The 56874-nt window shown below is 72.1% G+C and carries 48 protein-coding genes, 1 pseudogene and 1 riboswitch (2 of these 50 running past the window's edge); of the genes and pseudogenes, 30 read left to right on the forward strand and 19 right to left on the reverse strand.

Features of this window, described 5'->3' with window-relative positions:
• Positions 1-697 carry the 5' portion of a chitinase gene (locus ACFYOV_RS11570; protein WP_389087043.1) on the reverse strand. The gene continues 314 nt to the left of window position 1, outside the view, so the window shows 697 of its 1011 coding nt (coding positions 1-697); the start codon lies at positions 695-697; its stop codon lies off the left edge, out of view.
• Between the two features lie 173 nt (positions 698-870).
• On the opposite strand from ACFYOV_RS11570, the gene ACFYOV_RS11575 reads away from it, so the two are divergent.
• On the forward strand, positions 871-1566 hold the full coding sequence (locus tag ACFYOV_RS11575; protein WP_389085912.1) for a demethylmenaquinone methyltransferase: 696 nt from the start codon (positions 871-873) through the stop codon (positions 1564-1566).
• Here the strand turns inward: ACFYOV_RS11575 and ACFYOV_RS11580 are convergent.
• Together ACFYOV_RS11580 and ACFYOV_RS11585 are read right to left on the reverse strand one after the other, a co-directional pair.
• Positions 1553-1899, reverse strand: a pseudogene (locus ACFYOV_RS11580) (PASTA domain-containing protein). The gene ACFYOV_RS11575 and the pseudogene ACFYOV_RS11580 sit on opposite strands and share 14 nt — an antisense overlap.
• Before the next feature lie 118 nt (positions 1900-2017).
• The gene (locus ACFYOV_RS11585; RefSeq protein WP_389085915.1) at positions 2018-2524 is read right to left on the reverse strand and encodes a GNAT family N-acetyltransferase; all 507 of its coding nucleotides are present in this window, start codon (positions 2522-2524) and stop codon (positions 2018-2020) included.
• A 49-nt stretch (positions 2525-2573) separates the two neighbouring features.
• Here ACFYOV_RS11585 and ACFYOV_RS11590 point away from each other — a divergent pair, with 49 nt between their 5' ends.
• On the forward strand, positions 2574-3908 hold the full coding sequence (locus ACFYOV_RS11590) for a geranylgeranyl reductase family protein (protein WP_389085917.1): 1335 nt from the start codon (positions 2574-2576) through the stop codon (positions 3906-3908).
• Between the two features lie 321 nt (positions 3909-4229).
• Here the strand turns inward: ACFYOV_RS11590 and ACFYOV_RS11595 are convergent, their stop codons facing one another.
• Positions 4230-5069, reverse strand: a complete 840-nt coding sequence (locus tag ACFYOV_RS11595; protein WP_389085920.1) for a C40 family peptidase — start codon at positions 5067-5069, stop codon at positions 4230-4232.
• Between the two features lie 725 nt (positions 5070-5794).
• Here ACFYOV_RS11595 and ACFYOV_RS11600 point away from each other — a divergent pair.
• The 15 genes from ACFYOV_RS11600 to recQ all read left to right on the forward strand — a co-directional run bounded on the left by ACFYOV_RS11600 (position 5795) and on the right by recQ (position 24216).
• Positions 5795-6154, forward strand: a complete 360-nt coding sequence (locus ACFYOV_RS11600; protein WP_030494815.1) for an NADH-quinone oxidoreductase subunit A — start codon at positions 5795-5797, stop codon at positions 6152-6154.
• Between the two features lie 13 nt (positions 6155-6167).
• Positions 6168-6722: an NADH-quinone oxidoreductase subunit B family protein gene (locus ACFYOV_RS11605; protein ID WP_030494814.1), complete on the forward strand. Its 555-nt coding sequence runs from the start codon at positions 6168-6170 to the stop codon at positions 6720-6722.
• Positions 6719-7474, forward strand: coding sequence for an NADH-quinone oxidoreductase subunit C (locus ACFYOV_RS11610; protein ID WP_389085923.1), 756 nt, complete (start codon positions 6719-6721; stop codon positions 7472-7474). The genes ACFYOV_RS11605 and ACFYOV_RS11610 overlap by 4 nt, the downstream gene beginning before the upstream one ends.
• Positions 7471-8802 carry an NADH-quinone oxidoreductase subunit D gene (locus ACFYOV_RS11615; RefSeq protein ID WP_389085925.1) on the forward strand — a complete coding sequence of 444 codons (1332 nt, stop codon included), beginning with the start codon at positions 7471-7473 and terminating at the stop codon, positions 8800-8802. The genes ACFYOV_RS11610 and ACFYOV_RS11615 overlap by 4 nt, the downstream gene beginning before the upstream one ends.
• Complete coding sequence (gene nuoE / locus ACFYOV_RS11620; protein ID WP_389085927.1) at positions 8799-9707, forward strand: NADH-quinone oxidoreductase subunit NuoE; 909 nt, start codon at positions 8799-8801, stop codon at positions 9705-9707. Before ACFYOV_RS11615 ends, nuoE begins: the two co-directional genes overlap by 4 nt.
• Positions 9707-11053, forward strand: coding sequence for an NADH-quinone oxidoreductase subunit NuoF (nuoF, locus tag ACFYOV_RS11625; RefSeq protein WP_389085930.1), 1347 nt, complete (start codon positions 9707-9709; stop codon positions 11051-11053). Before nuoE ends, nuoF begins: the two co-directional genes overlap by 1 nt.
• Positions 11050-13554 (forward strand): NADH-quinone oxidoreductase subunit G, encoded by a 2505-nt coding sequence (locus ACFYOV_RS11630; RefSeq protein ID WP_389085932.1) that lies wholly within the window; start codon positions 11050-11052, stop codon positions 13552-13554. Before nuoF ends, ACFYOV_RS11630 begins: the two co-directional genes overlap by 4 nt.
• Positions 13551-14921 carry an NADH-quinone oxidoreductase subunit NuoH gene (nuoH, locus tag ACFYOV_RS11635; protein ID WP_389085934.1) on the forward strand — a complete coding sequence of 457 codons (1371 nt, stop codon included), beginning with the start codon at positions 13551-13553 and terminating at the stop codon, positions 14919-14921. The genes ACFYOV_RS11630 and nuoH overlap by 4 nt, the downstream gene beginning before the upstream one ends.
• Positions 14914-15555, forward strand: a complete 642-nt coding sequence (nuoI, locus tag ACFYOV_RS11640; protein ID WP_389085936.1) for an NADH-quinone oxidoreductase subunit NuoI — start codon at positions 14914-14916, stop codon at positions 15553-15555. The genes nuoH and nuoI overlap by 8 nt, the downstream gene beginning before the upstream one ends.
• Positions 15552-16394, forward strand: a complete 843-nt coding sequence (locus tag ACFYOV_RS11645; protein ID WP_389085939.1) for an NADH-quinone oxidoreductase subunit J — start codon at positions 15552-15554, stop codon at positions 16392-16394. The genes nuoI and ACFYOV_RS11645 overlap by 4 nt, the downstream gene beginning before the upstream one ends.
• Complete coding sequence (gene nuoK, locus ACFYOV_RS11650) at positions 16391-16690, forward strand: NADH-quinone oxidoreductase subunit NuoK (protein WP_004927567.1); 300 nt, start codon at positions 16391-16393, stop codon at positions 16688-16690. Before ACFYOV_RS11645 ends, nuoK begins: the two co-directional genes overlap by 4 nt.
• 15 nt (positions 16691-16705) lie before the next feature.
• Complete coding sequence (gene nuoL / locus ACFYOV_RS11655; RefSeq protein ID WP_389085941.1) at positions 16706-18676, forward strand: NADH-quinone oxidoreductase subunit L; 1971 nt, start codon at positions 16706-16708, stop codon at positions 18674-18676.
• A gap of 5 nt (positions 18677-18681) precedes the next feature.
• Positions 18682-20253 carry an NADH-quinone oxidoreductase subunit M gene (locus ACFYOV_RS11660; protein WP_389085943.1) on the forward strand — a complete coding sequence of 524 codons (1572 nt, stop codon included), beginning with the start codon at positions 18682-18684 and terminating at the stop codon, positions 20251-20253.
• Positions 20250-21908, forward strand: coding sequence for an NADH-quinone oxidoreductase subunit NuoN (nuoN, locus tag ACFYOV_RS11665; RefSeq protein ID WP_389085946.1), 1659 nt, complete (start codon positions 20250-20252; stop codon positions 21906-21908). Before ACFYOV_RS11660 ends, nuoN begins: the two co-directional genes overlap by 4 nt.
• 220 nt (positions 21909-22128) lie before the next feature.
• On the forward strand, positions 22129-24216 hold the full coding sequence (recQ, locus tag ACFYOV_RS11670; protein WP_389087045.1) for a DNA helicase RecQ: 2088 nt from the start codon (positions 22129-22131) through the stop codon (positions 24214-24216).
• Between the two features lie 14 nt (positions 24217-24230).
• Here the strand turns inward: recQ and ACFYOV_RS11675 are convergent, their stop codons facing one another.
• Together ACFYOV_RS11675 and fahA are read right to left on the reverse strand one after the other, a co-directional pair.
• The gene (locus ACFYOV_RS11675; protein ID WP_389085948.1) at positions 24231-25169 is read right to left on the reverse strand and encodes a M56 family metallopeptidase; all 939 of its coding nucleotides are present in this window, start codon (positions 25167-25169) and stop codon (positions 24231-24233) included.
• A 177-nt stretch (positions 25170-25346) separates the two neighbouring features.
• Complete coding sequence (fahA, locus tag ACFYOV_RS11680) at positions 25347-26561, reverse strand: fumarylacetoacetase (protein ID WP_389085951.1); 1215 nt, start codon at positions 26559-26561, stop codon at positions 25347-25349.
• A 363-nt stretch (positions 26562-26924) separates the two neighbouring features.
• On the opposite strand from fahA, the gene ACFYOV_RS11685 reads away from it, so the two are divergent.
• From ACFYOV_RS11685 to ACFYOV_RS11705, 5 genes are all read left to right on the forward strand, one after another.
• Positions 26925-28145 carry a DegT/DnrJ/EryC1/StrS family aminotransferase gene (locus ACFYOV_RS11685; RefSeq protein WP_389087048.1) on the forward strand — a complete coding sequence of 407 codons (1221 nt, stop codon included), beginning with the start codon at positions 26925-26927 and terminating at the stop codon, positions 28143-28145.
• The gene (locus ACFYOV_RS11690) at positions 28138-30777 is read left to right on the forward strand and encodes an oligosaccharide flippase family protein (RefSeq protein ID WP_389085953.1); all 2640 of its coding nucleotides are present in this window, start codon (positions 28138-28140) and stop codon (positions 30775-30777) included. The genes ACFYOV_RS11685 and ACFYOV_RS11690 overlap by 8 nt, the downstream gene beginning before the upstream one ends.
• A 171-nt stretch (positions 30778-30948) precedes the next feature.
• Positions 30949-32874: a glycosyltransferase gene (locus ACFYOV_RS11695; RefSeq protein WP_389087050.1), complete on the forward strand. Its 1926-nt coding sequence runs from the start codon at positions 30949-30951 to the stop codon at positions 32872-32874.
• Positions 32874-33299, forward strand: a complete 426-nt coding sequence (locus ACFYOV_RS11700) for a hypothetical protein (protein WP_389085956.1) — start codon at positions 32874-32876, stop codon at positions 33297-33299. The genes ACFYOV_RS11695 and ACFYOV_RS11700 overlap by 1 nt, the downstream gene beginning before the upstream one ends.
• Positions 33296-34453: a glycosyl hydrolase gene (locus ACFYOV_RS11705; RefSeq protein ID WP_389085958.1), complete on the forward strand. Its 1158-nt coding sequence runs from the start codon at positions 33296-33298 to the stop codon at positions 34451-34453. The genes ACFYOV_RS11700 and ACFYOV_RS11705 overlap by 4 nt, the downstream gene beginning before the upstream one ends.
• Positions 34454-34477: 24 nt before the next feature.
• Here the strand turns inward: ACFYOV_RS11705 and ACFYOV_RS11710 are convergent, their stop codons facing one another.
• The 3 genes from ACFYOV_RS11710 to ACFYOV_RS11720 all read right to left on the reverse strand — a co-directional run bounded on the left by ACFYOV_RS11710 (position 34478) and on the right by ACFYOV_RS11720 (position 37766).
• Positions 34478-35233, reverse strand: coding sequence for a polysaccharide deacetylase family protein (locus tag ACFYOV_RS11710; RefSeq protein ID WP_389085960.1), 756 nt, complete (start codon positions 35231-35233; stop codon positions 34478-34480).
• Between the two features lie 95 nt (positions 35234-35328).
• Positions 35329-36579 carry a glycosyltransferase gene (locus ACFYOV_RS11715; RefSeq protein ID WP_389087053.1) on the reverse strand — a complete coding sequence of 417 codons (1251 nt, stop codon included), beginning with the start codon at positions 36577-36579 and terminating at the stop codon, positions 35329-35331.
• A gap of 119 nt (positions 36580-36698) precedes the next feature.
• Entirely contained in the window at positions 36699-37766 is a 1068-nt protein-coding gene (locus ACFYOV_RS11720) for a GNAT family N-acetyltransferase (protein WP_389085963.1), read from the reverse strand.
• Between the two features lie 232 nt (positions 37767-37998).
• On the opposite strand from ACFYOV_RS11720, the gene ACFYOV_RS11725 reads away from it, so the two are divergent.
• Positions 37999-38898: an HAD family hydrolase gene (locus ACFYOV_RS11725; RefSeq protein ID WP_389085965.1), complete on the forward strand. Its 900-nt coding sequence runs from the start codon at positions 37999-38001 to the stop codon at positions 38896-38898.
• A gap of 52 nt (positions 38899-38950) precedes the next feature.
• On the opposite strand, the gene ACFYOV_RS11730 is transcribed toward ACFYOV_RS11725, so the two are convergent.
• Positions 38951-39436: a transglycosylase SLT domain-containing protein gene (locus tag ACFYOV_RS11730; RefSeq protein WP_389085968.1), complete on the reverse strand. Its 486-nt coding sequence runs from the start codon at positions 39434-39436 to the stop codon at positions 38951-38953.
• A 5-nt stretch (positions 39437-39441) separates the two neighbouring features.
• Positions 39442-39609: riboswitch (cyclic di-AMP (ydaO/yuaA leader) on the reverse strand.
• Between the two features lie 559 nt (positions 39610-40168).
• Between ACFYOV_RS11730 and ACFYOV_RS11735 the strand changes: the two genes are divergently transcribed.
• The 4 genes from ACFYOV_RS11735 (at position 40169) to ACFYOV_RS11750 (ending at position 45113) form a co-directional block, all read left to right on the forward strand.
• Positions 40169-41179: a polyprenyl synthetase family protein gene (locus ACFYOV_RS11735; RefSeq protein ID WP_389085971.1), complete on the forward strand. Its 1011-nt coding sequence runs from the start codon at positions 40169-40171 to the stop codon at positions 41177-41179.
• Between the two features lie 822 nt (positions 41180-42001).
• A complete protein-coding gene (locus ACFYOV_RS11740) occupies positions 42002-43216 on the forward strand; it encodes an outer membrane lipoprotein carrier protein LolA (protein WP_389085973.1) in 1215 nt (404 codons plus the stop codon).
• A 45-nt stretch (positions 43217-43261) separates the two neighbouring features.
• Positions 43262-44245 (forward strand): ABC transporter ATP-binding protein, encoded by a 984-nt coding sequence (locus tag ACFYOV_RS11745; RefSeq protein ID WP_389085975.1) that lies wholly within the window; start codon positions 43262-43264, stop codon positions 44243-44245.
• On the forward strand, positions 44232-45113 hold the full coding sequence (locus ACFYOV_RS11750; RefSeq protein ID WP_389085978.1) for an ABC transporter permease: 882 nt from the start codon (positions 44232-44234) through the stop codon (positions 45111-45113). The genes ACFYOV_RS11745 and ACFYOV_RS11750 overlap by 14 nt, the downstream gene beginning before the upstream one ends.
• 23 nt (positions 45114-45136) lie before the next feature.
• Here the strand turns inward: ACFYOV_RS11750 and ACFYOV_RS11755 are convergent, their stop codons facing one another.
• From ACFYOV_RS11755 to ACFYOV_RS11765, 3 genes are all read right to left on the reverse strand, one after another.
• Positions 45137-45727 (reverse strand): flavodoxin family protein, encoded by a 591-nt coding sequence (locus ACFYOV_RS11755; RefSeq protein ID WP_389087055.1) that lies wholly within the window; start codon positions 45725-45727, stop codon positions 45137-45139.
• Positions 45728-45852: 125 nt separating this feature from the next.
• Positions 45853-47238, reverse strand: coding sequence for an amidase family protein (locus ACFYOV_RS11760; protein ID WP_389085980.1), 1386 nt, complete (start codon positions 47236-47238; stop codon positions 45853-45855).
• Positions 47239-47285: 47 nt separating this feature from the next.
• Positions 47286-47792, reverse strand: coding sequence for a DUF6668 family protein (locus ACFYOV_RS11765; RefSeq protein WP_389085982.1), 507 nt, complete (start codon positions 47790-47792; stop codon positions 47286-47288).
• A 158-nt stretch (positions 47793-47950) separates the two neighbouring features.
• On the opposite strand from ACFYOV_RS11765, the gene ACFYOV_RS11770 reads away from it, so the two are divergent.
• Complete coding sequence (locus ACFYOV_RS11770; protein ID WP_389085985.1) at positions 47951-49228, forward strand: tetratricopeptide repeat protein; 1278 nt, start codon at positions 47951-47953, stop codon at positions 49226-49228.
• A 12-nt stretch (positions 49229-49240) separates the two neighbouring features.
• On the opposite strand, the gene ACFYOV_RS11775 is transcribed toward ACFYOV_RS11770, so the two are convergent.
• Positions 49241-50188 (reverse strand): M28 family metallopeptidase, encoded by a 948-nt coding sequence (locus ACFYOV_RS11775; protein ID WP_389085987.1) that lies wholly within the window; start codon positions 50186-50188, stop codon positions 49241-49243.
• Positions 50189-50346: 158 nt separating this feature from the next.
• A complete protein-coding gene (locus tag ACFYOV_RS11780; protein WP_389085990.1) occupies positions 50347-50820 on the reverse strand; it encodes a VOC family protein in 474 nt (157 codons plus the stop codon).
• 21 nt (positions 50821-50841) lie between these two features.
• Here ACFYOV_RS11780 and ACFYOV_RS11785 point away from each other — a divergent pair, with 21 nt between their 5' ends.
• A complete protein-coding gene (locus ACFYOV_RS11785) occupies positions 50842-51465 on the forward strand; it encodes a CGNR zinc finger domain-containing protein (protein ID WP_389085992.1) in 624 nt (207 codons plus the stop codon).
• Positions 51466-51689: 224 nt separating this feature from the next.
• On the opposite strand, the gene rarD is transcribed toward ACFYOV_RS11785, so the two are convergent.
• Together rarD and ACFYOV_RS11795 are read right to left on the reverse strand one after the other, a co-directional pair.
• Positions 51690-52670: an EamA family transporter RarD gene (gene rarD / locus ACFYOV_RS11790; RefSeq protein ID WP_389085995.1), complete on the reverse strand. Its 981-nt coding sequence runs from the start codon at positions 52668-52670 to the stop codon at positions 51690-51692.
• A 123-nt stretch (positions 52671-52793) separates the two neighbouring features.
• Positions 52794-53648, reverse strand: coding sequence for an SDR family oxidoreductase (locus ACFYOV_RS11795; protein WP_389085997.1), 855 nt, complete (start codon positions 53646-53648; stop codon positions 52794-52796).
• 103 nt (positions 53649-53751) lie between these two features.
• Between ACFYOV_RS11795 and ACFYOV_RS11800 the strand changes: the two genes are divergently transcribed.
• Positions 53752-54144 (forward strand): winged helix-turn-helix transcriptional regulator, encoded by a 393-nt coding sequence (locus tag ACFYOV_RS11800; RefSeq protein ID WP_389086000.1) that lies wholly within the window; start codon positions 53752-53754, stop codon positions 54142-54144.
• A gap of 224 nt (positions 54145-54368) precedes the next feature.
• Here the strand turns inward: ACFYOV_RS11800 and ACFYOV_RS11805 are convergent, their stop codons facing one another.
• A complete protein-coding gene (locus ACFYOV_RS11805; protein ID WP_389086002.1) occupies positions 54369-55448 on the reverse strand; it encodes a 2-oxoacid:ferredoxin oxidoreductase subunit beta in 1080 nt (359 codons plus the stop codon).
• Positions 55441-56874 carry the 3' portion of a 2-oxoacid:acceptor oxidoreductase subunit alpha gene (locus tag ACFYOV_RS11810; RefSeq protein ID WP_389086005.1) on the reverse strand. The gene runs 495 nt beyond the window's last position, so 1434 of the gene's 1929 nt are visible here — the last part of the coding sequence; its start codon lies off the right edge, out of view; its stop codon occupies positions 55441-55443. Before ACFYOV_RS11810 ends, ACFYOV_RS11805 begins: the two co-directional genes overlap by 8 nt.

Genomic DNA, 56874 nt, shown 5'->3' on the forward strand with positions numbered 1-56874 from the left:
CCTCGGCCGCGGCGAGCGCGTAGTCGCCCATGTCGCCGTCGTAGGACTCGCCGTAGTTCATCGTCATCAGGTTGACGAGGGAGACCCGTACACCGTGGTCGTTGGCGGAGTCCAGCAGGGCCCGGCTGTCGGCGTCGAGGCCCGAGGGCATGACCGGCAGGGTGAAGGAGACCTCCAGGTCCGTCCGTTCCTTCTGCAACAGCGCGATCGCCTCCGAACGCCGCGCCACGGAGGCGGGGTCGGTCAGCTCGTCGCCCTCGATGTCGAAGTCGGCCCGGGTGGCACCGGCCGCGTCAAGGACCGTTGCGTACGCCTTCGCCAGCCGGGCCGCGCTGTCGCAGGCGGCCGCCAGTTCCTTGCCGGCCGCGCCGCCGAAGGAGACCCGCACCGCGGCGCCGGACTTCCTCAGCCGCGCGATCCGGGACGTCACCTCGGGGGCGTCGACGGCGTGCGAGCCGTTCCAGCGCGGGGTGCAGCCGCTGCCGGAGGAGATGACGAAGGCCAGGTTGTACGCGGTGGGTGAGCCGGTCGCGTCGGTGGCGGAGGGCGTGGTGGCACTGACGTACGGGGCGTACGCGGTGGCGGCCGACGCCCCCTTCCGCCCCGTGGACTCCGTGCCGGTCCGTTCGGTGCAGCCCGTGGTGGCGAGTGCCAGTAGGAGGGTCATGGCGGCCGCCGGTCCGCGGACGCCGCGCATCGCGCCTGTCATCGCTGTTCCCCGTTCTCGTGTCTCTGCGAAGACTCGCACGCGAAGCCTGGTGGTTGCCGGGGGATACGTCCCGTCCCGCCCGATGTCTCAGTGCGGCGAGGCGTCGCCGCGCAAGGGCGGCCGGGGCCCACGCCGTGGAGCCGGGCTGCAATGATGGGCGGGTGACCCGCGCATCCCTGGACAAGCAGCCGCACGAAGTCGCCTCGATGTTCGACGACGTGGCGGAACGGTACGACCTGACCAACGACGTGCTGTCACTCGGCCAGGACCGGCGATGGCGCAAGGAGGTCGCCAAGGCGGTCGACGCGCGCCCCGCGCAGAAGGTCCTGGACCTCGCGGCCGGCACCGCCACCTCCTCGATGCCCTTCGCCCGCGCCGGTGCCTACGTCGTCCCCTGCGACTTCTCCCTCGGCATGCTCCGCGTCGGCAAGCGGCACCGCGACTGGCTCCCCTTCACCGCCGGTGACGCCACGAGACTGCCCTTCAGGGACGACGTGTTCGACGCCGTCACCATCTCCTTCGGCCTGCGCAACGTGCAGGACACCGACGCCGCCCTGCGCGAGATGCACCGGGTGACCCGGCCCGGCGGGCGGGTCGTCATCGCCGAGTTCTCGCATCCCACGTGGGCGCCGTTCCGCACCGTCTACACCGAGTACCTGATGCGTGCGCTGCCGCCGCTCGCCCGCACCGTGTGCTCCAACCCGGACGCCTACGTCTACCTCGCCGAGTCCATCCGCGCGTGGCCCGACCAGCCCGCCCTGGCCGACCGCCTCAAGGGCGCCGGCTGGTCCAGGGTGGCGTGGCGGAACCTCACCGGCGGGGTGGTCGCGCTGCACCGGGGCTTCAAGGAAGGCTGAGCACCACCGGTCGGGAGGTGCTCGGCGGGGTGCTCGGCTCCTCCCGTTCCCGCCGGAGCCCCCCGCCGGGCGGCACGCCCCCGCGTGGTTCGCGCACCCCTCCGCCGCCCTCCCCCTCGCCGAAGTCGAACCACACGTAGACCACGACTCCCGCGGCACCTCCGCACCGGGCGGCGGATACTGGCGCACGACGTGGTCGACGACGGTGAGAGGGAGGTCCGGCCGGTCCGGCGCGGCGAGCAGCAGGCCCCGCGCCGCCGCCGACTCGCGCGCGTCCACGGCCATCAGGCCGACCAGGCGCGGCACGCGCACCTCGGGTGTCCTGGGTGTCATACGCACGGACGTCACCCCCCAGCGGTACCGGCAGGGTAGACCCGGCACCGGCCGACGGGAAGCACGAAGTGGCGTTCCGTGACAATCAACTACGCTGAGTGACGGGCCGGTCGGGGCGTCAGAGGTCCAGCCGGTAGCAGTGCCCCTCCCGGCGCGAGACCGGCGTCGTGTACGTCTCGGCCAGGCGCATGCCCAGGCGCCGGGTGACCGCTATGGAGCGGGTGTTGCGGGCGTCGACCATGGCCACCACGCTCCGCACGCCCGCCGCGCCCACCCGCTCCAGCGTCTCCCGCGCGGCAGCGGTGACGTACCCCTTGCCCCAGTGCTCCCGGCCGAGCCGCCAGCCGATCTCGATCTCGCCCCGGGGACCCCACTCGCGCGGCCACGGCTGGGCGCCGGTGAAGCCGACGACCCGGTCCTCCTCGTCGAGCACGGTCCACAGGCAGAAGCCCAGCTCGGCGTCGTGCTTGCGCTGGCGGGCGGTGAGCTCCTCGTAGACCGACAGCTCCGCGGCCGCGCCGCCGTGGAACTCCATGACGTCCGGATCGTCGAAGATGCGGTGCCAGACGACGGCGTCCTCGTCGGTGGGGACACGGAGCCGTACGGCGGGGAGAGCTCGGTTCACGGAGGGCAGCCCTTCAGCCGGGTGATCGGTTGTGCTGCATAGACTGCCCATGTCCAGTGCCGGTCGGCACGCAGATTTCGAACCTTGGGGAGATCCCGCCGTGACCGAGCCCCTCTCCGACAACACCGCAGACGTGATCGTCGTGGGCGCGGGGCCGGCCGGCTCCACGACCGCGTACCACCTGGCCAGGGCCGGGCTCGACGTCCTCCTGCTGGAGAAGACCGAGTTCCCGCGGGAGAAGGTCTGCGGCGACGGGCTCACCCCACGCGCGGTGAAGCAGCTGGTGTCGATGGGCATCGACGTCTCCGAGGAGGCCGGCTGGCTGCGCAACAAGGGTCTGCGCATCATCGGGGGCGGCGTCCGCCTCCAGCTGGACTGGCCGGATCTCGCCTCCTTCCCCGACTACGGCCTCGTCCGCAAGCGCGACGACTTCGACGAGCAGCTCGCCCGGCAGGCCCAGAAGGCCGGCGCCCGCCTGTACGAGCGCTGCAACGTGGGCGCGCCCGTGGTCGACGACCGCACCGGACGCATCACGGGCGTGACGGCCCGCCTCGGCGAGGAGAAGCGGGAGGTCACCTTCCACGCCCCGCTGGTGGTGGCCGCCGACGGCAACTCCTCCCGGCTGTCCCTGGCGATGGGCCTGCACCGGCGCGAGGACCGCCCGATGGGCGTGGCGGTGCGCACCTACTTCACCTCGCCGCGCCACGAGGACGACTACCTGGAGTCCTGGCTGGAGCTGTGGGACCGCCGCGGCCCCCAGGACCGTCTGCTGCCCGGCTACGGCTGGATCTTCGGCATGGGCGACGGCACGAGCAACGTCGGCCTCGGTGTTCTGAACACCTCCGAGTCCTTCAAGGAGCTGGACTGGCGCGAGGTCCTCAAGGCCTGGTGCGCCTCGATGCCGGAGGACTGGGGCTACACCCCGGAGAACATGACCGGCCCGATCCGCGGCGCCGCGCTCCCCATGGCGTTCAACCGCCAGCCGCACTACACGCGCGGGCTGCTGCTCGTCGGCGACGCGGGCGGACTGGTCAACCCGTTCAACGGCGAGGGCATCGCCTACGCCATGGAGTCCGGGCAGATCGCCGCCGACGTCATCGTGCAGGCCCATGCGCGGGCCACGCCGGCCCAGCGGGAGACGGCCCTCCAGCGCTACCCGCGGGTCCTGAAGGACACCTACGGCGGTTACTACACGCTGGGCCGCGCCTTCGTGAGGCTCATCGGCAACCCGAAGGTCATGCAGATCGCCGCCCAGCGCGGTCTGACCCACCCGATGCTGATGCGCTTCACCCTCAAGCTGCTCGCCAACCTGACCGACCCGACGGGCGGCGACGCGATGGACCGCATCATCAACGGCCTGAGCAAGGTGGCGCCGAAGGCGTGAGACGTCCCGCGGACGCGGGAGCCGTGAAGGGCGCTGTGGGCGGCCGGAGCCGAGAGGAGGCACCCGGCCGTCTTCGCGTGCCCCGGAGCCCCGTGAAGGGCCGTCATGGGGCCGCTGCGGCGCACGTACGGCACGGCGGGAGCGGGTGGCGCTCCGTCAACGGATGCCCAACTGTGAACAATTCGGGCAATCGGCCGATCTTTGTCCAGTGAGGGAGGGGGGAAGGCGCGGGAGGGCGCGCGGGGAGGGTGCACGGGGGAGGGCCGCTGCCCCCGAGCGGGGCAGCGGCCCTTCCGTCCGTGCGAGCGCCGTGGAGGCGGCTCAGAGCACGCGCACGGCACCCGTGGCCGGGTAGCCGGAGAGGTCCTGGATGACGACGCCCTTGGAGGGGTTGGCGGCGTCCAGGTACTGGCCGTTCCCGATGTAGACACCCGTGTGGTACGCGGAGCCCTTGGCGCCCCAGTACAGGATGTCGCCGACCTGGAGGTTGGACAGCGACACCTCGGTGCCGACCGTCGACTGGTCCTGGGAGACGCGCGGCAGGTCGACGCCGACCTGGCGGAACGCGGCCTGGACCAGGCTGGAGCAGTCCCATGCGGTGGGGCCCGTGGCGCCCAGGACGTAGGCGTCGCCCACCTGTGCCTTGAGGAAGGAGATGACCGTCGCGACGCTGCCGCCGGCCGGCGCGGAGGCGGTGGTCGTGGCGGAGGCGGCCGGGGCGGACAGGGTGGCGCGCTCGGCGGTGCGCGAGGCACGCTCGGCGGCGGCCTTGCGGGCCTCCTCGGCCGCCTTCTTCTTGGCCTCGGCCTTCTCCTTCGCCTCGGCGAGGTCGGCCTTGGCCTCCTTGGCGGCCTTGGCGGCAGCCGCGTCACGCTCGGCCTGCAGCTGGTAGTTCGCGGCCGCCTGCTGGGTGGCGTCCGCGGACTGGGCGACCTGAGCGGCCAGGTCGGCCGTCAGGGTGGGCAGTTCCAGGGTCTGGGTCACCGGCTCGGCGGCGTTCGCCGAACCCGACGCCCCGGCCACTGCCAGGGTGCTGAGGACGCCACCGGCAACTCCGGCGCGCATCGCGAGCGTGGAGGACGCGGTACGGCGGGGCTTCCGGTGGCTGCGTATGTGAGCGGTGTGGGACATGGGAACAACCGGTACCAGGGGCTCCTTCATATCTTCAAGAAACGTGTCCTGCGCCACAGTTGTTCAACGGGGGCCTCGAATCCCGGGCGTGTCGTTCTTTATTGACGCCGTAACGGACATTGCGGGCGGACCGTGTTCGGCCTGTGATCACGCGTTTTCATCGATACGCCCGAATTGCCCTGCGCCTACCACCGGTTGGACCGATTGGCCAACCCCCCTTCTCTCGGTGCCCTCGCGAATGTGGCAGAGGTCACGGAACGGTTACCCCGGTGCTCGCGTCCCGGCGTGCGGATCACGGCCGGATCACGACGCCGGGACTTCGTGAACGCGTGCACGCGTCCACATCGCGCCGCGCGACCCCTCCGACGTGTGAACGCGGCCTCTATCAAGAGATCCGGCCCCACGCCAATTTGCATGCACGCGAACCCTCTTGATATGGAGACGGACCCGCTGGCCTGCGTAGACGAGCCAAAATGTCACCTCTGGTGATCGGCCGGACGCTTCGCGTACGAAGATCACCGCTCATGTGACTTCATGATCGTTCGTCAGGTGGTGGAGATCACAAAGGTTGTGGAATACCCCGTGTCGCAGATCACAGACGCACGGGCATAAGATGCGGAGCGGTTGGGCTTGTGACCTGCTTCACATGTTCTCGATCTTCGCCGGGGCGGGTGGAGTTCGTGGGGCTGCTGGGGCCGCCGTGAGCCCGGCCGAGTCCGCCAGCAGTCAGTGCCGACTGAGAGGAGCGAGGAGCGGTGAACGCTTATGCGCCCATCCTCGTACTGGGAGCCCTCGGGGCAGGCTTTGCGATCTTCTCCGTGGTCATGGCCACGCTGATCGGTCCGAAGCGGTACAACCGCGCCAAGCTCGAGGCCTACGAATGCGGTATCGAGCCGACCCCCACGCCGGCCGGCGGCGGGCGCTTCCCCATCAAGTACTACCTGACGGCGATGCTCTTCATCGTCTTCGACATCGAGATCGTCTTCCTCTACCCCTGGGCCGTCACCTTCGACGCCCTGGGGCTTTTCGGGCTCGTGGAGATGCTGCTCTTCGTGCTCACCGTCTTCGTCGCCTACGCGTACGTCTGGCGGCGCGGCGGCCTGGAATGGGACTGAGGGGCCTTTAGTCATGGGACTCGAAGAAAAGCTGCCGAGCGGCTTCCTGCTGACCACCGTCGAGCAGGCCGCGGGCTGGGTGCGCAAGGCGTCGGTCTTCCCGGCCACGTTCGGCCTCGCCTGCTGCGCCATCGAGATGATGACCACCGGTGCCGGCCGCTACGACCTGGCGCGCTTCGGCATGGAGGTCTTCCGCGGCTCACCGCGGCAGGCGGACCTGATGATCGTCGCCGGCCGGGTCAGCCAGAAGATGGCGCCGGTGCTGCGGCAGGTCTACGACCAGATGCCGAACCCCAAGTGGGTGATCTCCATGGGGGTCTGCGCCTCCTCGGGCGGCATGTTCAACAACTACGCGATCGTCCAGGGCGTCGACCACATCGTCCCCGTCGACATCTACCTCCCCGGCTGCCCGCCGCGGCCCGAGATGCTGATGGACGCCATCCTCAAGCTCCACCAGAAGATCCAGGGCTCCAAGCTCGGGGTGAACGCGGAGGAAGCGGCCCGCGAGGCGGAGGAGGCGGCGCTCAAGGCCCTGCCCACGATCGAGATGAAGGGGCTGCTGCGATGAGCGACGCCAACGGCACCGCGCGCGACGCGGGCGGCGTGAACCCCGAGAAGGATCTCTCCGCCGAGAACCTCCCCGGCCGGCGCGGCCAGGGCGGGGAGGAGATCCGCGTCCAGCGCGGCATGTTCGGCGCCAACAACGGCGGCGACACCTCCGGCTACGGCGGCCTGGTCCGCTCGGTCCGGCTCCCGGGACCGGCGGTCCGCCCCTACGGCGGCTGGTTCGACGAGGTCGCCGACGAGCTGGAGGGCGCGCTGGAGGAGCAGGGACTGCTCCCCGGGAACGCCATCGAGAAGACGGTCGTCGACCGCGGCGAGCTCACCTTCCACATCGAACGCGAGCACCTGGTCCGGGTCGCCCGGACGCTGCGCGACGACCCGGCGCTGCGGTTCGAACTGTGCACCGGCGTCAGCGGCGTGCACTACCCGCAGGACAAGGGGCGCGAGCTGCACGCCGTCTACCACCTGCGCTCGATCACCCACAACCGGCTGATCCGCCTCGAGGTCAGCTGCCCCGACAGCGACCGGCACATCCCGTCCCTGTGCTCGGTCTACCCGACGAACGACTGGCACGAGCGCGAGACGTACGACTTCTTCGGCATCGTCTTCGACGGCCACCCGGCGCTCACGCGGATCATGATGCCGGACGACTGGCAGGGCCATCCGCAGCGCAAGGACTACCCCCTCGGCGGCATCCCCGTCGAGTACAAGGGCGCCCAGATCCCGGCTCCGGACCAGCGGAGGTCGTACTCATGAGCACGCACACCCCGTCTTCCGCGTCGGCCCGCGAGACCACCGAAGGCACCGTCTACACCGTCACCGGCGGCGACTGGGACGAGGTCGTCCAGTCCGCGGCCCGCGCCGACGACGAGCGCATCGTCGTCAACATGGGTCCGCAGCACCCGTCGACCCACGGAGTGCTCCGCCTGATCCTCGAGATCGACGGGGAGACGGTCACCGAGGCCCGCTGCGGCATCGGCTACCTCCACACCGGCATCGAGAAGAACCTCGAGTACCGCACGTGGACCCAGGGCACCACGTTCGTGACGCGCATGGACTACCTGACGCCGTTCTTCAACGAGACGGCGTACTGTCTCGCGGTCGAGAAGCTCCTCGGCATCGAGGACCAGGTACCCGACCGCGCCTCGATCATCCGCGTGCTGCTCATGGAGCTGAACCGGCTCTCCTCCCACCTGGTGTGCATCGCCACCGGCGGTATGGAGCTCGGTGCCACCACGATCATGATCTACGGGTTCCGTGATCGTGAACTCATTCTCGACATCTACGAGCTCATCACGGGCCTGCGGATGAACCACGCGTACATCCGCCCCGGCGGACTCGCCCAGGACCTGCCGCCCGGCGCGGTGGACCAGATCCGCGAGTTCGTGAAGAAGATGAAGAAGAACCTCCCGGAGTACGACAAGCTCGCCACCGGGAACCCGATCTTCAAGGCCCGCATGCAGGACATCGGCTACCTCGACCTGGCCGGCTGCATGGCCCTCGGCGTCACCGGCCCGATGCTGCGCTCCACCGGCCTGCCGCACGACCTGCGCAAGACCGAGCCGTACTGCGGCTACGAGACCTACGACTTCGAGATCCCGACCGCGGACACCTGCGACGCCTACGGCCGCTTCCTGATCCGGCTGGAGGAGATGCGCCAGTCGCTGCGCATCGTCGAGCAGTGCCTGGACCGGCTCCAGCCCGGACCGGTCATGGTCGCCGACAAGAAGATCGCCTGGCCCGCCCAGCTCGCCCTGGGACCGGACGGACTGGGCAACTCCCTCGACCACATCAAGAAGATCATGGGCACCTCCATGGAGGCCCTGATCCACCACTTCAAGCTGGTCACCGAAGGCTTCCGCGTCCCGCCGGGACAGGCGTACGCGGCGGTCGAGTCGCCCAAGGGCGAACTCGGGGTGCACGTCGTCTCCGACGGCGGCACCCGCCCCTACCGGGTCCACTTCCGGGACCCGTCCTTCACCAACCTTCAGGCCATGGCGGCGATGTGCGAGGGCGGCCAGGTGGCCGACGTCATCGTCGCCGTCGCGTCCATCGACCCCGTGATGGGAGGCGTCGACCGGTGACCACCTCATCTTCGGACCGGGGCGTCAGCCTGGGCATGCCCGAACTCCCGGCACCCGCCTACCCGGAGGACGTCCGGGTCCGGCTGGAGACCGACGCGCGCGAGGTCATCGCCCGCTACCCGGACTCCCGTTCCGCCCTGCTGCCGCTGCTGCATCTCGTGCAGGCGGAGGAGGGCCATGTCTCGCGCACCGGCATGCAGTTCTGCGCGGACATGCTCGGCCTGACCACGGCCGAGGTCACCGCGGTCGCCACCTTCTACACCATGTACCGGCGCCGGCCGGGCGGCGAGTACCAGGTCGGGGTGTGCACCAACACCCTGTGCGCCGTCATGGGCGGCGACGCGATCTTCGAGGAGCTCCAGGACCACCTGGGCGTCGGCAACGGCGAGACCACCGACGACGGCAAGGTCACCCTGGAGCACATCGAGTGCAACGCGGCCTGCGACTTCGCTCCGGTCGTGATGATCAACTGGGAGTTCTTCGACAACCAGACGCCGGAGAGCATGAAGCGCCTGGTCGACGATCTGCGCGCGGGACGCCTGGTCATGCCCACGCGCGGGGCGCCGCTGTGCACCTTCAAGGAGACGTCGCGGATCCTGGCCGGCTTCCCCGACGAGCGGCCCGGGGCCGTCGAGGCGGGCGGCAGTGCCGGACCCGCGTCCCTGGTGGGCCTCCGCCTGGCCAAGGGAGAGGCCGCGCCCGCGCGCGTGGTCCATCCGCGTGGCGAGGGACCCAGGGACGAGGCGCCGCACGACCCGTCGCCGGCGGAACACCTGAGCTCGCACGACGCGCCGCAGGACACATCGGCCTCCGACCCCGCCCACCCGTCACCCACCACCCGTGACGGAGGGGGCTCGCCTCGCCCCTCCGATGCGGCGGGACCCGTTGCCGAGGAGGGGGAGTGATGACCTTGGCACCCGAACTCAAGGACACCAGCCCGGAGAAGCTGCTCGCACCCGTGCTGTCGGCCTTCTGGGACGAGGAGAAGTCCTGGACGCTCGACGTCTACCGGAGGCACGAGGGGTACGAGGGGCTCCGCAAGGCGCTGGCCATGTCCCCCGACGACGTGATCGCGTACGTCAAGGAATCCGGTCTGCGCGGGCGCGGCGGCGCCGGCTTCCCCACGGGCATGAAGTGGCAGTTCATCCCGCAGGGTGATGGAAAGCCCCACTATCTCGTTGTCAACGCCGACGAGTCGGAGCCCGGAACGTGCAAGGACATTCCGCTCCTCTTCGCGAACCCGCACAGCCTCATCGAGGGCATTGTCATCGCCTGTTACGCGATCAGGTCTTCGCACGCCTTCATCTATCTGCGGGGTGAGGTCGTCCCCGTACTGCGGCGGCTGCACACGGCCGTGCGCGAGGCCTACGAGGCGGGCTTCCTGGGCGAGAACATCCTGGGCAGCGGACTCGACCTCGAGCTCACCGTGCACGCGGGCGCGGGCGCGTACATCTGCGGTGAGGAGACCGCACTGCTCGACTCGCTGGAAGGCCGCCGTGGTCAACCGCGGCTCCGTCCCCCCTTTCCTGCCGTCGCGGGCCTCTACGCGTGCCCGACTGTGGTGAACAACGTCGAATCCATCGCGTCGGTTCCCGCCATCATGAACCGGGGCAAGGAATGGTTCCGCTCGATGGGAAGCGAGAAGTCCCCCGGCTTCACGCTGTACTCCCTCAGCGGGCACGTGGCCGGCCCCGGCCAGTACGAGGCGCCGCTCGGTATCACGCTGCGCCAGCTCCTCGACATGAGCGGCGGCATGCGCCCCGGTCACCGGCTGAAGTTCTGGACACCGGGCGGCTCCTCCACGCCGATGTTCACCGACGAGCATCTCGACGTCCCCCTCGACTACGAGGGAGTGGGCGCCGCCGGTTCCATGCTCGGCACGAAGGCCCTCCAGTGCTTCGACGAGACGACCTGTGTCGTCCGGGCCGTGACCCGCTGGACCGAGTTCTACGCCCACGAGTCCTGCGGCAAGTGCACGCCCTGCCGCGAGGGCACCTACTGGCTCGTGCAGCTGATGCGCGACATCGAGGCCGGCAAGGGCCGCATGTCCGACCTCGACAAGCTGAACGACATCGCCGACAACATCAACGGCAAGTCCTTCTGCGCCCTCGGCGACGGCGCCGCCTCGCCGATCTTCTCCTCGCTCAAGTACTTCCGCGAGGAGTACGAGCAGCACATCACGGGGCGGGGCTGCCCCTTCGACCCGGCCAAGTCGACGGCCTGGGCCGACCGCACGGAGGTGAACGCATGACCGTGACCAGCAGCGCTCCCTCCGGTGGGGGAGAGGCGGCGGTACCGCCCGAGGACCTCGTGACGCTGACCATCGACGGCATCCAGATCAGCGTGCCCAAGGGCACCCTGGTCATCCGGGCCTCGGAGCAGCTCGGCATCGAGATCCCGCGGTTCTGCGACCACCCCCTCCTCGACCCGGCCGGCGCCTGCCGCCAGTGCATCGTCGAGGTGGAGGGCCAGCGCAAGCCGATGGCCTCCTGCACCATCACCTGCACCGACGGGATGGTGGTCAGGACCCACCTCACCTCGCCGGTCGCCGAGAAGGCCCAGAAGGGTGTGATGGAGCTCCTGCTCATCAACCACCCGCTGGACTGCCCGGTCTGCGACAAGGGCGGCGAGTGCCCGCTGCAGAACCAGGCCATGTCGCACGGCAACGCCGATTCCCGCTTCGAGGGCAAGAAGCGGACCTACGAGAAGCCCGTCCCGATCTCCACCCAGGTACTGCTCGACCGCGAGCGGTGCGTGCTGTGCGCCCGCTGCACCCGGTTCTCCCACCAGATCGCGGGCGACCCGATGATCGAGCTGCTGGAGCGCGGCGCCCTCCAGCAGGTCGGCACCGGCGAGGGCGACCCGTTCGAGTCGTACTTCTCCGGCAACACCATCCAGATCTGCCCGGTCGGTGCACTCACCTCGGCGGCCTACCGGTTCCGCTCCCGCCCCTTCGACCTCATCTCCTCGCCGTCGGTGTGCGAGCACTGCTCCGGAGGCTGTGCCACCCGCACCGACCACCGCCGCGGCAAGGTCATGCGGCGCCTCGCCGCCGAGGACCCCGAGGTCAACGAGGAGTGGATCTGCGACAAGGGCCGCTTCGCCTTCCGCTACGCACAGCTGCGGGACCGCCTGGACACGCCGCTGGTGCGCAACGCCGAGGGCGAGCTGCAGCCCGCCTCCTGGCCCGAGGCGCTTCAGATCGCGGCCCAGGGGCTGCTGGCCTCCCGGGGCCGCACCGGTGTCCTCACCGGCGGGCGGCTCACCGTCGAGGACGCCTACGCGTACAGCAAGTTCGCGCGCGTGGCGCTCGACACCAACGACATCGACTTCCGCGCGCGGGTGCACAGCAGCGAGGAGGCCGACTTCCTCGCGGCCCGGGTCGCCGGCCGCGGCAGGGACCTGGACGGCACGGGTGTCACGTACACCGCGCTGGAGAAGGCGCCCGCCGTCCTGCTCGTCGGGTTCGAGTCGGAGGAGGAGGCGCCCGGCGTCTTCCTGCGGCTGCGCAAGGCGTGGCGCAGGCACGGGCAGAAGACCTTCGCCCTGGCCACGCACGCCACGCGCGGCCTGGAGAAGGCCGGCGGCACACTCCTGCCGGCGGCTCCCGGCACCGAGACCGAATGGCTGGACGCGCTGGCGAGCGGCGTCGGCCTGGAGGGGGACGGCGCCATGGCCGCCGAGGCGCTGCGCGCCGAGGGCGCGGTGATCGTCGTCGGCGAGCGGCTCGCGGCGGTACGGGGCGGCCTGACCGCCGCCGTGCGGATGGCCACCGCGACCGGGGCCCGGCTGGTGTGGATCCCGCGCCGGGCGGGGGAGCGGGGTGCCGTGGAGGCCGGTGCGCTGCCGTCGCTGCTGCCGGGCGGGCGGCCGGCGACCGACCCGGGTGCGCGGGAGGAGGTCGCCGCCCTCTGGGGCGTCGCCGAACTCCCGCACCGCTACGGTCGCGACACCGGACAGATCGTCGAGGCCGCGGTGCGCGGTGAACTCCAGGCCCTGCTCGTCGCGGGCGTCGAGGTGGCCGACCTGCCCGACCCGGCACGCGCGCGTGCGGCACTCGCCGAGGCCGGCTTCGTGGTCTCGCTGGAGCTGCGGCCCAGCGAGGTCACCGAGCTCGCCGACGTGGTGCTGCCCGTCGCGGCGGTCGCCGAGAAGGCCGGCACCTTCCTCAACTGGGAGGGCCGCGTGCGGCCCTTCGAGGCGGCGCTCAAGCCCGACCAGATGACCCGTCGGCTCCCGCCCACCGACGCGCGCGTGCTCCAGATGCTCGCCGACGCCATGGACGTCCACCTGGGCCTGCCCGACCTGCGCACCGTACGCGCGGAGCTCGACCGGCTCGGCGCCTGGGACGGCCCGCGGGCCACCGAGCCCCTGGAGACCGCGGGCGCGCTGCCCCGGCCGGCCGCCGGGGAGGCGGTCCTCGCGGGGCACCGGCTGCTGCTCGACCAGGGCGTCCTCCAGAACGGCGACGAGGCGCTCGCCGGCACCCGGCACGCCGCACGCGCGCGTGTGTCGGCCGCCACGGCCGCCGAGGTCGGCGTCAAGGACGGCGACCTGCTGTCGGTGACCGGCACCGCCGGAACCGTCGAACTGCCCCTCACGGTCACCGAGATGCCCGACCGCGTGGTGTGGCTCCCGCTGAACTCCACCGGTGGCGGTGTCGCCTCCGACACCGGGGCACAGCCCGGCTCCCTCGTCCGCATCGGCCCGGCGGCCCTCGCCGGCGAGGCCCCCAAGGAGGTGGAGGCATGAGCCCGTACCTCGCCGCTGAAGACCTCTCGATGTTCGGCCGCGACCCCTGGTGGCTGGTCGTCGTCAAGGCGGTGTTCTGCTTCGCCTTCCTCATGGTGACGGTGCTGATCGCCATCGTGATGGAACGCAAGGTCGTCGCCTGGATGCAGCTGCGCATCGGCCCCAACCGGCACGGGCCCTGGGGCATGCTCCAGTCGCTCGCCGACGGCGTGAAGCTGATGCTCAAGGAAGACGTCATCGTCAAGCGCGCGGACAAGGTGGTGTACGTCCTCGCGCCGATCGTCGCCGCCGTCCCGGCGTTCATGGCGATCGCGGTGATCCCCTTCGGGCCCGCCGGGAACGAGATCTCGGTCTTCGGCCACCGCACCACGATGCAGCTCACCGACCTGCCGATCGCGATGCTCTACATCCTCGCGGTCGCCTCGGTCGGCATCTACGGCATCGTCCTGGCGGGCTGGAGCTCCGGCTCCACGTATCCGCTCCTGGGCGGCCTGCGGTCCTGCGCGCAGATGATCTCCTACGAGATCGCCATGGGTGCCGCGTTCGCGTCCGTCTTCCTCTACTCGGGGTCGATGTCGACGACGGCGATCGTCGAGCAGCAGAACGACCGCTGGTACATCCTGCTGCTGCCGGTCTCGTTCATCCTCTACGTCGTCACCATGGTCGGCGAGACCAACCGCGCCCCCTTCGACATGCCGGAGTCCGAGGGCGACCTGGTCGGCGGCTTCAACACCGAGTACTCGTCGATCAAGTTCGCGATGTTCATGCTCGCCGAGTACATCAACATGGTGACCGTCTCGGCCGTCGCCGTGACCCTCTTCCTCGGCGGCTGGCGGGCCCCCTGGCCGGTCAGCACCTTCTGGGAGGGCGCCAACCACGGCTGGTGGCCACTGCTCTGGTTCGTGCTGAAGGTCCAGCTGTTCCTGTTCATGTTCGTCTGGCTGCGCGGCACCCTTCCACGCGTCCGGTACGACCAGCTGATGAAGCTCGGCTGGAAGGTCCTCATCCCGGTCTCCCTGGTGTGGCTGATGCTCGTCGCCACCGTGCGGGCCCTGCGGAACGAGAACTACGACTTCGCCGACATCGCCCTCTACATCGGTGGGGGCGTCCTCGCCCTGCTGCTGCTCTCCTTCGTCGCCGACATGTTCCGGGAGAAGGCCAAGGAGACCGAGAAGCCCACCGCCCCGACCGCCTTCGACCCGATGGCGGGCGGGTTCCCCGTACCGCCGCTGCCGGGTCAGGAACTGCCGCGGGTGCCGCGGCGCCGCTCGCGGCGCGAGGCGGAACTGATTGTCAGTGGTGGGTCCGATACTCACAGTGACGGACCGCTGGGATCTACGGATGGAAAGGAGGCGTCCGATGGCTGAGGAGCCCAAGGAGACCAAGCCCGGTTTCCAGAACCCCGTGGCCGGCTTCGGCGTGACCTTCAAGGCCATGTTCAAGAAGCGGCTGACCGAGCAGTACCCGGAGCAGCAGAAGACCACGGCTCCGCGCTTCCACGGACGGCACCAGCTCAACCGCCATCCGGACGGCCTGGAGAAGTGCGTCGGGTGCGAGCTGTGCGCCTGGGCCTGCCCCGCCGACGCGATCTACGTCGAGGGCGCGGACAACACCGACGAGGAGCGCTACTCGCCCGGCGAGCGGTACGGCCGCGTCTACCAGATCAACTACGCCCGCTGCATCCTGTGCGGCCTGTGCATCGAGGCGTGCCCCACGCGCGCCCTCACGATGACGAACGAGTTCGAGCTGGCCGACTCCAGCCGCGCCAACCTCATCTACACCAAGGAGCAGTTGCTCGCCGGTCTGGAGGAGGGCATGGTCGACACCCCGCACGCCATGTACCCGGGCACCGACGAACAGGACTACTACCGGGGTCTGGTCACCGAGGCCGCCCCCGGTACGGAGCGGCAGGTCGCCCACTCCAGGGGTGAGGTCGTGCAGGAGGCCGCCTCGACCTTCGGCGAGGAGGAGCCGGCGTCGGAGAAGGTGATCCGCCGATGACCGAGCAGCTCGCCGCCTACTCCACCTCCACCGGAGAGGCCGTCCAGTTCTGGATCCTCGGCACCGTCGCCGTCATCGGCGCCCTGTGCACCGTCTTCATGAAGCGGGCCGTGCACAGCGCGCTCTGCCTCGCCGGCACCATGATCATCCTGGCTGTCTTCTACCTCGCCAACGGCGCCTACTTCCTGGGCGTCGTGCAGATCGTCGTCTACACCGGCGCGATCATGATGCTGTTCCTGTTCGTCGTGATGCTGGTGGGCGTCACCGCGGCGGACTCCTTGAAGGAGACCATCAAGGGCCAGCGCTGGCTCGCCCTGCTGAGCGGTCTCGGCTTCGGCATCCTGCTGGTCGGCGGCATCGGCAACGCCTCGCTCACGGAGTTCAACGGCATCGGCCGGGCGAACGCGAACGGCAACGTGGAGGGCATCGCGTCCCTCCTCTTCACCAAGTACGTCTTCGCCTTCGAGATCACCGGCGCCCTGCTCATCACGGCCGCCGTCGGTGCCATGGTGCTCACCCACCGCGAGCGCACCGAGCGGGCCAGGACGCAGCGGGAGCTCGCCGAACAGCGCGTCCGCGAGGGCACGTACCTGCCGCCGCTGCCGGCCCCGGGTGTCTACGCCCGGCACAACGCCGTGGACATCGCGGGTCTGCTGCCCGACGGCACCCCGTCCGACCTCACCGTCAGCAAGACGCTGCGCGACCGCGGCCAGGTCCGTGACGTCTCGCAGGAGGCGCTCAACGACCTGCGGGCGCTGGAGCAGCGCGCGGAGGAGCGGCTGGAGCGCCGGGCGATCGAACCGACGACGTTCAAGCGGGCCGAGGAGGCGTCGAAGTGAACCCGGTCAACTACCTCTACCTGGCCGCCCTGTTGTTCACGATCGGTGCCACCGGCGTGCTGATCAGGCGCAACGCCATCGTCGTCTTCATGTGCGTGGAGCTGATGCTCAACGCCTGCAACCTCGCGTTCGTCGCCTTCTCCCGGATGCACGGCAACCTCGACGGGCAGATCATCGCCTTCTTCACGATGGTCGTCGCCGCCGCGGAGGTCGTGGTGGGGCTCGCGATCATCGTGTCCCTGTTCCGTTCCCGCCACTCGGCCTCGGTCGACGACGCCAGCCTGATGAAGCTGTAAGGGGCGCTGGACCGAATGAACACAGAGAATCTGATGGCGCTGCTGGTGGCGGCGCCCCTGCTCGGAGCCGCGGTCCTGCTGTGCGGCGGCCGTCGGCTGGATGCCGTCGGCCACTGGATCGGCACGGCCCTCGCGGGTGTCTCCTTCGTGCTCGGCCTGGTGCTCTTCACCGACCTGCTCGGCAGGGGCACCGAGGAACGCACGCTCACGCAGCACCTGTTCAGCTGGATCCCGGTGGAGGGCTTCCAGGCCGACGTCGCCTTCCGGCTGGACCAGCTGTCCATGACGTTCGTCCTGCTGATCACCGGCGTCGGCTCGCTGATCCACCTGTACTCGGTCGGGTACATGGAGCACGACGAGCGGCGCCGCCGCTTCTTCGGCTACCTCAACCTGTTCCTCGCGGCGATGCTGCTGCTCGTCCTCGCCGACAACTACCTGCTGCTGTACGTGGGCTGGGAGGGCGTCGGTCTTGCCTCCTACCTGCTCATCGGCTTCTGGCAGCACAAGCCCAGCGCCGCGACGGCCGCGAAGAAGGCCTTCCTGGTCAACCGCGTCGGTGACATGGGGCTGTCGATCGCGATCATGCTGATGTTCCTGTGGTTCGGCACCTTCGCCTTCGAGCCGGTGCTCGGCAGCCACGGTGAGGCGGGCCTCGCCGGCGCCGCCGGGGAGGACAAGCTCACCGCGATCGCGCTGATGCTGCTCCTCGCCGCCTGCGGCAAGTCCGCCCAGGTGCCGCTCCAGTCCTGGCTCGGTGACGCGATGGAGGGCCCGACCCCGGTCTCGGCCCTGATCCACGCCGCGACCATGGTGACGGCGGGCGTGTACCTGATCGTCCGCTCCGGGGCCGTCTTCAACGGTGCGCCCGACGCACAGCTGGTGGTCACCATCGTCGGCGCGGTCACGCTGCTGTTCGGTGCGATCGTCGGTTGCGCGAAGGACGACATCAAGAAGGCGCTGGCCGGCTCGACCATGTCGCAGATCGGCTACATGGTGCTCGCCGCGGGTCTCGGCCCCATCGGCTACGTCTTCGCGATCATGCACCTGGTGACGCACGGCTTCTTCAAGGCCGGGCTGTTCCTCGGGGCCGGTTCGGTCATGCACGGCATGAACGACGAGGTCGACATGCGCCGCTACGGCGGACTGCGCAGGTACATGCCGATCACGTTCGTCACCTTCGGCCTCGGCTACCTCGCCATCATCGGCTTCCCGGGCCTGTCCGGCTTCTTCTCCAAGGACAAGATCATCGAGGCGGCGTTCGCCAAGGGCGGCACCGAGGGCTGGATCCTCGGCGCCTGCGCCCTGCTGGGCGCGGCCATCACCGCGTACTACATGACGCGCGTGATGCTGATGACGTTCTTCGGCGAGGAGCGCTGGCGCAACGCCCCGACGCCGTCCCCGGCCCGGCCGGACGTGGAGCCGGCCGCCGAGACGCGTGGCGAGTACGCCCCGCCGCACCCGCACGAGTCGCCGAAGGTCATGACGATCCCGATGATCGTGCTCGCCGTCGGGTCGGTCGCGGGCGGTGCCTTCTTCAGCATCGGTGACCGCTTCCTGCACTGGCTCGAGCCGATCACCGGGCACGACCACGGGCACGCCCCGATCAGCGCCCTGACGGTCACGATCTCCACGGTGGCCGTGATGGTCGTCGGCGTGGCGCTCGCCTGGGCCCAGTACGGGCGCCGTCCGGTCCCGGCCGTGGCCCCGCGCGGGTCGCTCCTCACCCGGGCCGCCCGGCGCGACCTGCTCCAGGACGACTTCAACCACGTGGTCCTGGTCCGCGGCGGCGAGCACCTGACGCGCTCCCTGGTCTACGTCGACCACACCCTGGTCGACGGGGTCGTCAACGGCACGGCGGCCTCCATGGGCGGCCTGTCCGGGCGGATGCGCAGGCTGCAGAACGGCTTCGCGCGGTCCTACGCGGTCTCGATGTTCGGCGGCGCCGCCGTCCTGGTCGCCGCGACCCTGCTGATGAGGGCGGTCTGATACCGATGTCCTTTCCTCTGCTGACAGCGACGGCGGCGCTCCCGGCCATCGGGGCGATCGCCACGGCCGCGGTACCGGCCGCCCAGCGCACGGCCGCCAAGTGGCTGGCGCTGCTGTTCTCGCTCGCCACCCTGGTGCTGGCGATCACCGTCCTGGTGCGCTTCGACCCGGACGGCGACCGCTACCAGCTCACCGAGTCCCACGCCTGGATCGCGGACTTCGGGGTCCGCTACGAACTGGGCGTGGACGGCATCGCGGTGGCGCTGATCGCGCTGACCGCCCTGCTGATCCCGTTCATCGTCCTCGCGGGCTGGCACGACGCCGACCCGCTGGAGACGGGAAGCCGGAGGTGGCGGCCGACGCAGGGCTTCTTCGCCCTGATCCTGGCCGTCGAGGCGATGGTGATCCTTTCCTTCGAGGCCACCGACGTCTTCCTCTTCTACATCTTCTTCGAAGCCATGCTGATCCCGATGTACTTCCTCATCGGAGGTTTCGGGGACCGTGCCCACGAGCACGGCGAGCAGGCCGCGGCCACACAACGGTCGTACGCGGCGGTGAAGTTCCTCCTCTACAACCTGGCCGGCGGTCTGATCATGCTGGCCGCGGTGATCGGTCTGTACGTGGTCGCGGGGAACTTCTCGCTCACGGAGATCGCCGAGGCGCGGGCCAACGGCTCGCTGGACATGGCGACCACCACCGAGCGCTGGCTGTTCCTCGGCTTCTTCTTCGCCTTCGCGGTGAAGGCGCCGCTGTGGCCGCTGCACACCTGGCTGCCCAACGCCATGCAGGAGTCCACCGCCCCGGTCGCCGTGCTCATCACGGCGGTCGTGGACAAGGTGGGCACCTTCGCGATGCTGCGCTTCTGCCTCCAGCTGTTCCCGGAGGCGAGCAAGTGGGCCACGCCGGTGATCCTCGTGCTGGCGGTCGTCAGCATCATCTACGGGGCGCTGCTCGCGGTCGGCCAGCGCGACATCAAGCGGCTGATCGCGTACGCGTCGATCTCGCACTTCGGCTTCATCATCATGGGCATCTTCGCGATGACCAGCCAGGGCCAGTCCGGGGCGACGCTCTACATGGTCAACCACGGCATCTCGACCGCCGTGCTGATGCTGATCGCCGGCTTCCTGATCTCGCGGCGCGGCTCGCGGCTCATCGCCGACTACGGCGGTGTGCAGAAGGTCGCACCGGTACTCGCCGGCACCTTCCTGATCGGCGGTCTGGCGACCCTGTCGCTGCCGGGGCTCGCGCCCTTCGTCAGCGAGTTCCTGGTCCTGGTCGGCACGTTCACGCGCTACCCGGTGATCGGCATCATCGCCACCTTCGGCATCGTCCTGGCGGCGCTCTACACCCTCGTCCTCTACCAGCGGACGATGACCGGCCCGGTGAAGCCCGAGGTCTCCGCGATGCCGGACCTGCGGGTGCGCGAGATCGCGGTGGTGGCCCCGCTGGTGGTGCTGCTGGTCTTCCTGGGCGTCTACCCGAAGCCCGTCACGGACATCGTGAACCCGGCGGTGAAGCAGACCATGTCCGACGTTGAGAAGAAGGACCCCCGGCCCGAGGTGGAGGCGGCCAAGTGAGCGCAACAGCCGTCCACAGCCTGTGGACAACGGCGGCAACCGCGGCCGACCCGATCTCGAAGATCGATGCGCCGAAGATCGAGTACGGGCAGCTCGCGCCCACCCTGATCGTCGTCGGTGCGGCGATCGTCGGGGTGCTCGTCGAGGCGGTCGTGCCGCGCAAGTCGCGTTACTACGTACAGACGTTCGTCGCCGCCGTCGCCCTCGTCGCCGCCTTCGCCGCGGTGGTGGCGCTGGCGGCCGACGGGTACGGCACGACCAAGGCGGGCATCGCGGCGATGGGCGCCATCGCCGTCGACGGGCCCGCCCTGTTCCTCCAGGGCACCATCCTGCTGTCGGCCCTGGTGGGCCTGTTCACCTTCGCCGAGCGGCGGCTCGACCCGGCGGCACACGGCAACCGCGTGGACTCCTTCGCCGCGCAGGCCGCGTCCGTGCCGGGCAGCGACAGCGAGATGAAGGCGGTCAAGGCCGGCTTCACCACCACCGAGGTGTTCCCGCTGCTGCTCTTCGCGGTCGCCGGCATGCTGATCTTCCCGGCGGCCAACGACCTGCTGACGCTCTTCGTGGCGCTCGAGGTCTTCTCCCTGCCGCTGTACCTGTTGTGCGCGCTGGCCCGCCGCAAGCGGCTGATGTCGCAGGAGGCAGCGGTCAAGTACTTCCTGCTCGGCGCGTTCGCCTCGGCGTTCACGCTGTTCGGCATCGCGCTGCTGTACGGCTACGCGGGCTCGATGTCGTACGCCACGATCGCTCAGGTCGTCGACGGCACGGTCCAGGACGTCAACCCGGCTCTCGCCGACACCATGGGCAACGACGCGCTGCTGCTCGTCGGCGCCGCTCTGCTGATCATGGGCCTGCTGTTCAAGGTCGGCGCCGTCCCCTTCCACATGTGGACGCCCGACGTGTACCAGGGCGCGCCCACGCCGGTGACGGGCTTCATGGCCGCGGCGACCAAGGTGGCCGCGTTCGGCGCGCTGCTGCGGGTGCTGTACGTGGTGCTGCCGGGGCTGCGCTGGGACTGGCGGCCGGTGATGTGGGCCGTGGCGATCGTCACCATGCTCGCCGGTGCGATCGTCGCGATCACCCAGACCGACATCAAGCGGCTGCTGGCGTACTCGTCGATCGCTCACGCGGGCTTCATCCTCGCCGGTGTCATCGCGGTGACGCCGGACGGTGTCTCGTCCGTGCTCTTCTACCTGGCGGCCTACTCGTTCGTGACGATCGGGGCGTTCGCGGTGGTCACGCTGGTGCGGGATGCGGGCGGCGAGGCCACGCACCTGTCCAAGTGGGCCGGTCTCGGCCGCCGTTCGCCGCTGGTGGCGGCGGTGTTCGCGGTGTTTCTGCTCGCCTTCGCCGGCATCCCGCTGACCTCCGGGTTCGCCGGCAAGTTCGCCGTGTTCAAGGCGGCGGCGGAGGGCGGGGCGGCCCCGCTGGTCGTGGTCGGCGTGATCTCGTCGGCGATCGCGGCGTTCTTCTACATCCGGGTGATCGTCCTGATGTTCTTCAGCGAGCCGCGCCCCGAGGGTCCGACCGTAGCGGTGCCGTCCCCGCTGACGATGACGGCGATCGCCGTCGGTGTGGCGGTCACGGTGGTGCTCGGCGTGGCACCGCAGTACTTCCTGGACCTGGCGGGTGACGCGGGCGTCTTCGTCCGCTGACCCGTCCGCCCGCCCGTCGGCACGGCGGCGGCCCGGCACCTCCTGCAAGGGGGGCCGGGCCGCCGCCGTCTCTGCCTGCGGGAGTGCGATGCGAACGGGTGTGCGACGATCGTGCGCCTGTGTCGGGGTGGTGGAGGGAGCCTGTGGACAACTCCGGGGGCTGTCGGTGCGGAGGCCTATCGTGGACGCAGTGGTCGAGGGACGACTGACGGGGCAGGCGATGGGCGGTAGCGGCGGTATGCCAGTGATGGGGAGCGAGGCGCTTGCCGCCCTGCACCGGGTGTTCGGGTTCGACGCGTTCCGGGGAGAGCAGGAGGCGGTGATCGAGCACGTGGTCGCGGGTGGCGACGCCGTCGTGCTCATGCCGACGGGTGGCGGCAAATCGCTGTGCTATCAGATCCCGGCCCTGGTCAGGCCCGGCACGGGCGTCGTCGTCTCCCCGCTGATCGCGCTGATGCAGGACCAGGTCGACGCGCTGCGCGCGCTCGGTGTGCGGGCCGGGTTCATGAACTCCACGCAGGACTTCGACGAGCGGCGGACCGTCGAGGCGGAGTTCCTCGCCGGTGAGCTGGACCTGCTGTACCTCGCCCCGGAGCGGCTGCGGCTCGAGGGAACCCTGGACCTCCTCTCACGCGGCAAGATCTCCGTCTTCGCCATCGACGAGGCGCACTGCGTCTCCCAGTGGGGACACGACTTCCGGCCGGACTACCTCGCGCTGTCCCTGCTCGGCGAGCGCTGGCCGGAGGTGCCCCGGATCGCGCTCACCGCCACCGCCACGCACGCCACGCACCGGGAGATCACCGAGCGGCTGCGCATGCCGGACGCCCGGCACTTCGTGGCCAGCTTCGACCGGCCCAACATCCAGTACCGGATCGTGCCCAAGGCGGACCCCAGGAAGCAGCTGCTCGGCTTCCTGCGCGAGGAGCACGCCGGGGACGCGGGCATCGTCTACTGCCTCTCGCGCAACTCCGTGGAGAAGACCGCCGAGTTCCTCACCCGCAACGGCATCGAGGCGGTGCCGTACCACGCGGGACTCGACGCGGGGACCCGCGCCGCCCACCAGTCGCGGTTCCTTCGCGAGGAGGGCCTGGTCGTGGTGGCCACCATCGCCTTCGGCATGGGCATCGACAAGCCCGACGTCCGCTTCGTGGCCCATCTCGACCTGCCCAAGTCCGTGGAGGGCTACTACCAGGAGACGGGGCGCGCGGGGCGGGACGGGCTGCCCTCCACGGCCTGGATGGCCTACGGACTCAACGACGTCGTGCAGCAGCGCAAGCTGATCCAGTCGGGCGAGGGCGACGAGGCGTTCCGGCGGCGTGCCCAGGCCCACCTGGACGCGATGCTCGCGCTGTGCGAGACCGCCCGGTGCCGCCGCGGCCAGCTCCTCGCCTACTTCGGCCAGGACCCGGACCCGCACGGCTGCGGCAACTGCGACACCTGCCTCACCCCGCCCGAGACCTGGGACGGCACGGTCGCGGCGCAGAAGGTGCTGTCCACGGTGGTGCGGCTGCAGCGGGAGCGCGGGCAGAAGTTCGGCGCGGTGCAGATCGTGGACATCCTGCTGGGGCGGCGCACGGCCAAGGTCATCCAGTTCGACCACGACCAGCTGTCCGTGTTCGGGATCGGTGAGGAGCTGACCGAGGGCGAGTGGCGCGGCGTCGTCCGCCAGTTGCTGGCCCAAGGCCTGCTCGCGGTCGAGGGCGAGTACGGCACGCTGGTGCTGACCGAGGCCAGCGGGGCGGTGCTGCGGCGGGAGCGGGAGGTGCCGCTGCGCAAGGAACCGAAGAAGCCGGTGACCGCCCGGTCGGGCGGGACGGGACCGTCGGGATCCGGGCGGGGCGAGCGCAAGGCCGGGGCTGCCGCCGCCGAGCTGCCCGCGGAACTGGTGCCGGTCTTCGAGGCACTGCGGGCCTGGCGCGGCGAGCAGGCCCGCGAGCAGGGCGTCCCGGCATACGTCATCTTCCATGACGCCACGCTGCGGGAGATCGCCACGGTGCGGCCCGGGTCGGTGGCGGAACTGGGCGGGATCACCGGGGTGGGGGAAAAGAAGCTCGCCACCTACGGGGAGGGCGTGCTGGCGGTCCTGGCGTCGCTGGAGGGTGCGGCCGACGGGGCGGGCGGCGACGACCGGGGCGGCAGCGACCCGCGCGGAGGCACCGGGGATCAGGGCGGCACTGGCGCTCAGGGCGGCTCGCAGAATCAGGGCGGCTCCCAGGTTCCGTCCGGCAGGGCGGAGCAGCCCGACGTCGGAGAGCACCCTTGGCCGGAGTTCGAGGTGGAAACGGAGCCCGAGCCCGACTGGAGCTGAGCATTCGCCCCGCTCTACGCCAGCGCCGCCATCCCGGGGGCCAAGGTGATCAGCAGGGGGAGCAGCGGCACCAGGGCCGCGACCGTCGTCGTCAGGGCGCGGTGCCGGCGCTCCAGGCGGGGCGGCGGCTCCAGGAGGCGGTCGACGCGCTCGCCGAGCAGGCGGTGGCTGGAGGAGCAGGACAGGACCCCGCGGTGCTGGTTGAGCTCGATGAGGGCAAGCGCCGTGGTCAGGTGACCACAGCGGCGGGAGGCCGTGTCGTCGGCGGCAAGTTCGACCAGGCGGTGGGTCTGCTCGCAGAAGTGGGCGAACAGCGGGATGCGGGGGAAGCCGGTGGCCAGTGCGGTGGAGAGGTGCAGCAGCCAGTCGTGGCGGGCGCGGGCGTGGCCGCGTTCGTGGGTGAGGACGGCATCCAGCTGGTGGTCGGTCAGGCGCTGGAGGGCACCGGTGGTGACGACCAGGCGGGGCGGGTTGCCGGGCATCCACCAGGCGTCCGGGTACGCGTCCTCCAGCACCAGCAGCGGCCCCCGGGAACCGGGGAAGCCGGCGGGCAGGTCGGGGGCGCGTTCCCGCACCTGCGCCCGGGCCCGGACGCGGCGCCGGCGGGTCTCGACGAGCTCGCGCGCGAGCATCGCCGTGGTCCAGGCGGCACCGCAGGCCAGCAGCAGGGTGAGGACGGCCGCCCAGGGCGGAGCGGCGGACAGGTCGTACGCCGCGGTGACCGCGGGCGGCGCCGGGGCGAAGAGCTGGGCGCGGACGGTGCCGAAGACGGCGGCGGTGCCGAGCGCGAGGGCCGTCACGCAGCACAGCAGCACGGTGGCGACCAGGCACTGCCACACCCACAGCGCCACCACCGGCTCCCGCTCCGGCCACTTGGCCCGGGTCAGCGCACGCGGGACGGGCACGGCGGCCGTCAGGGCGACGGCGCTCAGCAGGAGCAGGCAGAAGGTCATGCCACGGGCTCCGGATCCTGTCGGAAGAGGGCGGCTTCGAGTCGTGCGCGACGTGAGGAGGGCGCGCGTGCGTCCCCGCACACCGCCCGACGCCCAGTATGACGGCGAAGGGCGGTGCGGGTCAGAGGTCGGCACGCATCGGTCGGCACGGCGTGGACCCGCCCGCGGGCGGGGACATCAGCCCGCCGGGACCACCCGGCCCGTGACGTCGCCCAGGCCGACGCGGGCGCCGCCCGGGCCCGGGGCCCAGGCCGACAGTGTCACCACGTCGCCGTCCTCGAGGAACGTCCGCTTGCCGTCCGGGAGTTCGAGCGGGTCGCGGCCGTTCCAGGTCAGTTCCAGCAGGGATCCGCGCTCCCGTTCGGCGGGACCGCTCACCGTGCCGGAGCCGTAGAGGTCGCCGGTGCGCAGGGAGGCGCCGTTCACGGTCATGTGGGCGAGCTGCTGCGCGGCCGTCCAGTACATGGTCGAGAAGGGGGGTTCGGAGACCACGTGGCCGTTGACGGCGACGGAGATCCGCAGGTCGTAACCGCCGGGTTCCTCCGCCGAGTCGTCCAGGTAGGGCAGCAGTCGGTGGGTGCGCTCGGGCGGGGCCACCCGGGCCTCCTCCAGCGCGTCCAGGGGGGTGATCCACGCCGACACCGAGGTCGCGAAGGACTTGCCGAGGAACGGGCCGAGGGGCACGTACTCCCACGCCTGAACGTCGCGTGCGGACCAGTCGTTGAGGAGGCAGAGACCGAAGACGTGGTCGCGGAAGTCACCGAGCGGCACCGGCCGGCCCATCTGCGAGGGCACGCCGACCACGAAACCGACCTCGGCCTCGATGTCGAGCCGGACCGACGGGCCGAAGACCGGCGCGGGATCGGTGGGCGCCTTGCGCTGGCCGGAGGGGCGCACGACGTCGGTGCCGGACACCACGACGGTGCCCGAGCGGCCGTGGTATCCGATCGGCAGGTGCTTCCAGTTCGGGGTCAGCGAGTCCTCGGCGTCGGGGCGGAACATCCGGCCGACGTTCCGGGCGTGGTTCTCCGAGGCGTAGAAGTCGACGTAGTCCGCGACCTCGAAGGGCAGGTGCAGTGTCACCGAGGACAGGGGGTGGAACAGCGGCTCGACGGTCTCCCGGTGGGACGGGACCGTCACCCAGGCGGTCAGCGCGCGCCGCACGTCCGACCAGGCCGTACGGCCCGCCGCCAGCAGCGGGTTGAGGGTCGGGCGGGCGAGCAGGGAGGCATAGGGGGAGCCGAGGGCGTGGGCCGCCGCACCGGCGTCCAGGACGTGGTCGCCGAGCCGGACGCCCACGGTCCGCTCCGACGAGCCGGGGGGCGAGAACACGCCGTACGGCAGGTTGTGCGGGCCGAAGGGATCGCCCTCGGGGACATCGAAGGGGGGCATCGGGTGCTGCCTCGCTTTCGTGTGCGCAGGTGCTCCACGTGTCCGTGGCCGTGCCACACGTTACGGGTGACATGGCGTTCTTGGGCAGAGGCGGCCGGTGGTGCGGGGAAGGAAGGGGCTGGTGGGCCCGCCCGGGGGCGCGGGCAGGGGCTGATGTGCCGCTTCCCCTTGCGTACCAGAAGTTATCCACAGGACGCGACGCAATCTTGACGGAGCGGTGCGAACGGGGCGACTCTGGGCGGGTGCCGGAAGGCCTCGGGGAGGGGGCGTTCCGACGGCACACCAGGGGGGCGGATGGCCATTGGGGAGGCCGGCCGCGGCCGGGAGTGGTCCGTTGCGCAGCCGGAGGGGCTGGAAGCGGCCATGCGCGGCCGACTGGGCCGGGAATGCGTGTACGTGCCGTCGTGCCGGTTGGGCCTGTTCGTGGCGTTGCGCCACTGGTGCCCGCCCGGCGGCAGGGTGCTGATGTCGCCGGTCAACGACGACGTCATCTTCTTCGTCGTGCTCGCGGCCGGACTGCGGCCGGTGCAGGCGCCGTTGAACCCGTTCGACGCCTCCATCGACATCGGGGCGGTGCCCGAGGAGGTGTGGGGCTCGCTGTCGGCCGTACTGACCACGAACCTGTACGGCAACCCGGACCCGGCTCCCGGCCTGCGGGCCCGCTGCGACGCCCTGGGCATCCCGCTGTTCGAGGACGCGGCGCACGCCATCGGCAGCGAGGTCGGCGGCCGGCCGGTCGGGACGTGGGGCGAGGCCTCCGTTTTCAGCCTTTCCAAGCACGCCGGGGCGAAGGCGGGCGGCATGCTCGCGCTCGCCGACCCGGACCTGCGCGACCCGGTGCGCGCGAGCCGCGACGCACTGCTCACCCCGCGCCGGGCGGCATCCGAACTGGCCTACGCGGTGCGGCCGTACGCGGAGGCGGCGGTGCGGGGGCTGCGGCTGCGGCGGGCCGCCTGGGCCGCCATCGGGCTGCTGGGGCTGACCGAGCGCGACGGGATCCGGATGCCGTTGCGCCCGGAGGCGCTGGCCCGCGCGGCCGACGCGGCGCCGGACCTGCCGGCCCACGACCCGTGGGTGCGGGTGGACATGCACGACTACCGCCGGGAGTCCGGTCCGTTGCGGCTGGGGCGCGTCGGGCGCCGGCTGCGGCGTCTGGACGACGTGCTGGAGGCGTGCCGGGCGGGCACGCGCACGCTGCTGTCGACGCGGTGGGCGATTCCGCGCGCCGGGAGCGCGGCGCAGCCGTTGTTCCGGGTGCCGCTGTTGGTGGCCGACCGGGACGCGGCGATCGCGGCCCTGGCCCGGCGGGGCATCGTCGTGGGCTACCTGTACGACCCGCCCCTCGACGACTACGCGGGGAAGGACTTCACCGACCCCTCGCCCGACCCGGAGGCGGCCCGCTGGTTCGCCCGGCACACGCTGCCCGCGGATCCGCTCCGGGCGCGGGAGATCGTGGAGGTCCTGGAGCGTGCGGGCGTGCGGCCGGCCGACCCGCCGCAGGGCCCGGCGCGGTGGTGGACGGCGGCGGACGGGGCGGCCGGTGACGGGCCGTCGGCCGGAGGGGTGGGGCCGCCCCGTGGCTGAGACCCAGGTGCACCAGCCCGCCGCGGTGCGCACCGGTGTCGGGCCGGAGCCCGCCGAGACGCGGGCGGGCTCCGACTCGCTGTTCAAGAACGCCTACTTCCTGATGCTGAGCACGGGCGTCTCGGCCGTCCTCGGCCTCGGCTTCTGGCTGGTCGCCGCGCGCTACTACTCCGAGGAGGCCGTCGGCCAGGGCTCCGCCGCGATCGCCGCGATGCGGCTGCTGGCCAGCATCACGGCGACCACGATGATCGGTGCCGTGGTCCGCTTCGTGCCGCGCGCCGGACGCGACACGGGGCGTCTGGTGTGGGGCGTGTACGCGGCGAGTTCGCTGGTCGTCGCGCTCGCCGCGGCCGTCTTCCTGCTCACGCTCGACCTGTGGGGAGCCTCGTACGCCCCCCTCGGCGCCCCCCTGGCCGGAGCGATGTTCGTCGCCGCGTGCGTGGCCTGGGCGCTGCTCACGCTCCAGGACGGGGTCCTCACCGGCCTGCGCAAGGCCGAGTGGGTGCCGGTCGGCAACGCCGTGTTCTCGGTCGGGAAACTGGCGTTGCTGGCCGTCTTCGCGAGCGCGCTGCCCGTCCTCGGCATCTTCGTGTCCTGGGCGGTGGCGATCGCGTTCTCCACCCTGCCGCTCGGCTGGCTGATCTTCCGCCGGCTGATCCCGCGCCAGGCCGGCGCCGACCGCCACCTGGAGCCGCCCCGGTTGCGGGACATGGGCCGCTTCCTGGCCGGCGACTCGCTCGGTGCGCTGTTCAGTCTGGCGATGATCAATCTGCTGCCGGTGATGGTCGCGGTCCGCTTCAGCGCCGCGGAGAACGGCTACTTCTACGTGGCGTACACGGTCGGCGGCACGATGGAGTTCATGGCCATCAACATGGCCTCCTCGCTCACCGCCCACGCCTCGCACGACCCGCGGCAGCTCGCCGACGGAGTGCGCGGGGCCCTGCGCCGGATGACACTGCTGCTGGTGCCGGTGGTGCTGGTGCTGGTGGTGTTCGCGCCGTACATCCTCACCCCGTTCAGCGCGGACTACGCCGAGCACGGCTCCACCGTGCTGCGGCTGCTCGCCCTCGGGGCGCTGCCGCGGGTGGTGGTGGAGCTGTACATCGGGGTGCTGCGGGTTCAGGGGCGCACCGGTGTGCTCGCCGTGCTGCAGGGGACCATGTGCGCGCTGGTACTGGGCAGCGCGGCCGCGCTGTTCACCCCGGCGGGGATCGCGGGGGCGGGATGGGCGGTGCTGACCAGCATGACGCTGGTCGCCGCCGTGTGCGTGTTCGGGCTCCGTGCGGCACTGCGCGGCGGCGCCTCCGGCCCGGTCGATCTGCCCCCGGCCGCCCCCGCCTACGGCACGCGCTGGGCCCGGCTCAACGCCACGGCCGGGTACGGCACGGGCTGGGCCCGCCGGGCGGCGTACGAGGGCAGGGGGCCGGGGGCGGACGGGGAGGACGGGGAGGACGGGGAGGACACGGTCACGCTGTTCATCGGCCGCCCGGGATACGAGCGGGAGGCCCTCCAGGCGGACACCCTGGCGCTCATCGTGCGGTCGCCGCGGGACGCCGAGCCCGGTGGTGACCGGTACGAGGGCCTGGGTGACCGCGGTGACCGGTACGAGGGCCTGGGTGACGGTGACCGCGGTGACCGGTACGAGGGCCTGGGTGACGGTGACCGCGGTGACCGGTACGAGCGCCTGGGTGACGGCGACCGCGGTGACCGGAGGCTCGGGCTCGCCCTCTGGGCGACGCTCGGACTCGCGACCGGCGTCTTCTGGGCGGCCGTGGGAAGGCTGCCGTGGCTCCGCGGTGCCGCTGGGGAGGTGACGGGCCGGCGGCTGCTCGACGGGCTGCCGCCGGTGGCGCTCGTCGCGGGAGGTGCGCTGCTGCTGGTGTTCGCGGCCTCGGTGACGCTGTGCTCGCGGCCCGCACCCCGGCTCACCGGCACCGCCCTGGCGTCCGCCCTGCTCGCACTGTACGCCTCGCCCGTCGCGCTCGGCTGGGAACCCGAGCCGGTGGACGGGACGTGGTACGCGCGGACGGCCGGTCCCCTCGCGGACGTGCTGGGCCTCGGCGGGCCCGAGCCGCTGCTGCGCTGGGGGCCGCCGGTGTGCCAGCTGCTGTGTCTCGCAGCCCTGTGGCCGCTGCTCGCCCGCGCGGACCGGTGGCTGCCGCGGCCGGGGCGCTGGTGGGTGCTGTACCTCCTTGCGGTGGCCGGCTGGGTGTGGCGCGAGGACGTCGCCCCGGCCGCGCCTGCCCTGCTCGTGGCGCTCACCGTGCTCGCTTTGCTCGCCGCCGTGCTCACCCCGCTCCTGCCGCACCGCCGCGCCGCACCCACACCCGCGCCGGCGCCTCACGGCGGCGGCCCGGTGACGGCACCGCCCGGTCCCGGGCCGACGGGACCGCTCGATGCCGGGCCGACCGGGCCGACCGGCCCCGCACCACCGAACCGTGGAGACCGCGACGGCCGCACCGCCACAGGGCCGACCGGCGCGGGCCGTACCGGCGCTGGCCGTACCGCCGCAGGCCCGGCGAGCGACGGCCGTACCGGCGCAGGCCGCGCCGCCGAAGGACGGCCCAGCGGCGGTATCAGCGCCGGCAGAACCAGCGAAGGTCGCGTCCGCGACGGCCGTACCAACGAATGACCAGCTCCGGAGCCGAACCGCCAGGGGGGAACCACCGTGCGTCCGCCAGCAACACCACGGGAGAGAGCCACGTCCGGACCCGCACCGGGGGACACGCCCGGAACCGCGCCGGGCGGCACCACCCCCGCGCCGGACGCCCCCGACGACTCCTCCCTGGACCATCCGCACTCCCTGACCGAGTCCCGCACCGAGCCGTCCTCGGAGTCGTCGAGCCCCGCCCATGAGCCCGGGACGGACCTCTCCGACCTGCCGCCCGTCCGGTCCGGGAGCCTGGCCCGCGCCGCGTTGCCCGCGGTCCCGCTGCTCACCGCGCTCGCGCTCTGGGCGTACGCGGTGCGGCACACCGACGTGTCCCGGCTCGACGACTTCGGCCTCGTCACCGCGCTGCACCCGACGTTCTGGGCCGGCCTGGTCGTCCTCACCGCCGGCTTCTGGTTCACGGTGCGCGACCCGCGCCGGCCCTCCGGCTGGTCGGCGGCGTACGTCGTGGGTCTCCTGGTCTTGGAGCGGGCCACCCAGGCCGTGCTCTACCCGACGCCGCTCTACGCCTGGGCGTGGAAGCACGACGGGGTCGTCGACCACCTGCTGACGGCCGGAGGGCTCCGGACCGCCGAGGAGATCGGCGACATGGCGGTCTACGACCAGTGGCCCGGCTTCTTCGCCGCCCAGGCCGCGCTGGTGCGGCTGCTGGGCGTGGAGTCCGCGGCGATGTACATGGCGTGGTGGCCGCTGGTCTCCAGCCTGACGCTGCTCCTCCCGCTGCTGCTGATCTACCGCACCTTCACCGAGGACCGGCGGCTGATCTGGACCGCGGTCTGGCTCTTTTACGTCGCCAACTGGGTGGGCCAGGACTACTTCTCCCCCCAGTCCGTGGCCTTCGCACTGCACCTCGGGGTGCTGGCCGTCGTCCTGCGCCGGTACGGGCGCACCGGCGCACGCGGCGGACGGCAGGGGCAGGCCGCCTGGACGGTGCTGCTCACCGTGATGGTGATGGCGATCGTCATCTCCCACCAGCTCACCCCCGGCATGCTGGTCGCCTCGCTGCTCGCCCTGTGCCTGGTGCGTCGCCACCAGGACCGGGTGCCGCTGATCACCACCGTCGTGATCTTCCTCGCCTGGTGCCTGACGGCCGCGCTGCCCTTCCTCTCCGCCGCCCTGCCCGACATGATCCGCTCCGTCGGCGACGTCGGCGGCAACGTCGCCACCGGGTACGGCGCGACCCCGACCGGCACGGGAGCCGTCGCCGCCTCGTGGGCGGCCCGGCTGCTGTCGGGTTCGGTGCTGCTGCTGGCGGTGGCCGGGGTGTGGCGGCAGCGGGTGCTGCGGCACCGGGCACTGCCGTTGCTGCTGATCGCGGCGGCCCCGCTGCCGATGTTCGTGGCGAGCAGCTACGGCAGCGAGATGATCTTCCGGGTGCTGATGTTCATGCTGCCCGGCGCCGCCTTCTTCGCCGCCGCCGCGCTGCTGCCCACGGTACGCACCCTCGCCGCGGAGGCGGAGGCGGAGGCGGAGGCGGGAGCTGCGGTGGGCGACAAGGGCGCAGGCCGGCCGGTTCCGGTCGTCGCACGGCAGGGCGCCGCCAGGACCTGGGGGCCGCTGCTCGCCCTGCTCGCCGGGACGCTCGCCTTCGTCCCGAGCTACTCCGGCAAGGACCGCATCAACTACTTCCCGCCCCAGGAGGTCGCCCTGGTGCAGCGGGTCTTCGACGAGGCCGCCGACGGCTCGCTCGTCGTCGCCGCCAACCGCAACTACCCGCTCGCCTACGCGTCGTACGACACCATCGACCACTACTGGTTCCTCGACGACGACCTCCGGCACGTCGACCGGATCCTGAAGGACCCGGCCGCCACGCTCGCCGACGACATGGCCGGGGTGGAGCCTCCTGGCCGGGCCTACTTCCTGCTCACACAGGGACAGTTCGCGAACTCGGAGATGAACGGCCAGCTCACCAAGGCCCAGTTGGAGCGCATCCAGGCGTCGGTCGCCGCGTCGCCACGGTTCCGGCTCGTGGAGCGCAACCGCGCCGGGGCCGTCTACGAACTCCGGCGGGGCGACGTGCGGCGGGGCGACGTGCGGCGGGACGGGGGAGCGCAGTGATGGCACCGCAGGAACTGGTGGTCCGGATGCTGCCGCCGTTCGGCGGCTGGCTGGCGCTCGCCGCGCTTACCCTGCCCGGCGGATCCCCCCTGCGCGGCGCGGCGGTCGCCCTCTTCCTGGCGGCGGGGCCGGGCGCGGCCGTGGTCGGACTGTGCGGCCCGGCCCTGCGCGTGCGGCCCGCGCACACGCCCGTGGAGCGGCGCGACCCCGGCTTCGCGCGCCGCTCCGACCTGCTGGAACGGCTGATGCTGACTCTCTTCGTCAGCGTCGCCGCGGTGATGATCGTCGCGACGGTGCTGATCGCCACCCACGCCTTCAGCGCGCAGCGGGTGCTGCTGACCCTGACGCTGCTGACCACGCTCGCCGCGTTCAGTCCGCGGCTGCGCGCCTCCCCGCCGAGGACAGGAAAGGGTTCCGCCCCGTGAGGTTCGCCCGCCCCTTTCACCGCGTCGACGCCGCCCTGCGGGGCGTCCTGGCCGCGCCCGGCCGCCACCGCGGGCCGAGGACACGGCCGATGCCCCCGCGCCGCCGGCTGCTGCTCACCTCCGCCGCGGTCGTGTGCGCGGTGCTGATCGGCGTGCTCACGCTGCGGGACGCCGACGGACCGGGCGCGGCGGGCCCGGAGCCCTCCGCGATGGGAGAGAGGTGCAGGCCCACGGAGCTGCTGGAACCGCCGTGCGGCGCCTGGTTCGGGGCGTTCGTGCCGCACGAGCGGGCCGACCTGGAGCAGCGGGTGCGTGCCTACGAGCAACGGGTGGGCCGCAGGCTCGACATCGTGTACACCTACCACGACATGTCCCTGCCCGAGGGCACCCGCAGGGAGGGCCGGCTGCTCACCCCGGAGGAGCAGCGGGTCGGCGAGGACCGCATGCTGCTGCTGTCCTGGGAGAGCAAGTGGTGGGGCGGTACGAAGGCGCAGCAGCCGAGCTGGAAGCAGATCGCCGACGGCGCGCTGGACGCGTCCGTCATCGACGTCCAGGCCCGCCGCATCAAGGACTACGGGGAGCGCACGGGCAAGAAGGTCTTCCTCTCCTTCGACCTGGAGATGGACACCCGCACCCCGGACAACGGCACCCCGGCGCAGTACGTGGCGGCGTACCGGCACATCCACGACCGGTTCCGCGAGCTGGGCGTCGACAACGTGGTGTGGACCTGGATCATCACCGGATACCTGGGGCATGCGGACCTGTTCGAGCGGATGTACCCGGGGGACCGGTACGTCGACTGGATCGGCTACAACCAGTACAACTACTACCGCTGCCACGACACGGACTGGCTGTCCTTCGCCCGGACCCAGCGGGCCACCCACGCCTGGATACGCGCCCACATATCCGACGACAAGCCGCTGATGCTCTCCGAGTTCGGTACGGCGGTCGACGCGGCGCGTCCCGAGCGGCAGGCCGAGTGGTACGCGCAGGTGCCGGAGGTGCTGAAGGAGCTGGAGGGCGTCAAGGCCGCCCTCCAGTGGAACCACCGCGACCCCGGCCCGCACTGCAACCTGGCCCTGGCCGACGACACGGCCTGGGAGAGCCTGCGCGAGGTGGTCGCCGACCCGTACCTGAACCAGCCGTCGACGTGACGGGGCCCGTGCCGCCCGGTCGGATCAGCCCGCGAACTCCGGGCCGCGCACCGTCGCCCGGGCGTGCCGGTACCACCGCCAGGCGACGGTCTTCGGGCCGTCGCGGTACGGGGCGACCCGGGCCCCGCCGCCCGCCAGCCAGCTCCGGACGTCGGCCAGGGTGTGGCCGCGCCGCACGATCAGGCGGGCGATGCGGTAGCGCTCGTCCCGGTCGGAGCTGAGCGCGTGCCGCACGGCGGTCGCGGTGACGTAGCCGGCGCGGGCCGTCATGGCCCGCACCCGGGGGCTGTTGTAGCCGTGCGGGTAGGCCAGGTGCGGGACGGGGTGGCCGAGGGCGTCCTCCAGGACGGCCTTGGAGTCGCGCAGTTCGGAGCGCAGCCGCGGGGCGTTCAGCGTGTCGAGCTGGGCGTGGGTGACCGTGTGGCTGCCGATCTCCATGCCCGAGCGTTCCAGCTCCGCGGCCTGGTCCAGGCTCATCATCGGAGCGGGCGGCAGCAGGCTGCGGCCGCCCGGGGCGATGGCGCCGGTGGTGAGGTACGCGGTGGCCGGCAGGCCGCGCGCGGCCAGTGCCTCGGCCGTGGGTCCGGGCAGGTCGGCGAATCCGTCGTCGAAGGTGAGCAGCACGGGCCGGGGCGGCAGCGGCGCCCGCCCGGCGAGGTGGTCGGCGAGGTCGCTGATGGTGACGGGGGTGCGCCCGCTGTCGGCGACGGCGTCGAGATGCGCGGCGAACTGGCGCGGCGTGACCGTGAACTCGGCGATCCAGTCCGGAGGATCGTCCATCACGGCGTGGTACAGGAACACCGGGATGGGAGCCCGCGCCCGCGGCGCCTCACGGCCCGGCGCTCCCCCCGTCCCGGACTCTTCCTCCGGCCCGCTCATCGTGCACCCCTCCCCGTGGCGTGCCCCACCGCCCGACGGGCCCGCAGATAGCCGACCGGGCCGTACAGCATGCCCCGGCGTTGCAGGCGGGACAGGCGGTGCGGCCACGGGTGGGTGCGGGTGTCGTGCGCCCCCGGGGTGCCGGTGCCGTCGGCGTCGCGCACGGCGGTCAGGGAGCGGGCGTGGGCCAGGCCGCGCGGCAGCCGGCGGAGCAGGGCCGGCAGCAGCGCGGGGCGGTTGACCAGGATCGCCGTGAGGTAGGCGGTGAGGCCGGCGCCGTATCCGTACGCCTGGGTCTCCAGGTCGGCCCAGGTCTCCCGGTGGTGGTGCCACACCAGGGCGTGCGGTGTGTAGTGCAGCCGGTGCCCCTGGGCGAGGACGCGCACGAAGCCGTAGAGGTCGTCACCGCCCCGGGCGGGTGTGCCGGCACCGGTGGCCGGGTCGAACCCGCCGACCGCGCGCAGCACGTCCGCGCGGAACGCCATGTTGGCGCCGGAGCCGAAGCGGCCCGCCGTGAACGGGAACAGCGGCTCGTCGCGGGGCGGGTCCGCCGGGTCGTAGGTGACCGGTGCGAAGCCCTTCGCGAAGCCGCCGTGGCTCTCCAGGAGGACCTGCGCCGGGGTGCCGAGCCGGGCCGGGAGGATCAGACCGGTGGCGCAGCCGAGGCCGGGGTCGGCGGTGAAGGGCGCGGTCAGTTCGGCGAGCCAGCGGGGGTCGGCGACCACGTCGTCGTCGGTGAACGCGATCACCTCGCCCCGGGCCTCCGCGAGCCCCGCGTTGTGCGCGACCGCGAGGCCGGGCACCGGCTCGCGCAGGTACCGCACGCGTTCCCCGTACTTCCGTTCCACCAGCTGCCGCGTCTCGTCCGTCACGGGCGCGTTGTCCACGACGACGATCTCGAAGCGCGGGTGGTCCTGCGCGAGGAGCGAGTCCAGCGCGCGGGCGAGCGGCCCTGGCCGCTCCCGGGTGGCGACGACCACCGAGGCGTGCGGCGGCGGCCCGTCGGCTCCGGCCTCGTCCGCGGGTCTCCGGTCCGTGCCGGTCCCCACGGCCATGCGGGCCTGGCCTGCGAGGACCGCCCGGGGGTCGGTGCCCTCGGGCACCTGGCCCAGGAAGGTCGCCACCGGCCGTCCGTCCCGTCTGACCAGGACGAACACCTCTCCGTGGGTCACCGGCGGGCTGCCCGGGCCCGGTCTCAGGGTGGCGGCGGCCCCCTCGCGGTCCAGGTCGAGCTCGGCCACCTGCACCGCGCCGACGGCGAGGAACCGCCGTATCTCCTCCCGGGTCCGCTCCGCCCTCGCTCCGCCCGCTCTCCCTGCCACGTGCTCCCCCCTCGGCATGCCCCTCCCCATACCCCTCCCCCTCCTCACGGCCGGCGCAGCCGTGCCGTGCCCTTCAAGGTCCGTGACGCCAGCGACGCCAGGCGCGGGCGGACGCGGACGAAGGCGTGGGCGCGGCGGACCGGCTCACGGCTCAGCCAGTGCAGCGCGGCGCCCGCGCCCGGCCGTGTCGCCGCCCCTTCGTGGACGGTCCGTTCGCCGGTCTTCAGCGAGTCCTTGTACTCGGCGGGCCCGCGCCCCATGTCGAGCAGGGCGACGCCCTCGGCCGCCGCTGCCTCGGCCATCCGCAGATGCAGCACGAGCCCCGGCGAGTACTTCGCGAACTCCGGTGCGTACGACGGGAACCAGCAGGCCAGCACCGAGGCCGAGCGCAGCCCGAAGTGCGCGGCGACGGGGCGCTCGCCGGCGTAGAGCACCGACAGCGTGCCGGTGCACCCGGGGGCCCGGGTCTCGGCGAGACGGCCCACGAGCCGGGTGATCCACTCCTGCGCGAACCGGTCGCGGCGCCCGGTCCTGCGGTACTGCGCCGACTTCCACTCCATGAGCGTGCGCAGCGCGGCCGGGTCGCGTTCGTCGAAGACGAAGCGCACGGGGCCGGCCTGCCGGCCCAGCCTGCGCTCCTTGGCCAGCGTGGTCTTCAGGAACTTCGGCGACTGGGCGCGCAGCACGGACTCGTAGGTCTCGTAGCCCTTCTCGACGTCGATGACGTAGGTGGCGTGTTCCTCGGCCGCGTGGGCGGCGAACAGCTCCTGGCTCGCCTCCAGGTTGTCGAAGGCGAAGCTGGACACCGAGCAGGCCCGCAGCAGTTCACCGGCCTCCACGGTCAGGCCGGGCCGCAGGATCGCGCCCTGGCAGTCCGAGACGCCGAGCCCGATCGCCCGGCCCTGTCCCAGCGCGCCCCGCTCGTGCGGCAGGAAGCCGACCGGTTCGGCGCCGCCCTCGTACACCACCGCGACCCGGGCCTGCGGCCGCACCCGGCCGACGGCGACGGTGAACTCCGGTTCCATGAAAGGGTTGCGCGGGGCGTCCGCGGCGGCGCGCAACTCCCGCCAGCGCTCCTTCTCCCCCTCACCGAGCTCCTCCGGCCTCAGCACGCGTATGCGTCCACTGCTCACCTGACCCCCCGATCAAGTCCCCCCTGGACACTTGGAAGGTACCGCCCGGGAGTGCCCGCACGGTAGGTAGCGGAGCATGTTGTTGCCAACCGGTGCACAACCGGTGGACCCGCCCCCAACCGGCCGGTACCCGGCGATGCCGCCCCCGTGCCCGGGTCCGGGCCCGGGCGGGTGGTGAGTCGGACCCGTGGGTTGTCCGTATTCTCTGATCATGGCCGCACCCCCCGCATACGCACTCGTCGCCACCGACCTGGACGGCACGCTCCTGCGTGGTGACGACACCCTCTCCGACCGGTCCCTCGCCGCGCTCGCCCGAGCGGCGCGGGCCGGCGCCCGGCACCTGGTGGTGACGGGGCGCCCGGCGCCCCGGGTGCGGCCGCTGCTGGACGACCTCGGCTGCAGGGGGCTCGCGGTGTGCGGACAGGGCGCGCAGGTGTACGACGCCGGCGCGCACCGCATGCTGTGGTCCGTCACGCTGGACCGGGAACTGGCGGAGACCGCGCTCGGCAAGATCGAGGCCGAGGTGGGGGAGGTGCACGCGGCGGTCGACCAGGACGGGGTCGACGGGCTCACGCTCATCGAGCCGGGCTACCGGATGCCGCACCCGACCCTGCCCGCCGTGCGGGTCGGGCGGCGCGCCGATCTGTGGGAGCGGCCGATCAGCAAGGTGCTGCTGCGCCACGACGGCCTGTCCGACGACGAGTTGGCGGCGACGGCGCGCACGGTGGTGGGCTCGCTCGCGACGGTCACCATGTCGGGGCCGGGGACGGTGGAGCTCCAGCCGTGCGGCGTGACCAAGGCGACGGGGCTGGCGCTGGCCGCGGAGCACCTGGGAGTGGGTCCGGAGCGGACGGTCGCCTTCGGCGACATGCCCAACGACATCCCCATGTTCGACTGGGCGGCCCGCGGTGTCGCCATGGCGAACGCCCACCCCGAGCTGAAGGCGGTGGCGGACGAGGTCACCACGACGAACGAGGACGACGGCGTGGCCGTCGTCCTCGAGCGACTGTTCGGGGATGCCGGGCCGCACATGCCGCCGCACGTGCCGGCCCAGTACGACCCCCGGTCCGGGGCCGGGCCGCACGTGCCCCAACACGTGCCGGCCCCTTAGGCCCGTGGTCCGTTGCCCGGCCCCGGTCCGTCTCCGGGGGCGGGTCCGCCGCTCAGTAGGCGCCGAAGACGTTGTCGATGGAGCCGTAGCGGGCGGCCGCGTAGTTGCAGGCCGCGGTGATGTTGGCGACCGGGTCGTACGGGTCGAAGGCGGTGCCGGGCACGTGGTACGCCTGGAAGGTCGGGTCGATGACCTGGAGCAGGCCCTTCGACGGGGTGCCGGCGGCGGCGTTGGAGTCCCAGAGGTTGATGGCGTAGGGGTTGCCGGAGGACTCCCGCATGATGTTGCGGTGGATGGCGTCGTAGCTTCCGGGGATGCCGTGCTGGGCCATGACGGCCAGCGACTCGTGGATCCAGCCGTCGAGGTTGTCCGGGTAGACGGTCGCGGCGGTGGCCGCGGTGGGCGTCGTGGTGGCCGCGGACGCGGTGGTCGCGCCGAGCAGCGGCAGGACGAGCACGGCGGCGCCGGTACCGGCGACGGCGAGGGTGCGGGCGAGTCGGGCGCGGCCGGAGCGGCGGGGCTGACCGGTTGCAGGCATGTTCGGTTTCCTCTCCTACGCCTGCGAGGTGAGCTGTCGGGTTCGGGCGGGAGAGTGCCCGGCCGTGCCCGTGCGGGCATGGCTTCACCCCTAGCCGTTCCGTGCGTGGACCGGTACGGCGAGTTACCTGGGTCCCCCGCTCCTGCCGTGCGTGGGTTCGTCGTTGGGTGGTGCGGGCGGCGGCAGGATTGGGCGTCCACCCGGCAGGCCGGGAACGTATGCGAGAGCACATGTCCGGAACAAGTGCGGGCGTCACAGATCAGGCCGGTTGATCTTGCCGTGGGCGTTTTGCGACGCTTGATCCTTTGCGTTCGCCAAGGGTCAACTCGGGTATGTGCAACGGCGCCAGGGGGTGCGTGGAGAGGGAGGGTGGGCGGCGCGGTGCGTGACTCACTTCACTGGCCGGGCGGCCTGGGGGCATCTTTCGCCAAGGGGAATTCAATTGCTAATTGCGGCAAATCGGACAGTGGGGCGTGCAGGATGGTCTGTGGGGCGAGGTGCGTCCCGGGGTGTGGATTGCTACGTCCTGGTAAGTCGGTGAATGTCCGTTGTTATTAGACGATCAAAATGACTCCCGATTCGATCCCTCACCTGATCCCATGCCGTCCCGCCGGTAACCCCGGGCGCTGGCGGTGATCGAAACGTGACCGGATACGCTGACTCGAGTGGTGGCAGCGACCTATCGACAAACCGTGTAATCGCCAGTAGACACCAGCAGACAGGAGACCCCTCGTGACCGTCGTCGGGCCGTTCGGGCTGAGCGTGCGGGACCAGGCTCTGGAAGCCGATGTCCAGGCCGGATTGACGGCTGTCGAGGAGGGGCTGCTCGAGGCCACCAAGAGCGAGGTGCCCTTCATCACGGAGGCCGCCCAGCACCTGGTGCGGGCCGGCGGCAAGCGCTTCCGCCCGCTGCTCGTGATGCTCGCCGCCCAGTTCGGCGACCCCTATGCGCCCGGTGTCGTGCCGTCGGCCGTGGTCGTGGAGCTGACCCACCTGGCCACGCTGTACCACGACGACGTGATGGACGAGGCCGCGGTCCGGCGCGGGGTGGCCAGCGCCAACACCCGCTGGGGCAACTCCGTCGCGGTCCTCACCGGCGACTTCCTCTTCGCCCGGGCCTCGCACATCCTGGCCGACCTCGGACCCGAGGCGGTGCGGGTGCAGGCCGAGGCGTTCGAGCGGCTGGTCACCGGGCAGATCCTGGAGACCGCGGGGCCGCAGGACGGCCGGGACCCGGTCGACCACTACCTGGACGTGCTCGGTGGCAAGACCGGCTCGCTGGTCGCGGTGTCCTGCCGCTTCGGCGCGATGATGTCCGGTGCCGACGAGTCGCAGGTGAACGTGCTCACCCAGTACGGTGAGCGGCTCGGTGTCGCCTTCCAGCTCGCCGACGACGTCCTGGACATCGCCTCCGACTCCCACGAGTCCGGCAAGACCCCGGGCACCGACCTGCGCGAGGGCATCGCCACCCTGCCCGTGCTGCGACTGCGCGAGCGGGCGGCCCGGCTGGGGCTGGCCGAGGACCTCGCCCTGTGCGAGCTGCTCGACTCCGACCTCACCGACGACGCGCGGCACGCCGAGGCACTGCGCCTGCTGCGCGCCCACCCAGCGCTGGAGCAGGCCCGCCGGGACACCGTGCGCTACGCGGAGGAGGCCCGCTCGGCGCTGTCCCCGCTGCCGGAGTGCGAGGCGAAGGCGGCCCTGGTCCAGCTGTGCGACGCGGTGGTGCACCGGGCAGGCTGACACCCACCCGCCGCCCGAGCACGCGACGGGTCCGTCGCCGGCGCCACTGGGGCACGCCCCGTGCGCGCGTGCCCGGGCGGGCTTCGCACTTCGTTCGGTGCTCGTGGTGGGTGCACGGGCTTCGCATTTCGGTGCCCACGTGGTCCGCACGCGCGTTGCCCGCAGGCCCGCGCCCCCCTCGTCCCACCGCGCGTCAGACGACCCCACCGCATGGGGCGCCTGTGCACCGTCCGGGGCGCGTGCACGCCCTGCTGCGTGTGTCCCGCGCCCGCGTTTCGGCAGTCGCGGCGGCCGCTGCCCCGCCCGGCTCACTCGACCACACCCCGCCTCCGCGTCTTGGGCGGCCGCGCCGGCCGTACTACGTGCGTCCTGTGCCCGCACGGTCCGGCCCTGTGCGTCAGTGCCCGCACGGTCCGGTGCCGTGCGTCCCCCGGCCTCCTCGCCGCCCGGCGCGCGGGTCGCGCCTGACCCACCGTCGGAGCGCCCGGCCCCGACCCCCGGCGCCCGTCCCGACCCCCGGCGTCCACACGCCCCGGACGTCCCCCAAGGGCCCCGGCTTCCGCCTGCCCCCACCCCCTGACGCCCCACGACCCCTACTGGTCGGGGGAGGAAATCCCGCTCCGTGTCATACCGCAGCAGTACACGGAGTTGAGTCCGGGGTCTGACGAATCCGCTTCGTGGATTTGGTCAGATGGAGCCACGGACATCACCACAACTCACCGATTCGGGTGAGAATGGCGGCTCAGGGGTGAACCGGTGCGAGCGCGAAGGACGCGGGGACACTGGACGGAAGCCGCCGCCGACCACGGAGGTAGGGCACACATGGCACCGTACGAATCCGACGACACGACGACCGCGGCCGGGCCCGAGGAGCCGGGCACGGGTCGCCGCAGGGCCGCACGGTACGTCGTCCCGGTCACCGTGATGGGCGTGGCGGCCGCCACCATCGGCCTTGTCCCCGCGATCGCCGACTCCGGCGACCCCGACCTGCCGAAGATCACCGCCGAGCAGCTCGTCCAGAAGATCGCCGAGTCGGACGTCGACCGTCTTTCCGGCACCGTGAAGATCACCACGGACCTCGGTCTGCCGGACCTCGGCGGGCTGGAGGACGGCATCGTCTCCGGTGCCGCGGGACGCGGCGAGGGCGGCTCCTCCGCCGATCCGTCGTCCAAGCTCACCGAACTGGCGTCCGGTACGCACACCCTGCGCGTCGCCACCGATGGCCCGGAACGGCAGAAGGTGTCGCTCCTCGAGGACGCCGCCGAGTACAGCCTGATCCACAACGGCAAGGACGTCTGGGGTTACGACAGCGCGTCCAACGAGGTCTACCACGCCACCGTCGACGAGACGGCCGGCAAGCCGGAGCACCAGCCCCCGGCCACCCCGAAGGACTTCGCGGAGGAGGCACTCAAGTCGGTCGACGACACCACGTCGGTGACCGTCGACGGCACCGCCCAGGTGGCCGGCCGGGACGCCTACAAGCTCGTTCTTGAGCCCCGGCAGTCCGGCTCCACGGTCGGCGCCATCAGCATCGCGGTGGACCACGAGACCGGCATGCCGCTGAAGTTCACGCTGACCCCGGCGAGCGGCGGCGCCGCCGTCGTCGACGTCGGCTTCACCAAGGTGAGCTTCGACCGGCCGGCCGCCTCCACCTTCGACTTCACCCCGCCCAAGGGCGCCGAGGTGACCGAGGACGGCGAACTCGACCACGGCCGGGAGCACTCCGGGAAGCCGGAGAACGCCCCGAAGTCCGAGGAGGACCTCGCCAAGGGCCTCGACGGGCTGAAGATGCTCGGCGAGGGCTGGAACTCCGTCGCCACCTTCGACACCGGCGGCGCGGGCCTGCCGGCCGGCGAGGCGGGCGGCGACCTCGGCGGCTTCCTCGGCTCGCTCGGCGACCAGGTCAAGGGTGAGTTCGGCTCGGGCACGGTGTTCAGTACCCGTCTCGTCAACGCCCTGATCACCGAGGACGGCAAGGTCTACGTGGGCACCGTCACCAAGGACGCGCTCGTGAAGGCCGCCAACCAGGGGAAGTAGGCCCCCGACCGCACGACGCGCGCAAGACAGGGAACGAGGGAGCCGATGGGCGAGGCGTCCGCCACGGAGCCGGATGCGGCGCTGCCGGGTGACGCGGGCGACGACGTCATCGTCACCCGCGCGCTCACCAAGCGCTACCGCGGCGGACAGCTCGCCGTGGACGGTCTCGACCTGACCGTCCCGGCGGGCAGCGTCTTCGGCTTCCTCGGTCCCAACGGCTCCGGCAAGACCACCACCATCCGTATGCTGATGGGCCTGATCGAGCCGACGTCCGGCAGCGCACGCGTGCTGGGCCGGCCCATGCCGCGCGCCGCCCGCTCGGTACTGCCCCACGTCGGCGCCCTCATCGAGGGCCCGGCGCTGTACGGCTTCCTCTCCGGCCGCGACAACCTCCTGCGCTACGACGCCGCCGACCCGACCGCCGATCCGCGCACCCGGCGCGCCCGTGTCGCCGCCGCGCTGGACCGGGTGGGCCTCACGGCCGCCGCCGGGAAGAAGGCGAAGGCGTACTCGCTCGGCATGAAGCAGCGCCTCGGACTCGCGGCGGCCCTGCTCCAGCCGCGCAGCCTGCTCGTCCTGGACGAGCCGACCAACGGACTCGACCCGCAGGGCATGAGGGAGATCCGCTCCCTGGTCCGGGAGTTGGCCTCCGACGGCACGACCGTCTTCCTCTCCTCGCACCTGCTCGACGAGATCGAGCAGGTCTGCACCCATGCCGCCGTGATGGCGCGGGGTCGGCTGATCACCCAGGGCCCCGTCGCCGACCTCGCGGCGGGTGCCCGCGGCCGTCTGGTGGTGACGACGCCCGACCCGGCGGACGCGGCCCGGGTGCTGAAGGAGCAGGGCGTCGGTGACGTCGTCGCCGAGGACGAGCGGGTGACCGGGGAGGTGCCCGGGCGCGACCTCGCCGAGGTGAACGCCGCGCTGGTGACGGCCGGGGTGCGGGTGCGGGGCTTCGGGGTCGTACGGGCCTCGCTGGAGGACGCGTTCGTGGCGCTGACGGGGGAGGGGTTCGATGTCGCGGGCTGAACCGGCGATCCGTGAGGTGAGCCCCCTGTGGACCCTCGGACTGTTCCGCAGTGAGCTGCTGACCACGTTCCGGCGCTGGCGCACCCTCGCGCTGCTCGGGGTGCTGGCTGCGGTACCGGTCCTGGTCGGCATCGCCGTGAAGATCGAGACGGGTGACGGTTCGTCGGCCGGCGGCGGAGGAGGAGGTGGCGGAGAAGGCCCGGCCTTCATCTCGCAGATCACCAACAACGGCCTGTTCCTGGTCTTCACCGCGCTGGCCGCCACGCTGCCGTTCTTCCTGCCCATGGCGATCGGCGTGGTGGCGGGTGACGCGGTCGCCGGCGAGGCGAACGCCGGCACGCTGCGCTACCTCCTGGTCGCCCCCGCCGGCCGCACCCGCCTGCTGCTCACCAAGTACGCCACCGTCCTCATCTTCTGCCTGGTCGCCACCCTCGTCGTCGCCGTGTCGGCGCTGACGGTCGGCGCGCTGCTGTTCCCGCTCGGCGAGCTGACGACGATCTCCGGCACCCGGATCGGCTTCGCCGAGGGCCTGGGGCGGGCCCTGCTCATCGCCCTGGTCGTCGCCGCCTCACTGGTCGGTGTGGCGGCGCTCGGTCTCTTCGTCTCGACGCTGACCAACAGCGGCATCGCGGCCATGGCCACCACGGTCGGTCTGCTCATCACGGTCCAGATCCTCGACCAGATCCCCCAGTTGAACGCCCTCCACCCGTACTTCTTCTCCCACTACTGGCTGTCCTTCGCCGACCTCATGCGCGAACCGGTGTACTGGGAGGACCTGACGAAGAACCTCGGCGTCCAGGCCCTCTACGCGGCCGTGTTCGGCTCGGCCGCCTGGGCCAGGTTCACGGCGAAGGACATCACCGCGTAGCGGAAGGCGGTGGTGCGGGCCCGTCAGCCGGTCGCGGTCTCGTACGGGTAGCGGGCGAAGGGTGCCTCCTGAGCGAAGAACGTCTTGGCGCGGGCGAGCGCCTCCGTGTCGTTCAGTACGTCGCCGGGCTTGCTGCCGTTGCCGAGCAGCACCCCGCCGAAGCGCATCCCCAGGTAAGCGGCCGAGTTGTTCAGCGTGCCGACGAGCGGGTCGGCGACCTGGGCCTCCTCGTGGGCGAGCGCGGTGACGCCCCAGAGGGTGCGGCCCGCCATCGTCTCCTTGAAGTCCAGGCCGGGGGTGCGCAGCCAGCCCGACCAGTGGTCCAGATAGCGCTTGGTCCGGGCGGAGACCGAGTACCAGTACAGCGGCGAGGCGATCACCAGGTCCGTCGCCGCGAGCGTGGCGTCGAGCAGCAGGGCCAGGTTGCCCTCGGTGGGGCGGACGTGATCGCTGTCGTGGCGCAGGTCCTCGAACTCGGGCAGGGGGTGCTCGGCGAGGTCGATCCACTGCTGCTCCACGTCCGCGGGCAGTTGTTCGGCGGCCCGGCGGGCCAGCATCTCGGTGTTGCCGTCGGGGCGGGCGCTGCCCAGGACGAAGACGAAACGGCGACTCATGGCCATCCCCCAGATGGTCGGCGTGCACGCATTGCGCGCGTGTGCATTTGATGCGTATGCATCGACTGTTCCGTCGCATCCTATGTACGTGCAAGCAAAAAGGCCAGGGGGAGTCCGCAGGCGCGTCAGGAACCGGCCGCCCGTGTCTCCGCCTCCCCGGCCACGGCCAGCAGCAGTTCCTCCCGCCCGTGCGGTGCCACCAGCTGGAGCCCGGCGGGGCAGCCGTCGGTGCCGAACCCGGCCGGGACGCTCAGCGCCGGGTGCCCGCTCAGGTTGAACGCCCAGGTGAGGGCGGTGGAATACCGGTCGCCGGGACCCTCGTGGCCGTGCGGCGCGGTGGGCGCCGTGGGGGTGAGCAGCAGGTCGGCCTCGGCGAAGGCGCTCGCGAGGCGCAGATCGTTCTCCGCCCGGAGCCGGTGGGCGGCGCGCATGCCGGCGACGTCCGCGTCCGGACCGCGCAGGGCGAACCACGCGGGCCCCGGATCGTGCAGGCGCAGTGGCACGCGCGGCCGGACCAGCCGTACGGCACCGGCGTCGGCCAGCCTGCGCACCGCGGCCCGTGCGAGGGCGACGGGTTCCGGATCGGGAGCGGCGAAGCCCAGGTCGGGGGACCACAGGGCGGGGACGGGGAAGCGGACGTGTTCCTCGGTGCCGCCGACCGGCCGCGCCACCGCCCGCCACCAGGCCGCCGCGTCCGACGCGGAGCGGGTGAGGACGCCCGGTGCCGCGAGGCCCGTCCGGTCGGGGGACGGCAGCCGGCCGCCGGTGACCTTCAGGCCGAGGACTCCGCACCACGCCGCCGGGATCCGCACCGACCCGGCCCCGTCGCTGCCCGTCGCCATCGGGACGAGCCCCGCCGCCACCGCCGCCGCCGAACCGGCCGAGGAACCGCCCGGCGTACGGTCGGGCCGCCACGGATTGACGGTACGGCCGCGCGCCCCCAGCCCCCAGGTCTGCCAGGGCGTCCCCGGCCCGGGCACCGACGTGGCGCCGACGGCGACACACCCGGCCGCGAGCAGCGGCCCCGCCCCCCGCAGCCCGTACCGTCCCTTCACCGCGATCGGCACCCCGGCGAGCGTCGGCCACCCCCCGTCACGGTCCGTGCCACCGCCACCGCCACCGAAACCTTCGTCCTGCCCGGTCGCAGACACGGAACGCCGTTCGCCCGCACCGGTGTTCCGCGCCCGCGTACGGGTGTCCCGGGCTTCCACGCCGACCTTCCGTACGTGCGTGCCGGTGTCCCGTGCTTCCGCACCGGCGTTCCGCGCCTGCGTTTCGGTATTCCGTGCTTCCGCACCGGCGTTCCGTGCGCCCGTGCGGGCCGGCGCCGACCCCTTGCCGTCGTCGGCGATCCGTGCGTCCAGCTCCGCCGCCCGGCGCAGCGCCTCCTCGCCCCACACCTCGGTGAACGCGCACAGCACCGGGTCGGCCCGCTCGATCCGCTCCAGTGCCGCGGTGACCACGTCGACGGCGCGCAGGGTGCCGGAGCGGACGCCGGAGGCGATCGCCACGGCCGAGGGGGACGCACCGGGAAGGGGCGGCCGAGGCTCCCCGCCGGTCAGCGCGGCGCTCCCGTCAGGCGGGCCAGTGGCTCCGTCTCGCGGGGCGGACGGCCGTCCGGTTCGCCCAGGCGCCACTCGGGCACCCAGGGCACGCGGTACACGTCGATCGAGGACTCGACGAGCCGTACCCGCTGGGCGAGGGGGCGCGGCAACCGCCCCGGCGCGTCCGCCACCAGGACCACGCCCTCCAGCTCCAGCCCCTGCGGGGTCTCCCCGCGCCGGAACACCTCCACCGCGCGGACGACGGCGTCCAGACCGGCCGCGTGCGTCCGGGCGACGAGCAGCACGGTCCGCGGATCGGCCGAACCGGGCCAGGAACGGCCGCTGTCGTGGCCCCCGTAGACCGCGGCCAGTGTGGAGACACCGGCCCCGCCGTGGGTGCCCACCCAGGAGAAGCGCCGGGCCGTCCCCGGGGGGCGGGCCGGCTCCCGCGGCCCCGGCTCCGGTCCCGCCACCGGCCCTCGGATCCAGATCTCCGGTCCCTGTCCCATGCCTGTCCGCATGCCCCTCTCCTGCCTCGTAGCCCGATCCTCATGCCTCCCACCGGGCCGGAGATCGGGACGGGCGACCCTTGGGACGAGCCTGTGACACCGCGGTGACGTGAGAAACGCGGGCGAGCGGACAGACTCGTCGACAGGTGTACGACCCGAATGAGGGGACGATGGCGCGACTCAGCCGCGAGAAGAAGCGGGATCAGAAGCAGGCCGCGCACGCGGCGGATCGTGCGGCGGTGCCGATCGACGTCCATGTGCCCCTCGCCGGGGTCGGAGCGGGCGCGGCGACGGTCGCCGGGATCCCGGTGGCCCCGGCACCCGGTGAGGAGGTCCAGCAGGCCGTGCTGAACCGTCTCCACCGCATGGCCGTCGCCTCGGGCCGTGCCGTCCTGGCCACCGTCCACGACGAGCGCATCGGCTATGTCGTCCCGCTCCGGGTGGCTCCGGACGGCTCCAGCCGCTTCACGGCGGAACCCGTCCGTACGGGTCCGGCCCGCCCCGGGCACGACCGGCCGACGCACGTCCTGCGCCCCGTGCCGGAGCCGCGCCCGGCGGGCGGTTCCGCCCCGACGTTCCCCCTGCGCGCCGTGCCAGAGCCGGCGCGGGACACCCCGCCCGGTACGGTCGCACCCCCGACGGGCGAGTTCGGCCCGCCCCCGCCCATGAACCCGAGTCCTCACCCGGTCCCGGGGGCCGCCGGGCCCGCGAACGCACCGGAAGCGGCGCGCACTTCGGACGTCGCGGCGCCGGCCTCCGCCCCGGGGGCCGCTGGTCGCGCGGCCGTGCCCGGGACCGCCCCCGCACCGATCCCCGAGCCCCATTTCGCCCCGGCCCGTACGTCCCGCCCCGGGACCACCCGGGGTCCCGTCCTCGACGACCCCGAGCTCCCCGCGGACGCACGGCCCACCCCGCCCCGCGGTTTCGACGCCGTCGCGGAGGCGGTGCTCGGGGACGAGCCGCTCACCGCGCCCGGCGACGACGCCGCCCCCGCCCTCCTCGCCGAGCCGGTGGCGCAGATCAACGACGCCGTCCGGGCGGGCCGCATCGACGCCGCGGCACGGCTGGCGGAGCAGACCGTCGCCGAGGCGTCCGGGACGCTGGGGGCGGAGCACCCCGAAGTGCTGCGGCTCCACGAACTCAACTCCTACATCGCCTACTTGGCCGGCGAGCCGCTCCAGGCGTTCCGCCTCTCCCTCGATCTCGCCGGCATCCACCGCCGCGTGGGCGACGCGGAGGCCGCATACGGCAACGTCCGCAGCGCGGCCACCGCGTGGCGCGCGGTGCGCGACCCGCAGCTCGGGCTGGAGCTCGGGCGCGAGCTGATCGGCCTGTGGACCGAACTCACCGCCGAGGACGGCCCGGCGGCCGACGAGATCGAGGAACTGGAGTCCGCCCGCGCCCGCATGGGCCGCCTGACCGCCCGAGCCCGCGCCCAACGGGCGTGACCGGCACGGTCGTTACCCCGACAGCGCCCACACCGCGTGCGCGATCGCGTCGCTGTTGCGGTTCAGCGCGGTGTCGTTGATGTTGGCGGTCGTGTCGCAGGAGGAGTGGTAGCAGCGGTCGAAGGCCCTGCCCGCCGTGCCGCCCCACTTGGTGGCCTGCGCGGTGGTCATGGTCCGGCTCGCGCCGGTGAACAGACCGCCGACCGGCACGCCCGCGCTCTTGAACGACGCGTGGTCGGACCGCCCGTCGCCCTCGGTCTCGATCTCCGTGGGCACACCGAGCCCGGCGAAGTGGTCCTTGAACGTCTTCTCGATGACGGGGTCGTCGTCGTAGACGAAGTAGCCCGGGTTCGGCGAGGCGATCATGTCGAAGTTCAGATAGCCGTCGATGCCCGCACGGTCCGTAGCGGACAGGCGGCCGACGTAGTACCGGGAGCCGACCAGCCCCAGTTCCTCCGCGCCCCACCAGGCGAATCGCAGGTGTTTGACGGGCCGTAACTGAGCGCGGGACACGGCGAGCGCGGTCTCGAGCACGGCGGCCGAGCCGGATCCGTTGTCGTTGATGCCGGGGCCGGAGGACACGCCGTCGAGGTGGGCGCCCGCCATCAGGACCCGGCCCGGGTCACCACCCGGCCAGTCGGCGATCAGGTTGTAGCCGGTGCGGCCGGAGGCGGTGAACTGCTGCACGCTGGTGGTGAATCCGGCCGCGTCCAGCTTGGCCTTCACGTAGTCGAGGGACGCCTTGTAGCCGGGACGGCCGTGGGCGCGGTTGCCGCCGTTGGCGTTGGCGATGGACTGGAGCTGGGACAGGTGCGCCTTGACGTTCGCCACGGGGATGTCGGGCGCGGCGGCCGTGCGTGGGGGAGCGGACGCCGCGTCGGCCAACGGCCCGCCGGCCAGCAGCGTGATCACCGCGACGACACCGGCCGCCGCCGCGCGGGTGGAAACGGAGAGTTGCATGTGGGGGACTCCGAACTCCCTGGGGAGGCCCGTGGGGTTCCACGGGCACCCACCGCTAAGTGGGTGCCTGGATGGTGAATGTGGAACTGACTCTCCGTCAAGAGCGCTGACAGGACAGCGTGCGACGCATATCGGAGGGCCCCGCCCGGTTGCCCGGCTCACTGCACGCAGAACTCGTTGCCCTCCGGGTCGGTCATCACGACCCATGAACCGGACGGCTCCGCCACCCGCCGCAGCACGCTCGCGCCGAGCCGTTCCAGGCGCGTGACCTCCTCCTCCCGGCGTCCCTCCCCCGGGTGTAGATCGAGGTGGAGCCGGTTCTTGACCGTCTTCGGCTCCGGCACGCGCTGGAACAGCAGACGCCGCCCCAGCCCGGTGCCGCTGTCCGCCTCGTAGGGGTCGTCGGGGTGCCGCACCGCGTCCAGATCCCGCCATGCGCGGCGGCCGTGGGCCTCGACGGTGAGGGCGGGCGGCACGGCGCCGGAGCCGAGCAGTCTGTCGATGAGCGGGCTGTGGTCCTCCACGGCGTACCCGAGCGCGGCGGCCCAGAAGTCGGCCTGGGCGTGCGGGTCGGCCGCGTCGACGACGAGCTTCCAGTGCACGGGAGTCGGCGATGCCGGTGTCTGCGTCATGTAACCGGTTATATTGGTTACATGAGTGGGAGCGCAACCGAAACGCCGGGGAACCCGCCGGGCCTGACCCTGATCTCCTACGAGGGGAAGCCCTACCGCTTCGACCCCGGCGCCCTGTGTCTGGAGCTGCTTCCGACCGGCGGCCCCGGCGCCTTCGCCCGGTACGAGGTGCTGCACACCCCTGCGGACCTCGTCGCCTGGGCCGGGCGCAGCCGCCTCGCGGACGGACTGGACCTCACCGTGGACGACACCGAGCTGGAGCGTGCGCGGAGCCTGCGCGACGCCCTGTTCCTGCTCACCGCCGACCGCGCGCACGGCCGGCCGCCCCGCCCGGAGCACCTGCACGTGGTCAACACAGCTGCCGCCGAGCCCCCGCTGGTGTCCCGCCTCGAGCCGGACGGCACCCGCTCCTGGGCGCCGGGCGCCACCGGCACCGGGCTGCTGTCGACCGTCGCCCGCGACGCGATCGACCTGTTCACCGGCTCGTACGCGGGCCGCGTCCGCGAGTGCGGCGCCCACGACTGCCGCCTGCTCTTCGTGGACACCTCCCGTCCGGGCCGCCGCCGCTGGTGCTCGATGGAGCACTGCGGCAACCGCGCCAAGGTCCGAGCCCACCGGGCCCGCCGCGCGCCCGAGGACGCGTAGCCGCAGCCTCCGTCAGGGGCGGGTCACGGCCTGGGCGGCCCGCTCGGCGGCGACCGGTTCAACGGCCTCGTGCGCGGGGTGGGGAGTCTCCGGTCCGGGGCGGGCGTCCGGCACGAGGTGAACCGGCGGGTGAGCCGGGCGCCGCGCGGAGACGGGCCGCCCACCGCGCGGAGACGGGCCGCCCACCGCACGGCGGCGGGCCGGGCCCCCGCGCGGTGGTGAGGTCAGGCCCGCGCCTCGGTGACGCGCTCCGCTTCGGTCGGGCGCGGGTCCGCCGTCCGCGCCGCCGGCGTCATCGCGGCCAGCGTCCGGGCGGACCCGCGGGCGGTGCGCAGGGCGTCCCAGGTGAGCAGCGTGAGCGCCAGCCACACCAGCGCGAAGCCGGCCCAGCGCTCGGGCGGCATGGCCTCCTTGAAGTAGAGGACCCCTAGCAGGAACTGGAAGACCGGGGCCAGGTACTGGAGCAGGCCGAGCGTGGACAGGGGCACGCGGATGGCGGCGGCGCCGAAGCAGACCAGGGGGAGCGCGGTGACGATGCCGGTCGCGGCGAGCAGGGCGGCGTGGCCCGCGCCCTCGCCGGCGAAGGTGGACTCGCCCCGGGCGCCCAGCCACAGCAGATAACCGAGCGCGGGCAGGAACTGGATCGCGGTCTCGGCGGCCAGCGACTCGACGCCGCCGAGGTTGACCTTCTTCTTCACCAGCCCGTAGGTGGCGAAGGAGAAGGCGAGACACAGGGAGATCCACGGCGGCCGGCCGTGTCCCACGGTGAGCACCAGCACCGCCGAGGCGCCGACTCCGACCGCCGCCCACTGCACCGGCCGCAGCCGCTCCTTCAGCAGCAGCACGCCCATCGCGATGGTGACCAGCGGATTGATGAAGTAGCCGAGCGACGCCTCGACCACGTGCCCGGAGTTCACCGACCAGATGTAGACGCCCCAGTTGACGGTGATCACCGTCGCGGCGACCGCGATCAGCGCGAGGCGGCGCGGCTGCCGCAGCAGCTCGCCGAGCCAGGCCCAGCGGCGCACGACCAGCAGCGCGGCGCCGACGAAGAACAGCGACCAGACCATGCGATGGGCCAGGATCTCCACCGCTCCGGCGGGCTTGAGCAGGGGCCAGAACAGGGGGACGAGCCCCCACATCCCGTAGGCCGCGAAGCCGTTCAGCAGTCCTGTGCGCCGTTCGGCGCCCGACTTCCCGGTCACGGGCCCTCCTTCTCGCCTGACGCGTGCCCTCCGCATCGACGGTAACGCCGGACACCCCCGTCTGTCATGCCCGTATAGGGATACGGTCATGACAGGCGGGGGTGAGGGCGTCACCGCACGGCGTCAGCCCTTGAGCGCCGTGGCGATCGCCGTGGCCAACGGGGTGGTCGGGCGACCGATGAGGCGCGACAGGTCGCCGCTGTCCACGACGAGCTCGCCCCTGGCGACGGAGACGTCCACGCCGGCGAAGACCGCGGCCAGCGGCTCGGGCAGCCCGGCGCCGGCCAGGATGCCCGTGAGCTCCTCGGGCGTGACCTCGTGGTAGGCGATCCGCCGGCCGGTCTGCCGGCTCAGCTCGGCCGCGTACTCGGTGAAGCTCCACGCCTCGTCACCGCCCAGCTCGTACGTCCGGTTCTCGTGCCCCTCGCCGGTCAGCACGGCGACGGCGGCGGCCGCGTAGTCGGCGCGGGCGGCGGAGGAGACCCGACCGCGGCCGGCGGCGGCCACGACCGCGTCGTGCTCCAGCACCGGGGCGAGGTTCTCGGTGTAGTTCTCGTGGTACCAGCCGTTGCGCAGCAGCACGTACGGCACACCCGAGCCCAGCAGCGCCTCCTCGGTGCCCCGGTGGTCGTCGGCGAGCGCGGCGGTCAGGCCGCCGGGGGCGCTGGTGTAGGCGAGCAGGGTGACACCGGCCGACCGGGCGGCGTCGATGACGGCCTTGTGCTGCCCGACCCGGCCCTTGTCGAACTCGTTGCCGGAGATCAGCAGCACCCGGTCGCCGGCCGCGAACACACCGTCGAAGGTCTCGGGGGCGTTGTAGTCGGCGACCGCGATCCGCACCCCGCGCCCGGCGAGGCCGGCAGCCTTCTCCTCGTCGCGGACGACCGCGGTGACCTGGTCGGCCGGAACCTTCTCCAACAACTGCTCCACGACGTGCCGGCCGAGGTGTCCGGTGGCTCCCGTGACGACGATGCTCATGATGCGGATCTCCTTGGGAAGTGAGGACGCTGTGAGGCGATGCACTAACCCTAAGAGTGACGCTAACTCTCAGAAAGTACCCACTTTGAAGTAAGGTACTGGCATGGCAGTAAGTGAGTCGGACCGCAGGGACGCCGCCGAGGCGATGTGCCCCCACCGCCTGGTCCTGGAGCATGTGACCAGCCGCTGGGGCGTGCTCGTGCTGATCCGGCTGCTGGACCGTCCGCACCGGTTCAGCGAACTGCGACGGGCGATCGGCAGGGTCAGCGAGAAGATGCTGACCCAGACCCTCCAGACCCTGGAGCGTGACGGCCTGGTCCACCGCGACGCCCAGCCGGTGATCCCGCCCCGGGTCGACTACTCCCTCACCGGACTGGGCCGTGAGGCAGCCGAACAGGTGCGCACCCTCGCGCTGTGGACCGAGAAGCGGATGCCCGAGGTGCAGCAGGCGCGGGCGGCATATGACGCCGCCCGTATACGGCCTGAGCAGGGATGATGTAGTCGCACGGGGTTGCGGGCGGCGCTCGCTGGTCACACGGGTGTCCGGAGAACCGGATGCGCTGCTCCCCGGAAGATGCCGCCAGGGCCGACTACGAGCGCATCGTCGTCACAACCCGCGACACGCTGCTTCACGCCAAGCGCGACATCCCCGATGCCTGACACGGCAGGGGAAGAGGGCCCGGCCTCGACGGCGGGCCCTCTTCCCCTGCTCGTGACGGCTCAGCCGACGACCGTCCAGGTGTCGCCGCCCGCCAGCAGCGCCGCGAGGTCGCCCTTGCCGTGCTGCTCGATCGCGGTGTCGAGCTGATCGGCCATCTGCGTGTCGTAGACCGGCCGGTCCACGGAGCGGAACACGCCGATCGGCGTGTGGTGCAGGGTGTCCGGATCGGCCAGCCGGGACAGCGCGAACGCGGTGGTCGGCGACGCGGAGTGGGCGTCGTGGACCAGGACCTCCGCCTCGTTCTCCGGCGTCACCGTGACCACCCGCAGATCACCGGTGGCCCGGTCCCGCACCACGCCCCTGGAGCGGTCGCTGCCGAAGCGGATCGGCTCGCCGTGCTCCAGACGGATCACCGCCTCCTCGGCCTGCTGCCGGTCCTTGAGAACCTCGAAGGCGCCGTCGTTGAAGATGTTGCAGTTCTGGTAGATCTCCACCAGCGCCGTGCCCGGGTGGGCGGCGGCCTGGCGCAGCACCTCGGTCAGATGCTTGCGGTCCGAGTCCACCGTACGGGCCACGAACGACGCCTCCGCGCCGATCGCCAGCGACACCGGGTTGAAGGGCGCGTCCAGCGAACCCATCGGGGTCGACTTGGTGATCTTGCCGACCTCGGAGGTAGGGCTGTACTGGCCCTTGGTCAGACCGTAGATCCGGTTGTTGAACAGCAGGATCTTGAGGTTGACGTTGCGCCGCAGGGCGTGGATCAGGTGGTTGCCGCCGATCGACAGCGCGTCGCCGTCACCGGTGACCACCCACACGCTCAGGTCGCGCCGTGAACTGGCCAGACCCGTGGCGATGGCCGGGGCCCGGCCGTGGATCGAGTGCATCCCGTAGGTGTTCATGTAGTACGGGAAGCGGGACGAGCAGCCGATGCCGGAGACGAAGACGATGTTCTCCTTCGCCAGACCCAGCTCGGGCATGAAGCCCTGCACGGCGGCGAGGACGGCGTAGTCGCCGCAGCCGGGGCACCAGCGCACTTCCTGATCGGACTTGAAGTCCTTCATGGACTGCCTGCCCTCGGCCTTGGGGACGAGGGAAAGCGCCTCGATCGTGCCCGTGCCTTCCCTGGTCGTCTCAGCCATCGATGGCCTCCTTCAGAGCCTTTGCGAGCTGCTCCGCCTTGAACGGCATGCCGTTGACCTGGTTGTACGAGCGGGCGTCGACCAGGTACTTCGCCCGGATGAGGGTGGCGAGCTGGCCGAGGTTCATCTCGGGGACCACCACCCGGTCGTAGGACCCCAGCACCTGGCCGAGGTTCCGCGGGAAGGGGTTGAGGTGCCGCAGATGCGCCTGCGCCACCGACTCGCCGGCCGCGCGCAGCCGGCGCACCGCGGCGGTGATCGGCCCGTAGGTGGAGCCCCAGCCCAGCACCAGCGTCTTCGCGCCGTGCGGGTCGTCGACCTCGACGTCGGGCACGGCGATGCCGTCGATCTTCGCCTGGCGGGTGCGGACCATGAAGTCGTGGTTGGCCGGGTCGTAGGAGATGTTGCCCGTGCCGTCCTGCTTCTCGATACCGCCGATCCGGTGCTCCAGACCCGGCGTGCCCGGGATCGCCCACGGGCGGGCCAGCGTCTGCGGATCCCGCTTGTACGGCCAGAACACCTCGGTGCCGTCGTCCAGCGTGTGGTTCGGCCCCTGCGCGAACTGCACCCCGAGGTCGGGCAGCTCCTCCAGGTCCGGGATGCGCCAGGGCTCGCTGCCGTTGGCCAGGTAGCCGTCGGAGAGCAGGAAGACCGGGGTGCGGTAGGTCAGCGCGATCCGCGCCGCCTCCAGGGCCGCGTCGAAGCAGTCGGCCGGGGTGCGCGGCGCGACCACCGGGACCGGGGCCTCGCCGTTGCGCCCGTACATCGCCTGGAGCAGATCTGCCTGCTCGGTCTTGGTCGGCAGGCCCGTGGAGGGGCCGCCCCGCTGGATGTCCACGATCAGCAGCGGCAGCTCCAGCGACACCGCGAGCCCGATCGTCTCGGACTTCAGCGCCACACCGGGGCCGCTGGTCGTCGTCACCGCCAGCGAACCGCCGAAGGCCGCGCCCAGCGCCGCGCCGATGCCGGCGATCTCGTCCTCGGCCTGGAAGGTCCGCACCCCGAAGTTCTTGTGCCGGCTCAGCTCGTGCAGGATGTCCGACGCCGGGGTGATCGGGTAGGAACCCAGGAACAGCGGCAGGTCCGCCTGCAGCGACGCCGCGATCAGACCGTACGACAGGGCCAGGTTCCCGGAGATGTTGCGGTACACGCCCGGCGGGAACGCCGTGGCGGCCGGGGCCACCTCGTAGGAGACGGCGAAGTCCTCCGTGGTCTCGCCGAAGTTCCAGCCCGCCCGGAACGCCGCGATGTTCGCCGCCGCGATGTCCGGCTTCTTCGCGAACTTCGAGGTCAGGAACTTCTCCGTGCCCTCGGTCGGCCGGTGGTACATCCAGCTCAGCAGCCCGAGCGCGAACATGTTCTTGCTGCGCTCGGCCTCCTTGCGGGTGAGGTCGAACTCCTTCAGCGCCTCGACCGTCAGCGTCGT

Origin of the sequence: Streptomyces sp. NPDC005931 (genome assembly GCF_042871235.1) — a bacterium.
Lineage (GTDB): Bacteria > Actinomycetota > Actinomycetes > Streptomycetales > Streptomycetaceae > Streptomyces.

What these genes read in the sequence shown, in the direction of transcription:
- ACFYOV_RS11725 (WP_389085965.1), top strand. Translation starts at nt 37,999, where the DNA reads ATGGCCGCACCCCCCGCATACGCACTCGTCGCCACCGACCTGGACGGC.
- ACFYOV_RS11595 (WP_389085920.1), bottom strand. Translation starts at nt 5,069, where the DNA reads ATGAAGGAGCCCCTGGTACCGGTTGTTCCCATGTCCCACACCGCTCAC.
- ACFYOV_RS11770 (WP_389085985.1), top strand. Translation starts at nt 47,951, where the DNA reads ATGGCGCGACTCAGCCGCGAGAAGAAGCGGGATCAGAAGCAGGCCGCG.
- nuoH (WP_389085934.1), top strand. Translation starts at nt 13,551, where the DNA reads ATGAGCCCGTACCTCGCCGCTGAAGACCTCTCGATGTTCGGCCGCGAC.
- ACFYOV_RS11740 (WP_389085973.1), top strand. Translation starts at nt 42,002, where the DNA reads ATGGCACCGTACGAATCCGACGACACGACGACCGCGGCCGGGCCCGAG.
- ACFYOV_RS11785 (WP_389085992.1), top strand. Translation starts at nt 50,842, where the DNA reads ATGAGTGGGAGCGCAACCGAAACGCCGGGGAACCCGCCGGGCCTGACC.
- fahA (WP_389085951.1), bottom strand. Translation starts at nt 26,561, where the DNA reads ATGCCCCCCTTCGATGTCCCCGAGGGCGATCCCTTCGGCCCGCACAAC.
- nuoI (WP_389085936.1), top strand. Translation starts at nt 14,914, where the DNA reads ATGGCTGAGGAGCCCAAGGAGACCAAGCCCGGTTTCCAGAACCCCGTG.
- ACFYOV_RS11700 (WP_389085956.1), top strand. Translation starts at nt 32,874, where the DNA reads ATGGCACCGCAGGAACTGGTGGTCCGGATGCTGCCGCCGTTCGGCGGC.
- ACFYOV_RS11745 (WP_389085975.1), top strand. Translation starts at nt 43,262, where the DNA reads ATGGGCGAGGCGTCCGCCACGGAGCCGGATGCGGCGCTGCCGGGTGAC.
- ACFYOV_RS11610 (WP_389085923.1), top strand. Translation starts at nt 6,719, where the DNA reads ATGAGCGACGCCAACGGCACCGCGCGCGACGCGGGCGGCGTGAACCCC.
- ACFYOV_RS11795 (WP_389085997.1), bottom strand. Translation starts at nt 53,648, where the DNA reads ATGAGCATCGTCGTCACGGGAGCCACCGGACACCTCGGCCGGCACGTC.
- ACFYOV_RS11800 (WP_389086000.1), top strand. Translation starts at nt 53,752, where the DNA reads ATGGCAGTAAGTGAGTCGGACCGCAGGGACGCCGCCGAGGCGATGTGC.
- ACFYOV_RS11615 (WP_389085925.1), top strand. Translation starts at nt 7,471, where the DNA reads ATGAGCACGCACACCCCGTCTTCCGCGTCGGCCCGCGAGACCACCGAA.
- ACFYOV_RS11805 (WP_389086002.1), bottom strand. Translation starts at nt 55,448, where the DNA reads ATGGCTGAGACGACCAGGGAAGGCACGGGCACGATCGAGGCGCTTTCC.
- ACFYOV_RS11765 (WP_389085982.1), bottom strand. Translation starts at nt 47,792, where the DNA reads ATGCGGACAGGCATGGGACAGGGACCGGAGATCTGGATCCGAGGGCCG.
- ACFYOV_RS11780 (WP_389085990.1), bottom strand. Translation starts at nt 50,820, where the DNA reads ATGACGCAGACACCGGCATCGCCGACTCCCGTGCACTGGAAGCTCGTC.
- ACFYOV_RS11710 (WP_389085960.1), bottom strand. Translation starts at nt 35,233, where the DNA reads ATGGACGATCCTCCGGACTGGATCGCCGAGTTCACGGTCACGCCGCGC.
- recQ (WP_389087045.1), top strand. Translation starts at nt 22,129, where the DNA reads ATGGGCGGTAGCGGCGGTATGCCAGTGATGGGGAGCGAGGCGCTTGCC.
- nuoF (WP_389085930.1), top strand. Translation starts at nt 9,707, where the DNA reads ATGACCTTGGCACCCGAACTCAAGGACACCAGCCCGGAGAAGCTGCTC.
- ACFYOV_RS11605 (WP_030494814.1), top strand. Translation starts at nt 6,168, where the DNA reads ATGGGACTCGAAGAAAAGCTGCCGAGCGGCTTCCTGCTGACCACCGTC.
- ACFYOV_RS11755 (WP_389087055.1), bottom strand. Translation starts at nt 45,727, where the DNA reads ATGAGTCGCCGTTTCGTCTTCGTCCTGGGCAGCGCCCGCCCCGACGGC.
- ACFYOV_RS11660 (WP_389085943.1), top strand. Translation starts at nt 18,682, where the DNA reads ATGTCCTTTCCTCTGCTGACAGCGACGGCGGCGCTCCCGGCCATCGGG.
- ACFYOV_RS11775 (WP_389085987.1), bottom strand. Translation starts at nt 50,188, where the DNA reads ATGCAACTCTCCGTTTCCACCCGCGCGGCGGCGGCCGGTGTCGTCGCG.
- ACFYOV_RS11630 (WP_389085932.1), top strand. Translation starts at nt 11,050, where the DNA reads ATGACCGTGACCAGCAGCGCTCCCTCCGGTGGGGGAGAGGCGGCGGTA.
- ACFYOV_RS11730 (WP_389085968.1), bottom strand. Translation starts at nt 39,436, where the DNA reads ATGCCTGCAACCGGTCAGCCCCGCCGCTCCGGCCGCGCCCGACTCGCC.
- ACFYOV_RS11590 (WP_389085917.1), top strand. Translation starts at nt 2,574, where the DNA reads ATGTCCAGTGCCGGTCGGCACGCAGATTTCGAACCTTGGGGAGATCCC.
- ACFYOV_RS11675 (WP_389085948.1), bottom strand. Translation starts at nt 25,169, where the DNA reads ATGACCTTCTGCCTGCTCCTGCTGAGCGCCGTCGCCCTGACGGCCGCC.
- nuoL (WP_389085941.1), top strand. Translation starts at nt 16,706, where the DNA reads ATGAACACAGAGAATCTGATGGCGCTGCTGGTGGCGGCGCCCCTGCTC.
- ACFYOV_RS11750 (WP_389085978.1), top strand. Translation starts at nt 44,232, where the DNA reads ATGTCGCGGGCTGAACCGGCGATCCGTGAGGTGAGCCCCCTGTGGACC.
- ACFYOV_RS11685 (WP_389087048.1), top strand. Translation starts at nt 26,925, where the DNA reads ATGCGCGGCCGACTGGGCCGGGAATGCGTGTACGTGCCGTCGTGCCGG.
- ACFYOV_RS11645 (WP_389085939.1), top strand. Translation starts at nt 15,552, where the DNA reads ATGACCGAGCAGCTCGCCGCCTACTCCACCTCCACCGGAGAGGCCGTC.